Below are 57,671 nucleotides of genomic sequence, written 5' to 3' on the forward strand. Positions count from 1 at the left end.
CAGTTGCTCGCGCGCCTGCTGGAAGCGTTTGGCAAAACCTTCGCTGCTCCAGTCGTGCCCGGCGTAGCTGGCCTTCACTGCTTCGCCGTTCTCGTGGAACAGGCTGAAGTCGAAGTTGAAGCTATTCGCCTGATGCCAGCCGAAGGCGCCTGAAGAGCTGGCGAAACCGCGGCTGATCGGGCCAGCGGCGTAGAAACCGACCAGGTCCAGACCTTCAGCGGCGGCGCAGATTTCATCAACCACCTGTTCGGTGTCCGGCAGTGGATGCTCCTGCACGTTCTGGCTCTGCCAGCCGTTGTGGTTGAGCAGCAGGTACGGATCCTGTGGTAGAAGCGGCAGGGTTTCGCGCAGTTGTTGCAGGCCTTCGGCGAGGCGTTGCAGATCGGCTTCCAGATCGCCCGACAGGGTGATGTACAAGTCGGCATGGCGACCATCGTTGACCAGTTTCAGGCCGACGTCGGCCTGCTGCACTTGCCCGGCCTGCCGCACTTTGGCGTGGTTGAAACGCACGAACGCCGACGATTCGGCGGCGTAGCTGAGGGTGAACTGCTCGGGCTCGCGCACCGTATCGCGCAGCCAGTTGACCAGAACCTTGAAGGCCTCAGCCTGACTCTTTACGTTAGCCATCAGGCGTCCCCCCCAAATACATCAACGTTGCTGAATACGCAGGCCGGCGAAGCATGGCCGACGCGGATCACCTGGTTCGGTTCGCCTTTGCCGCAGTTCGGCGTGCCCAGCACCTTGACGGTACTGGCGTCGCCGACGGCGCGCAGGCTCTTCCAGAAGTGCGCGGAAATCGCCCGGTAGTTGGGGTTTTTTACCACGCCTTTGAGTTCGCCGTTCTCGATCAACTGACCCCATTCGCAGCCGAACTGGAATTTGTTACGCGCATCGTCAATCGACCACGAACGGTTGGTGCTCATCAGAATGCCGTGCTCGATGCCTTTGATCATCTGTTCAAGTGGCTGGTCGCCCGGCTCGATGTTGAGGTTGGCCATACGGTCGATCGGCGGCCGGTTCCAGCCGCAGGCGCGGCTGTTGGCAACACCGTCCAGCCCTGCGCGGAACTGCGACAGCGCACCGCCCAACGGGCGCAGCAAGAGGCCTTCGCGGATCAGGAATTGTTTGCTGGCCTTACTGCCGTCGTCGTCATGGCCGTAGCTGGCGAGCTCTTCGGGGATGCCCGGATCGAAGGTCACATTGAGCAGTTTCGAGCCATATTGCAGGCTGCCGAAGTCGCTGGCTTTGACGAAACTGGTGCCGGCGTAGTTGCGCTCGTCACCGAGAATGCGGTCGAGCTCCAGCGGGTGACCGATGGATTCGTGGATCTGCAGCATCATTTGATCGGGTATCAGCAGCAGGTCGCGCGGGCCTTGCGGGGTGTTTGGCGCGAGCAGCAGTTGCAGGGCCTGATCGGCAACCTGCGGACCGGCGCCGACCAGGCCGCAGCGGCTGATCACGTCAGCGCCGCCCTGTTGGCCGAAGTTCTCGCGGCCGAGGCTACGGGTCTGGCTATCGTTGCCGTCGTAGGCGGTGACGTCGAGGCCCGGGTAGACGAAGCGCTGGGCCTGGCGCAGTTCGGCGCCGGCACTGCTCAGGTAGATTTGCTCGACGTGGCTGATGCCAATGCTCACTTCCCAATTCACCAGGCGCTCATCCTTTGGCACCGAGGCGGATTCCGCGCCGAGCAGCTCGAAGCATTCGCTCAGGGACGGGAAGGGTTGCTCGAGATTGGGTGAAAAGTAATCAGCGCGGTCGCTCGACACCGGCTGATCGCGCAGGTCGAGCAAGGCATGGGGTTTGATCGCCCGGGCCTGCAGTTCGGCACGCTCAAGGGCGGCTTGCAGGCCTCGTTGCGAGAGGTCGTTGGTCGCGGCGTAGGCTTCGACGCCGTTGACACGCACGGTGAGCATCGCACCTTCGTCGCGGCCCAGGCTCGGCGGCTCGGCAACGTTCTTGCGCACCGACAGGTATTGGCCGGACTCGCGCACATACCGCAGGGAAAAGAACTCAGCGCCCGTGCGCAAGGCAGCGAAGCGCTGCTTGAGCTGGGGGTGGAAATCGAACATTCGGAAACCTCCTTGTTATGGAGTGGCGGGGCATAGCGATTCGGCGGGAGAGGTGAAACGGTTGCGCGAGGTCTAGAGTAGGCCTGCGTGGGGGTAGGATCAAGTGAAGAGGGGGTGTAGGAGGATTTACTGTCCAGCGAGGGAATTTGTGCTGAATGTAAGGGCCCCTTCGCGAGCAGGCTCGCTCCCACACTGGATCTGCGTTATTCACAAATCAAATGTGGGAGCGGGCTTGTCTCCGGGCGGCGTTCCGACGAAGGCCGCGCCTCGGTATCAAGTCTTACTGAGCAACCGGCGTGATATCACGCATCGGCTTGCCTTTCACCGGTGCATCGCCCGCGACGTAGTAAGCAGCGGTGCTACGCGGCAATGGCTTGCGGCCACGGATCTTGTCGGCGATTTTCTCGGCGATCATGATCGTCGGCGCGTTCAGGTTGCCGGTGGTGATGATCGGCATGATCGAGGCATCGACCACACGCAGGCTCTGCATGCCGTGCACGCGACCTTCGCCATCGACCACAGCCATCTCGTCAGTGCCCATCTTGCACGAGCAGGACGGGTGGAACGCGGTTTCGGCGTGCTCACGGATGAACTTGTCCAGTTGCTCATCGGTTTGCACTTCGATGCCCGGGCTGATTTCGCGGCCACGGAAGGCGTCCAGTGCCGGCTGTTGCATGATTTCACGGGTCAGGCGGATGCCATCGCGAAATTCCTGCCAGTCCTGCTCGGTGGCCATGTAGTTGAACAGGATGCTCGGGTGCTGACGCGGATCCTTGGATTTGACCTGGATGCGACCACGGCTTGGCGAACGCATGGAACCCATGTGCGCCTGGAAACCGTGCTCTTTCACACCGTTGCTGCCGTTGTAGTTAATCGCGACCGGCAGGAAGTGGTACTGGATGTTCGGCCATTCGAATTCCGGACGCGAGCGGATGAACCCGCCGGCTTCGAACTGGTTGCTGGCGCCGATACCGGTGCCGTTGAACAGCCACTCGGCACCGATGGCTGGCTGGTTGTACCAGAGCAGCGACGGGTACAGCGAAACCGGTTGGGTGCAAGCGTATTGCAGGTACAGCTCAAGGTGATCCTGCAGGTTTTCACCCACGCCCGGCAGATCGTGAACAACCGGGATGTCGAGGCTTTCCAGCAGTTTTGCCGGGCCTACACCGGAACGTTGCAGAATCTGCGGCGAAGCAATGGCGCCGGAGCACAGCAGGACTTCTTTGCGCGCTTTGACTTCAACACGCTCTTCAGCGTCGCCGACCAGGTAGCGCACGCCAACGGCACGCTTGCCTTCGAACAGGATCTTGTCGGTCAGGGCGTGGGTGACGATGGTCAGGGTCGAACGCTTTTTGGCAACGTCAAGGTAGCCCCGGGCGGTGGACGCACGACGGCCATTTGGCGTCACGGTGCGGTCCATCGGGCCGAAACCTTCCTGCTGGTAGCCGTTCAAGTCTTCGGTGCGCGGGTAACCGGCCTGTACGCCCGCTTCAACCATGGCGTGGAACAACGGGTTGTTGCCCGCCTTAGGCGTGGTCACGCTGACCGGGCCTTCACCACCGTGGTAGTCGTTCGGGCCGATGTCGCGGGTTTCCGCTTTGCGGAAATACGGCAGGCAGTTCAGGTAGTCCCAATCTTCAAGGCCCGGCAGCTTGGCCCAGTTGTCGTAGTCCATCGCGTTGCCGCGGATGTAGCACATGCCGTTGATCAGCGAAGAGCCGCCGAGGCCTTTGCCGCGACCGCATTCCATCCGGCGACCGTCCATGTGTGGCTCTGGATCGGTTTCGTAGGCCCAGTTGTAGCGACGGCCTTGCAGCGGGAACGCCAGTGCGGCGGGCATTTGCGTACGGAAGTCCAGACGGTAATCCGGGCCGCCTGCTTCGAGCAGCAGAACGGTGACGCCAGCGTCTTCAGTCAGACGGGTCGCCAGGGTGTTACCGGCCGAGCCGGCACCGATGATGATGTAATCGAATTCTTGGGACATTGAATGCACCCTCTTTGAAGTTGGTCAGGTCGGGCCTGACGAGTGCTTTGCACTCGAATCGCGAGCGGGCTCGCTTCCACAGGAGACACTGTTCCAATGTGGGAGCGAGCCTGCTCGCGAAGGCGGCCTCGCGAGCAATACAAGACTCGGTCTTAGAACACCGAGACATAATCGCCCAGCTCGACCTGTACCGATTTGATGCGAGTGAAGTTGTTCAGCGAGCTGATGCCGTTCTCACGGCCAACGCCCGACTGCTTGTAACCGCCCACCGGCATTTTTGCGTCGGACTCGCCCCAGGCGTTGATCCAGCAGATACCGGCTTCCAGTTGATGAATCACGCGGTGAGCGCGGTTCAGGTCTTTGGTGACGATACCGGCGGCCAGGCCGAAGTCGGTGTCGTTGGCGCGGCGGATCACTTCTTCTTCGGTCTCGTAGGAGAGGATCGCCATGACCGGGCCAAAGATTTCTTCACGAACGATGGTCATGTCGTCGGTGCAATCGGTGAACACGGTCGGAGCAACGAATGCGCCTTTGGCGAATTCGCCGTCGGTCAGACGCTCGCCGCCGCACAGGACGCGGGCACCTTCTTCTTTACCCTTGGCGATGTAGCCCAGCACGCTTTCCATGTGCGGGAAGCTGACCAGCGGGCCGAAGTTGGTGTTTTCGTCTTCCGGGTTGCCGATGCGGATGCGCGCAACGCGCTCGACGATCTTGGCTTCGAAAGCGGCTTTCAGGTGGCTCGGTACGAACACGCGAGTGCCGTTGGTGCAGACCTGACCGGAGCTGTAGAAGTTGGCCATCATCGCGGTGTCGGCAGCGCGATCCAGATCGGCGTCGTCGCAGATGATCAGCGGGGATTTGCCACCCAGTTCCATGGTCACGTCTTTGAGCGACGAAGCCGAAGCGCTGGCCATTACTTTTTTACCGGTGTCGGTGCCGCCAGTGAACGAGATTTTCTCGATGCGCGGGTGCTCGGTCAGCCAGGTGCCGACTTCGCGGCCGCTGCCGGTCAGAACGTTGAACACACCATTCGGTACGCCGGCTGCGGTGTAGATTTCAGCCAGTTTCAGGGTAGTCAGCGAGGTGACTTCGCTTGGCTTGAAGATCATCGCGTTACCGGCGGCCAGCGCTGGAGCGGATTTCCACAGAGCGATCTGGATCGGGTAGTTCCACGCGCCGATACCGGCGACAACGCCCAGCGGCTCGCGACGGGTGTAAACGAATGCGGTGTCACGCAGCGGGATCTGCTCGCCTTCGATGGCGGGTACCAGGCCTGCGTAGTATTCCAGCACGTCGGCGCCGGTGACGATGTCGACGTACTTGGTTTCGGAGAAGGCTTTACCGGTGTCCAGGGTTTCCAGAGCAGCCAGTTCATCGTTGCGCTCGCGCAGGATGTCGACGGCGCGGCGCAGGATGCGCGAACGCTCCATGGCGGTCATCGCGGCCCAGATTTTCTGGCCCTTTTCGGCGCTGACCACAGCGCGCTCGACGTCTTCCTTGGTCGCACGTTGCACTTGGGCGAGGACTTCACCGTTCGCCGGGTTGATGGCTTCGAAGGTGGCATCGCTGCCAGCGTCGGAGTACGCGCCATCGATGTAGAGTTTTTGCAGTTCGAAACGGGCCATAGTGTCCTCGCAAGTGCATTGGTTGTTGGCGTTGACCACCGCGATGAGGCTGCGGTGGCGGTTCAGGGGCCGAGCTTTTTCTGTGTGCTCTAGCTCACCTGCTTGGCCAATTGGAAATCCATGTATTCGTAAGCGATCTGTTGCGCCTGCGCCGTGTCGAAAGCGTCTCCCGACAGTGCGCCGCGCAACCACAAACCGTCGATCAACGCTGCCAGTCCACGCGCTGCGCTGCGCGCATCTTCGAGCGGCAACACACGGCGGAACTCGCAGCACAGGTTGGAATACAGACGGTGATCGTTGATCCGCTGCAACCTGTGCAAAGACGGCTGGTGCATGCTGGTGGCCCAGAAGGCCAGCCAGGTTTTCATTGCCGGGCCATTGACCTGGCTGGCGTCGAAGTTGCCTTCGATGATCACCTGCAGATGCGCCCGTGGGCTGTCATCTGCCAACGCCTGACGGCGCGCGGTGACGTTCTCGCTGAGGACGTTCATCAGATACCGCATCGTGGCGGCAATCAGGCCATTCTTGTCCTGAAAATAGTGACTGATGATGCCATTCGAGACACCGGCCAAACGGGCGATCAGCGCAATGCTGGCGTCCCCCATTCCGACCTGATCGACCGCCTGCAAAGTGGCTTCGATCAGTTGTTGGCGGCGGATGGGTTGCATACCGACCTTGGGCATCTTGCACATCTCCTTAGGCCTTCCGAGCGGCGAATGACGCCTATCGGATTGACGGCCAGTCTATTTTGTTTTGATTGAACGTTCAATCAACAAAGAATAAGATCTGCGACAAATCGTCGCTGCCTACAGCTTTTTCCTACGTGTATGTGGCGATAAAACCGACATCCAAAAATGCTTGAAACCTGTATGGGGCATGGCGCGGTTCGCGATTCGAAGGACGTGTTGAAAGGGCAAGACGCTCGGGGCCAGGTTTCGGATGAACGTCCGGACACCTTCGGCCACGAAAGCGATTCGCAGCGCCATTTCGGCAGGTTCGGGCTTTTTTCGGGGTGTCTTTATATCACCCGCCGGTCGGCTGCCAACTAACCGATTGGTCGGGTTCCGTGTTGCCTTGTGTTCTTCTCTCGCACTGCCTGGAGCATTTGTGCCATGAGTTCTGCCTCGCTAATAAAGACCCCGCCCGAGAAGGTGACGGTCAACGGTTGGGTGTTTTACACCTCTACCGCGCTGATTCTGTTGTTGACCGCCATTCTGATCATCGCCCCGCAAGAGGCCGGCAGGATGTTGAGTGTGGCTCAGGCCTGGTTGTCGCGCAGCTTCGGCTGGTACTACATGGTGGTGATCGCCGCTTACCTGGTGTTTGTGGTGGGCCTGGCGTTTTCCTCCTACGGCAAACTCAAACTGGGCAGCAAGGACGACACCCCGGATTTCAGTTACGGCGCCTGGGCGGGGATGCTGTTCTCGTCGGGTATCGGCATTTCGCTGCTGTACTTCGGCGCGTCCGAGCCGCTGGATCACTACTTCAATCCGCCGGAAGGCGCAGCGGCCACCAACATGGCCGCGCGTCAGGCGGTGCAGCTGACGTTCCTGCACTGGGGCCTGCACGGCTGGGCGATCTACGCACTGGTCGGTCTGGCGGTGGCTTACTTTGCCTACCGTCACAACCAGCCGCTGGCCCTGCGTTCGGCGCTGTATCCGCTGGTCGGTGAGCGTTGGGTCAAAGGCGCGGCCGGTCACGCGGTGGACGGCTTCGGCATGTTCGTGACCCTGCTGGGTCTGGTGACCAACCTGGGGATCGGCTCGCTGCAAGTGTCCTCTGGCCTGGAAAACCTGTTCGGCATGGAGCACAGCAACACCAATCTGCTGATCGTGATCATTGTGATGAGCACCGTGGCGACCATCGCTGCCGTGTCCGGCGTGGAAAACGGCATTCGTCGTCTGTCCAACCTGAACATCGTGCTGTTCAGCGGTCTGCTGATTTTCGTGCTGTTGTTCGGCCCGACCTTGCACCTGCTCAACGGCTTCGTGCAGAACATCGGCGATTACCTCAACGGCATCGTCCTGAAAACGTTCGACCTTTATGTGTACGAAGGCAGTGGCGAGAAATCCGAGCGCTGGATGGGCCTGTGGACTCTGTTCTACTGGGCCTGGTGGATTTCCTGGGCGCCATTCGTCGGCATGTTTATCGCGCGTATTTCCCGTGGTCGCACCGTGCGTGAACTGGTGGCTGGCGTACTGCTGATTCCGCTGGGCTTCACTTTGGCCTGGCTGTCGATCTTCGGTAACTCGGCGCTGGATCTGGTGATGAACCAGGGGGCGGTTGAGTTGGGCAAGACGGCGCTGGAACAGCCGTCGATGGCGATCTATCAATTGCTTGAGCACTACCCGGCGTCGAAAGTCGTCATCGGTGTGTCGATCTTTGTCGGTTTCGTGCTGTTCCTGACCCCGGCCGACTCTGGCGCGGTGATGATGGCGAACCTGTCCTGCAAGGGCGGCAACGTCGACGAAGATGCGCCGCACTGGCTGCGAATCTTCTGGTCGGCGGTGATTACCCTGGTGACCATCGGTCTGCTGTTCGCCGGTAACTTCGAGGCCATGCAAACCATGGTCGTGCTGGCCGGTCTGCCGTTCTCGGTGGTGTTGGTGTTCTTCATGTTTGGCCTGCACAAGGCCATGCGCCAGGACGTGCAGATCGAACAGGAGCAAGCGCAACTGGCGGAGCGCGGTCGTCGTGGTTTCAGCGAGCGTCTGACGCAGCTGGATCTGCAGCCGAGCCAATCGGTGGTGCAACGCTTCATGGACAAGCAGGTCAGCCCGGCGCTGGAAGACGCGGCTGCGCAAATGCGCGCTCAGGGCCTGGAAGTGCAAACGCTGCTGGGTAAATCCAAGCGCTGCATGGGCGTACGCATCGAGATGGAAGAGGGCAACCCTTTCGTTTACGAAGTGAGCCTGGAAGGCTATCTGGCGACGCCGAGCGAATCGGTCGAGTCTGAAGAGACGCGTCAGCGTTTCTATCGCGCCGAGGTGTATCTGCACAACGGCAGCCAGGATTACGACCTGATGGGCTTCACGCAGGATCAGATCACACGCGATGTGCTCGATCAGTTTGAAAGCCATCGGCAGCTCCTTGGCCGGGTGTACAGCTAAACAGCAAGAGCGCGGTGTTTCTGTCTGAAGCACCGCGCCGCGTTCTTCGCGAGCAGGCTCGCTCCCACAGGTGACCGAGTTGCTGCTGGGGAATGCGATCAAATGTGGGAGCGGGCTTGCTCGCGAAGGGGCCTTTGGCCGCAACGGTGTTGCATGATCGTTCCCACGCAGAGCGTGGGAACGATCACGCCGCGATCCTCTCGCGGCGTTTTTGTGTCTGCGGTACTTACCCCAGGTTCTTGCCCAGCAACGCGTGATACAGCTCGCTGTCGCCCAGGATCCCCACCACATGATTGTTATCGTGCAGCACCAGTTTGTTGCCGGTCTGATAACGAATCTGCAACGCATCACGCATGCCGATATTCGAGTCCACCAGCGTCGGCCGACGCTCCAGCCCTTCGACGGCTTGCCCCGGTGCCCAATTCTGCAAGTCGAGGGCCGCGCCGTTCTGTCGCGCGCCTTTGATGGTGTTGCCTTCGGCCAGGTCCAGCCACGAATCGCCGCCCGGATCGAGGCATACCGAGCCGTTGATGCGTTTGCACTTGTCCAGCGTGCGCATCAGGCTGCGCCCGCACAGTACGTTGAGTGGATTGGTGTGGGCGACGAAGGTGCGCACATAGTCGTCCGCCGGGTTCAGCACGATCTCTTCCGGCACGCTGTACTGGATGATCCGCCCGTCTTTCATGATCGCGATGCGGCTGCCGAGTTTCAGTGCCTCATCGAGGTCGTGACTCACGAAGACAATGGTTTTGCTTAGCTTGCGTTGCAGTTCCAGCAGTTCATCCTGCAGGCCTTGGCGGATCAGCGGGTCGAGTGCCGAGAACGGCTCGTCCATCAGCAGAATGTCGGCGTCCATCGCCAGCGCCCGGGCCAGCCCCACGCGTTGCTGCATACCGCCAGAGAGTTCGTCGGGTTTCTTGTTGCGCCACTGGGTCAGGCCCACCAGTTCGAGTTTCTCGTCGACCAGCTTGCGCCGTTCCTTCTCCGGGCGACCCTGCATTTCCAGACCGAAGCTGATGTTCTCGCGCACCGTCAGCCAAGGCATCAATGCGAACTTCTGGAACACCATGGCGATGCGTTTGGTGCGCATCATTTTCAGCTCGGCAGGCGTACAGGAAGCGATGTCGATCTGGCGGTTTTCATGCTCGACAAACAGCTTGCCGCGACTGACAGTGTTGAGGCCGTTGATGCAGCGCAGCAGGCTCGACTTGCCGGAGCCGGACAGGCCCATCAGCACGCAGATTTCGCCTTTGTTGATGTCCAGACTGGCCTTTTCCACACCGACAATCTGACCGGTCTTTTTCAGGATCTCGTTACGGGTCATGCCCTGATCCAGCAGCTTGAGCGCCTCGCGTGGATCCTTGGAGAAGATTACGTCGACGTCTTCGAAGCGAATTATGCTCATGCGTCACCCCCTACTTTAGCGTCGGGTTGTTTGCAGATACGGTCGAGCATGATCGCCAGCAGTACGATCGCCAGGCCCGCTTCGAAGCCCAGGGCGATATCAGCAGTGTTCAGTGCGTTGACCACCGGTTTGCCGAGTCCGTCGGCGCCCACCAGTGCCGCGATCACCACCATCGACAACGACAGCATGATGCACTGGGTGATGCCGGCAGCGATGCTCGGCATGGCGTGAGGCAGTTCGATCCGTGAGAGCAATTGGCGACGCGAGCAGCCGAAGGCCTTGCCGGCGTCCATCAGTTCTTGCGGGACATCGCGGATGCCCAGGTAGGTCAGGCGGATCGGCGCCGCGATGGCGAACACCACCGTGGAGATCAGGCCCGGCACCACACCCAGCCCGAAGAGGGTCAGGGTAGGAATGAGGTACACGAAGGTCGGTACGGTCTGCATCAGATCGAGTACCGGACGCATCACCGTGTAGAACATCGGTTTGTGCGCGGCGACGATGCCCAACGGCACGCCGATGACCACGCAGACCAGGGTCGCGAACATGACCTGGGCGAGGGTTTCCATGGTTTCCTGCCAGTACCCCAGATTGAGGATCAGCAGAAAGGACACAATCACAAAAACAGTCAGCCCCCATTTGCGCTGGATGAAATGCGCGAGCAGGGCAATGAGGCCGATCAAGACAAAAGGGTTGAACCAGGTGAGCGCAAACGTCACGCCGTGGATCATCGTTTCCAGTGTCACGGCGATTGCGTCGAAAGTGTTGGCGCCGTGTTGCGTCAACCATTCAACGAAGCCCGCGATGTACTGGCCTAAAGGTATTTTCTGATCAATCAGCATGGTAGTGAACGTCCGCATGCAAGGAAATAAACAGCCCGGGGGAGCTGGCTCCCCCGGCATAAACGATTACTGCAGTTTGGCTTTCACGGCCTCCAGGCCAGGCTTACCGTCAATGGTGGTCACGCCAGCGAGCCAGGTATCGAGCACCTGTGGATTCTTTTTCAGCCAGGCCTTGGCGGCCGCGTCAGGCTTCATCTTGTCGTCGAGGATGTTGCCCATCAGTTCACTTTCCATGTCGACGGTGAACTCCAGGTTCTTCAGCAACTGGCCGACGTTGCTGCATTCGGTGGTGTAACCCTTGCGGGTGTTGGTCGCCACTGTCGCGGCACCGAAATCAGGGCCGAAGAATTCGTCACCACCGGTCAGGTACTGGATCTTGAAGCGCTTGTTCATCGGGTGCGGCGCCCAGCCGAGGAACACCACTTCGGTGCCACGGCGAGAAGCACGGTCAACCTGCGAGAGCATGCCCGCTTCGGAGGATTCGACGACTTTGAAGCCGGCGGTTTTCAGGCCGAAGGCGTCCTTGTCGATCATGCTCTGGATCAGACGGTTGCCGTCGTTGCCAGGCTCGATGCCGTAGATCTTGCCGTCGAGTTCTTTCTTGAATTTGGCGATGTCGGCGAAGTCATGCAGACCTTTGTCGTACAGGGCTTGGGGTACGGCGAGGGTGTACTTGGCGCCCGTGAGGTTGGTGCGCACGGTTTCCACGGTGCCGGCGTCGCGGTAGGCCTTGATGTCGTTTTCCATGGTCGGCATCCAGTTGCCGAGGAACACGTCCATGTTCTTGCCGTCGGCCAGCGACTTGTAGGTCACGGGCACGGAGATCATGGTGGTCTTGGTCTTGTAGCCGAGGGCGTTGAGCACGACGGAGGTGGTTGCGGTGGTCGCGGTGATGTCGGTCCAGCCGACATCGGAGAAGTTAACGGTACTGCACTGCGCCGGTTCTGCGGCTTGAGCCAGTAACGGCAGACTCAGCATGGCGGCCAACAACAACGACGGGGAACCTTTCATGGATGGACTCCTTGGTGTTTTTTTTGGCAGTGTTCCGACTGTGGACCACCGCACTTATAGGTTGCGGTTGGATGGCGTTCTGGAGACAGCTCTACCACGGCGCCTTGCAATCGAGTCATAACGATCATGTACCAGTGAAAATCTGACGCCTACAGGGGGCGTCGTATCCAGTACAGGGATGGTCGCATCCAGTGTCAGTGACGTCGTTTACAGCTTTTTTTGGCCCCGTATGGCCATCTGAACCGCATAAAAACGGCGAAAACCGGGGACGAAAGCGCTACGGCGTTAGTGGGCATGAGTGCGTCGGTGTCAGACGCCGTGCGACCTGACAAAAGCCTGATGATGCCGGCATTCCGGCGGATCGCAGCTTGAGCGTAGCAGCTCCGCCAAGGGGCGCTTCACGCCCCGGATCGGCATTCTCAGGAGCTCTGCAGCAATGGCTATCAGCGTTTTCGACCTGTTCAAAATCGGCATCGGCCCTTCCAGTTCCCACACCGTCGGGCCAATGCGCGCCGCGGCATTGTTTGTCGAGTCGCTTCGCAGCAAGCATCAGTTGGAGCACGTGCGCCGTATCGAAGTGCAACTGTTCGGTTCGCTGTCGGCCACCGGCATCGGGCACGGCAGCGACAACGCGGTGATCATGGGCCTGATGGGCGAATGGCCGGACGCCATCGACCCTTCGCAGATCGGCCCGCGCATCCAGGCTTTGCGTGAAACCCACACCCTTCTTCTGGATGGTCGCCTGTCGGTGCCGTTTGTCTGGGCCCGCGACATGCGTCTGATTGACGAAAACCTGCCGTTTCACCCCAACGCCATGACCCTGGTTGCCGAAGGCGATCACGGTGAGTTGCATCGCGACACCTACTATTCAGTCGGCGGCGGTTTTGTCGTAGATGAGGCGCAGGCGTCCAGCGGTGTGGTCGATCTGGATCGCACCGAGTTGCCTTATGACTTTTCCAGCGCCGTCGAGCTGCTGGAGCTGTGCAAAAACAACAACCTGCGCGTTGCCGAATTGATGATGGCCAACGAGAAGGTCTGGCGCAGTGAAGAAGAGATTCGCGCCGGATTGATGAAGCTGTGGCGGGCGATGCAGGATTGCGTTGAGCAGGGCCTCAAACACGAAGGCATCCTGCCCGGCGGTTTGAATGTGCGGCGGCGTGCGGCGAAGTTGCATCGCAGCCTTCAGGAATTGAACAAGCCCAATGTGATCGGCTCGACCCTGAGTGCGATGGAGTGGGTCAACCTGTTTGCCCTCGCCGTGAATGAAGAAAACGCTGCCGGCGGGCGCATGGTCACGGCACCGACCAACGGCGCGGCGGGGATCATTCCGGCGGTGTTGCACTACTTTATGAAGTTCAGCGAAGCGGTCACCGACGCCAACGTAGTCGACTACTTATTGGGCGCGGCGGCGGTGGGGATTCTGTGCAAGAAGAACGCTTCGATCTCCGGCGCCGAAGTCGGTTGTCAGGGCGAGGTCGGCTCGGCCTGCGCGATGGCGGCGGCGGGGCTGGCGGAGATTCTTGGCGCCACGCCGGAGCAGTTGTGCAACGCGGCGGAAATCGGCTTGGAGCATAACCTCGGGCTGACTTGCGATCCGGTCGGCGGATTGGTGCAAGTGCCGTGCATCGAGCGCAATGCGATTGCGGCGGTGAAAGCGATCAACGCGGCGCAAATGGCCTTGCGTGGTGATGGTCAGCATTTCATCTCGCTGGATCGGGTGATCCGCACCATGCGTGATACCGGGGCCGACATGCATGACAAATATAAAGAGACCTCGCGGGGTGGGTTGGCGGTTAGTGCGGTTGAGTGCTGAGTCAGCAGCACCGAGTTGAATTCTTCGCGAGCAAGCCCGCTCCCACAGTAGATCTCCAGTGAACACAAAATGTGTGAACGCCAGGGTCCAATGTGGGAGCGAGCCTGCTCGCGAAGGGGCCAGACCAGTCAAAACTGCTCACCAAGTGAACACGGTAATCAAACACGCCACCTTTTAGCGCGTCGCAATCAGATAAGAGTTTTTCCCACCTGTAACAGGCAATCAGCACACCCTACCGTCCGTCACCCGTGCCTTGGGTGACACTCCCCCGCAAACTGCGCGCAGGCCCGTTCCCACAAGTGCTACCGATTTGCTCACAGGCAACGGAGCAGGGCATTCGCCATCGCTGATGGCACTTCGAAATGCTTTTCGTCGGACGTCTCGAATAGACACGTCGCGACGTCGTTTTCAGGAGTTATTGAACGGCCATTCAATTTTAGGCATGGCAATTGCTCTGTCATAACAAAGCCCGTCTCCCGCATGAGCACGCGGCAATAACAAGAGCCTCCGCCTGAGGCCATCACCCGCTTTGTGTGAGGAGATACCGCGATGACGTCGTTCAACTCCGGGGCCCAACCCCAGAACCGTGCGCCTCAATCCATCGGCTTTCTGCTGCTGGACAATTTCACGCTTATTTCTCTGGCCTCTGCGGTTGAACCGCTACGCATGGCCAACCAATTGTCCGGTCGCGAGCTGTATCGCTGGAGCACCCTTACCGTCGATGGCGGTCAGGTGTGGGCCAGTGACGGTCTGCAAATCACCCCCGACGCCTCCATGCACAAAGCGCCGCCGCTGGACACCGTGATCGTCTGTGGTGGCATCGGCATCCAGCGCACCGTTACCCGTGAGCACGTCTCGTGGCTGCAAAGCCAGGCGCGCCAGTCGAAGCGTCTCGGCGCCGTGTGTACCGGCAGTTGGGCGCTGGCCTGCGCCGGCCTGCTCGACGGGTTCGATTGCAGCGTGCACTGGGAATGTCTTGCGGCGATGCAGGAAGCTTTCCCGCGCGTTGCGATGAGCACTCGCTTGTTCACCCTCGACCGTAACCGTTTCACCAGCTCCGGCGGCACCGCGCCGCTGGACATGATGCTGCACCTGATCAGCCGCGATCACGGCCGTGAACTGTCCGCCGCGATCTCCGAGATGTTCGTCTACGAGCGCATCCGCAATGAACAGGATCACCAGCGCGTGCCGCTCAAGCACATGCTCGGCACCAACCAGCCGAAGCTGCAGGAAATCGTCGCGCTGATGGAAGCCAATCTGGAAGAGCCGATCGATCTGGACGAGCTGGCAGTGTACGTCGCCGTGTCGCGTCGCCAGCTCGAGCGCCTGTTCCAGAAATACCTGCACTGCTCGCCGTCCCGCTACTACCTGAAACTGCGTCTGATCCGCGCCCGGCAACTGCTCAAGCAGACGCCGATGTCGATCATCGAAGTGGCTTCGGTGTGTGGTTTCGTGTCGACGCCGCACTTCTCCAAGTGCTACCGCGAATACTTCGGCATTCCGCCGCGTGACGAGCGCGTCGGTTCCAATACGACGCAGCAAGTGGCGATGTTGCCGCTGCCGCAGGCGATCGTGATGTCGCCGCTGTCGGGGCCGATGTCGGCGTTGAGCCAGGCGCGGAACGAGTCGACGTTTGCCAGTGTAAGGCTGTAGAGCGAGTCATCGTTCTTCGCGAGCAGGCTCGCTCCCACCTTTAACCGAGTTCTTCCATGAGAATTCTGTCAAATGTGGGAGCGAGCCTGCTCGCGAATGGATTTATCAGGCGCTATGGCTTTGCTGGTACTCCGCTAACGCTGGCAACAACTGTTTGTCGATCGCCTGACGCACCGCCGGCTGAATGCTCGCGCCGCTGGTGTACATGTCCTTGACCATCTTGCGCAGCTCAGACGCGCGAACGTTATCCAGCCCACGCACCGCACACTCACAGGCCTGCTCGGCCGTGGAGCCGCTCGGCACTTGAAAACCCAGTGACTTGAGCTGGCCCAACAGATCTTCCTGGTCAATCAAATCGGCGTACATCATCACGCAAATCCTTCTTCGGCATCGGAGGTCGTTGCTCGATTCTGGTAGTCGCGTGCGGTGACGGCAAGGGCGATTTGTCGCAGTGGCTGAGACGACTATGAACAGGTCGTTTTCGGCTAACTCGTCAGGGAGGGGAGTCGGCACACTGGACTCAGCTCGCTTTACGAAGGTTTGGTCACCCTCGCCGCGCAAGCTCCTCAAAGGTATGTTCGCCCCGATCCAGTCACGGCTGGTATCGGGTTTTTTTTGCCTGCGTTTATCGCGGTGCCGGCAGCGCGATCACGCGGCCGATGTAAGCCGGGGCGGGCAGGTCGGCCTGCTCGGCGACGATGGCTTGCAGGCGGCTGAGGGTGTCGGTACTGAAAGGCGCCGAACGCGGGCCTGCGAGGTCGACGTGGAGCAACATTTGCTCGTTGCCGGCCAGTTCCTGCTGATCTGCGACCTTGTGCAGGCTGTGATAGAGGTGCAGGCGTTTGCTGTCGTGGCCGATGATTTGCGTGCGCACTTCGACGGCGGTGTCGAGCTTTACCTCGTGCAGGTAATTGAGGTGCAGTTCCAGGGTGAACAGCGAGTGGCCGCTGGCTTCGCGGTTGCTGCTGTCCATGCCGAGACGGTCCATCAGGGCGTCGGTGGCGTAGCTGAAGATCAGCAGGTAGAAGGCGTCGCGCAAGTGGCCGTTGTAGTCGACCCAGTCGGGGATGATGGTGGTTTGGTAGGTGGTGAGGCTGGGCATGGTATCTGGTCCAACATAAGTGGTGTCTGGGCCGCCGTCTTCGCGAGCAGGCTCGCTCCCACAGGGGATTGCATTCCAAATGTGGGAGCGAGTCTGCTCGCGAAGGGGCCGGAACGGCTGAGCAAGGCCTACTCGTTAAAACGCATCCCATGCTTTTCCTTGGTCGCCTTCACCGCTTCCAGTACCGCCAGCAGGCAATCATCACGATAGCGCTCCAATGCTGAAATACTACGTTCGCCCAACTGCTCGCTGGTGCCAGCCACCACGTCATCAATCAACTTGTCAGTCAGCTCCGGCGCCGGCAGATAGGTCCACGGCAATTGCAACGCCGGGCCGAATTGCGACATGAAATGGCGCATCCCGGCATCACCACCGGCCAGCGTGTAAGTCAAAAACGTACCCATGAATGACCAGCGCAAACCGGCGCCAAAGCGGATCGCATCATCGATCTCGCCGGTAGTCGCCACACCGTCGTTGACCAGGTGCAGCGCCTCGCGCCACAGCGCTTCGAGCAGACGGTCGGCAATAAACCCCGGCACTTCCTTGCGTACATGCAGCGGGCGCATGCCGAGGGATTCGTAGACGTTCATCGCCGCTTGCACGGCCTCGGGCGCGGTGTTTTTGCCGCCGACTACTTCGACTAGAGGCAGCAGGTACACCGGGTTGAACGGATGCCCGACCACGCAGCGCTCGGGGTGGGTCGAGCTCTCGTAGAACTCGCTCGGCAGCAGGCCCGACGTGCTGGAGCCGATCAGTGCGTTGGGTTTTGCCGCTGCACTGATTTTGCTGTGCAGCTCAAGCTTCAGTTCCAGCCGTTCCGGGGCGCTTTCCTGAATGAAATCGGCATCACGTACGCATTCTTCGATGGTCGCGACAAAGCGCAGGCGATCTTGTGACGCCCCCGGCGCCAGACCGTTTTTCTCCAGCGCACCCCAGGCATTGGCCACGCGTTTGCGCAGGGCCGCTTCAGCGCCGGGCGCCGGATCCCAGGCCACGACATCGAGGCCGTGGGCGAGGGCGCGAGCCACCCAGCCGCTGCCGATGACACCGCTGCCCAGCGCGGCGAAGGTTTTGATTTCGGTGATAAAGCTCATGGCGACATTCCTGAATAGTTCGGCGATCAACTGTGGGAGCGAGCCTGCTCGCGAAAGCGGTGGCTCTGCTGATGAAGATGCTTCGGATGTACGGGCCTCTTCGCGAGCAGGCTCGCTCCCACAGGGTTTTGAGGTGAGTTCGTTCAGCCGCGCTGGGTCAGGCCCATTTCTTGCGGCCTTCGGCAGGCGTGAGTACGCGCGCGCCGAGGCGGCTGAGGATCTCGGTGGCGCGCTCAACGAGTTGGCCGTTGGTCGCCAGCACACCCTTGTCCAGCCACAGGTTGTCTTCCAGGCCGACCCGCACGTTGCCGCCGAGCAACACCGCTTGCGCGGCCATCGGCATCTGCATCCGACCGATGCCGAACCCCGCCCACACCGCGTCAGCCGGCAGGTTGTCGACCATGGCTTTCATGGTGGTGGTGTCGGCCGGCGCGCCCCACGGGATGCCCAGACACAGCTGGAATAGCGGGTTATCGAGCAAGCCTTCCTTGATCATCTGCTTGGCAAACCACAGGTGACCGGTGTCGAAAATTTCCAGTTCGGCTTTAACGCCCAGCTCGGTAATGCGCTTGGCGCCCGCCCGCAGCTGCGCCGGGGTCGAGACGTAAATGGTGTCGCCATCGCCAAAGTTGAGGGTGCCGCAATCGAGCGTGCAGATTTCCGGCAGCAGCTCTTCAACGTGAGCCAGGCGAGTCAGCGGGCCGACCAGATCGGTATTCGGGCCGAACTCCATCGGGTTCTCGCCGGCGCCGATCTCCAGGTCGCCGCCCATGCCGGCGGTGAGGTTGACGATGATGTCGACGTCCGCCTCGCGGATGCGCTCCATCACTTCGCGGTACAGCGCCACGTCACGGCTGAACTTGCCGGTCTGCGGATCGCGCACATGGCAGTGCACGACGGTGGCGCCAGCCTTGGCCGCTTCCACGGCGGCGGCGGCGATCTGTTTCGGGGTGACCGGCACGTGGGGGCTCCTGGCGGTCGTGTCGCCAGCACCGGTGAGTGCGCAGGTGATGATGACGTCGTGATTCATGGTGCGGTTTCCTTCAGGCGTGATGGGTCTGTCCGCAGCCCTTGGCGGGCTGCGAAGCGGGGATTCAGGGGGGATTTACTGGCTGGTCAGTTGCAGGTTCTCTGCGGCCGGTTTGCCGTCAAACGTGGTCACACCTTCGAGCCAGCGCTGCTTGTCTTCGGGGTGATCCTTGAGCCATTGCTTGGCCGACTCAAAGGCATCCTTGTGATCGAGCAGCGGCTGCATCATCCGGCTCTCGTCTTCGGCGGTGAACGTCAGGTTAGTCAGCAGACGACCGATGTTCGGGCACTGCTCGGCGTACTTCGGCGAGGTCACGGTCCACACGGTGGCCATGCCTTCGTTCGGGCCCAGGGCATCGTCGCTACCGGTGAGGTAGGTCATCTTGACGTTGACGTTCATCGGGTGCGGCGCCCAGCCGAAGAACACCACGGCCTCTTTGCGGCGCACGGCGCGATCGACGGCGGCGAGCATCCCGGCCTCGCTGGACTCGACCAGCTGGAACTTGCCGAGGCCAAACTGGTTCTTGCTGATCATCGCCTTGATTTGGGTATTGGCGCCCGAACCCGGCTCTATGCCATAGATCTTGCCGCCCAGTTCTTTTTCGAATTTGGCAATGTCGGCGAAGGTTTTCAGGCCCTTGTCGGCCAGATACGTCGGCACGGCGAGGGTGGCGCGGGCGTCCTTCAGGCTCGGTGCGTCGAGGACTTTGACCTGATTGGCGTCGACGAACGGGGTGATGGTCTGGGTCATCAGCGGGTTCCAGTAGCCGAGGAACAGGTCCAGACGCTGGTCGCGAATCCCGGCGAAGATGATTTGCTGGGACGCGCTGGTTTGTTTGGTGCTGTAGCCGAGGCCGTCGAGCAGCACTTGGGTCATGGCACTGGTGGCGATCACGTCGGTCCAGTTGACCACGCCCATGCGTACGTTCTGGCAAGACGCGGGTTCGGCCGCCATGACGCTGGCGCTCAAGAAAGCGGTACCGCTGAGTGCAAGAACACAGCTGCTGATCAGTCGTTTCATGTCGGGTTCCTCGGCAGGTCGTTTATTGTGGTTTCCGGCATCTGATGCGCCGGTGATGCCAAGTTACGCAGCAATGCCCCCGTGAAAGCGCACTGCGGCGACTGGCATTTGCACTGTAGCGACCTGTGCGCTTGAACGCTGACGACAATCGGCGTATCAACGATCCACGCTACCCTCCCTTTCGTTACCCGCGAATCGAGTGCGCACATGTCCCAGGATTTCTACTTCTTGCTGATGCCGGGCTTCTCCGCCATCGGCTTCATCTCTGCGATCGAACCGCTGCGCGTGGCCAACCGCTTTCGTGGCGAGTTGTACCGCTGGCATGTGCTGAGCGCTGACGGCGGGGCGGTGCTGGCGAGTAACGGCATGTCGGTCAACGCCGACGCGGCGCTGGAGCCGCTGAAGAAAGGTGCGACGTTGTTGGTGGTGGCCGGCTTCGAACCGCTGAAGTTCGCCACCCCGACGCTGGAGCATTGGCTGCGCCGTCTCGATAACGAAGGCGTGACCCTCGGCGCCATCGACACCGGCAGCTTCGTCCTCGCCGAGGCCGGCCTGCTCGACGGCCATCGCCTGACCCTGCACTGGGAAGCCATCGACGCCTTCAAGGAATCTTATCCACAGCTCAGCGTGACCCAGGAGCTGTTCGAGATCGACCGTCGACGCATCACCTCGGCCGGTGGCACGGCGTCCATCGATTTGATGCTCGACCTGATCGCCCAGGCCCACGGCCCGCAACTGGCGATCCAGGTCAGCGAGCAGTTCGTGTTGGGGCGCATCCGTCCACGCAAAGACCACCAACGCATGGAAGTCGCCACGCGCTACGGCATCAGCAACAAGAAGCTGGTTCAAGTGATTGGCGAGATGGAGCAGCACAGCGAACCGCCGCTGACCACGCTGCAACTGGCGGAATCGATCAAGGTGACGCGGCGGCAACTGGAGCGCTTGTTCCGGCTGCATCTGAACGATACGCCGAGCAATTTCTATCTGCGCTTAAGGCTGGAAAAGGCCCGGCAGCTACTGCGCCAGACCGACATGAGCGTGCTCGAGGTCAGCATCGCCTGTGGTTTTGAATCACCGTCCTACTTCACCCGCAGCTATCGCGCACGGTTCGCCCGTTGTCCGAGAGAAGACCGCCGTACCGCCCAGGCCTGAATGGATCACACAAATCCAACTGTGGGAGCGAGCCTGCTCGCGAATGCGGTGTTTCATTCAACACCAATGTCGACTGACAGATTGCATTCGCGAGCAGGCTCGCTCCCACAGTTGGTTTGTGTCGTCTGGAAAATCGGATTACTTCTTCACCAACGCCGAACACGCCGCTTTGTAAGCCTCATGCTGATACTTGTTCAGCGTCGCCGGCAGCTCGAAGTTGTGCTTCTTGGCCTGCGCATTGATCGTCTGCGGCGACAACAACGTCACCTCGCAACCATCGAGCAGCTGAAATACGCCTTCAATCTTGAAGGTCGTCGGCCCACCGGCAAACTCGCCCTTCTTGCTGCGCTTCTTGATCGCAATCCGGTCAATCGAGTTCTCCCGCACAAACGACGCCACCTGCGCGGCGAAGCGTTTGACGTTGGCCGCCTCGTCGTCATCGTCCAGGGCGATTTTCTTGGTGCTGAGGGCGACGTGACTCAGGGTCGAACCGTCGAGAGCGGCCACGGCGATGATCGCTTCGCTGCCTTTGATTTCGATGCCGCAGATGTTCATGTGAATCCCTTTAGGGAAACTCTGAAGAAGACTTCCTGATTTTGGCAAAATACCGGGACTCCACCCGCCGAGCTTTCCGATGAAACAGATGACCTTCGCTGACGCCGAGTACGCAGGCAAGCGTAAGCAGACCCGCAAAGAGTTGTTCTTGATCGACATGGATCAGGTGGTGCCGTGGAACGGCTTGATCAAACTGATCGAGCCGTTCTACCCGAAGGGTGAAGGCGGTCGTCCGGCTTATCCGTTGATGACGATGCTGCGTGTACATTTGATGCAGAACTGGTTCGGTTACAGCGATCCAGCGATGGAGGAAGCGCTGTACGAGACCACCATCCTGCGGCAGTTCGCCGGGCTGAATCTGGAGCGTATTCCCGACGAAACCACCATCCTCAACTTCCGCCGACTGCTGGAGAAACACGAGCTGGCTGCCGGCATCCTGGCCGTGATCAATGGCTATCTGGGTGACCGAGGGTTGTCGTTGCGCCAAGGCACCATTGTCGATGCCACGCTGATCAATGCGCCCAGCTCGACCAAGAACAAGGACGGTAAACGCGATCCAGAAATGCACCAAACCAAGAAGGGCAACCAGTACTATTTCGGCATGAAAGCGCACATCGGTGTGGATGACGAGTCAGGTCTGGTGCACCGCGTGGTGGGCACAGCCGCCAACGTGGCGGATGTCACTCAGGTGGACAAATTGCTGCACGGTGCGGAGAACGTGGTCTGCGCCGATGCCGGTTATACCGGCGTCGAGAAACGTACCGAGCATGATGGGCGCGAGGTGATCTGGCAGATCGCGGCACGCCGCAGTACTTACAAAAAGCTGGGTAAGCGTAGCGCTCTATACAAAGCCAAGCGCAAGATCGAGAAGGCCAAGGCCCAGGTGCGCGCCAAAGTCGAGCACCCGTTTCGGGTGGTCAAGCGCCAGTTCGGTTTTGTGAAAACGCGCTTCCGTGGCCTGGCCAAAAACACCGCGCAACTGGTGACGCTATTCGCGCTGTCGAATCTGTGGATGGCACGCCGACATTTACTGACGAGTACAGGAGAGGTGCGCCTGTAATGTGGGAAATGACCGTTGCGAGGTGCTCGCGGCGGCTAAAAGCGCAGAAATACGCGGATGATCTGATCGTTTTGGTCGATTCGCCGTTTTCAAAATCAGCGGAGGCTGAAGTCAGCCAGAAAAGCGTGACTACTTCAGACCATCCTTAGATGAAGGTGCCAGGCACCGCGATAATTATGGAAATGAACCAAGGTATGAAAGCTGTGTGAGATCACCATTGGAAAAGTGAATCCCAACGTGTTTGTGCACGGCTTTTATAATTTCCAATAATGTCTTGTTCAAGCTTTCCTTCGGAAGGGAGCAGATTTCCTTCCGCTAATAGGGACTCGTGTAGAAATAGAATGGACGCTGAAAACTTTCCTTTACATGCATTTGTAAAGCCACGTCGTTTTGACTTTGGCATGCATAGGTAGGTGTGGGCGACAAATCTTCTCAGATGGTTTTCCGTGTTTTTATTTGCGCTTTCGAGATTGCTCCATGAACTATGAGCCAAGCTGTTTCTGACAGCTCTTAAGAGATCAAGACCATCGAGTGTGGCTTGGGACAAGGTTCCAGCTTTATCCAGGGCGTCGATTTTATTGGAAAGTGACGGGAATGAACCCTGCCTGATCGTCAATGAAATATTGTGTTCTCGAATAATTGAATCTAGAACACCTTCGATTAAGAGTGTGCTTGAGTTTGCCGTCTTTAGTGCATCGTTTTTATGAACGATACCGCCAGCTCGAGTCAAGGACTCCAAGTCTACTCCATGAGTAGTCAGAGCTTTTTCAGAAGTTTCTGCCAGTATAAAAATAGTATCAGTCGAAATGCTTTCTAGCTGTTGGATGTAGCTCTTAAGAATTTTAGTTATTTTTGAGTGTGCCTGGAGGAAATCTTCTTGAATAAATAGTATTTTGGGGGAGTTTGCTATTCTTTTGAGGCTGACGAGTGGGAGGCTTGGTAAGCGAGCGCTCTTGTCTTCATGTCCTTCAAATTCCAGTCTTTCGAGCGTTAAATATTTTTTGTGCAGGAAAAAACTGATGATCTTAAGGAACGCTTTGGTCTCCGTCTCGTCCAGCGTCAAGATCGGCGTTTTATCTACACAAACGAAAGAGTATGTTTTTAGAGACGCTGGGATCAGTCTAAGGCTGTTTGCGGGTTTTGCATGGCTCAGCAGTCGATCTATTCGATCCGTCTCACTAATTCCGGATTGATGAAAGAGTGCGTCTTCGAGAATATCTTCCTGTTCCATTTTTAGTTAAATCGTTCCTGAAATAATAAAGTCACCGCTTACAACGATATACGGAATGAGGAGAGTCACTCCTGCCCGATCGACTCCAAAAATTCCGACCGTTCATCACTCATCCGCGCCACGCAGTCATTCTGCGCAATCTTGAACGCCTTGCTGCCGTCGGTGGCCGGGAACGCTTCCACCGCGCAATCGGCATCCCGCGTCTTCAGCCACTGCTGCTGAGCTGTCTTCAGTTTGGCGGTGATATCTGCCAGTTGCGTCGGGTTCTTGCCGTACGCCGTCTGCATGCGTTCGTTGAGGCTGGCGTAGTTGTCCTTGAGCAGGTCTTCGGCGGCGGTGCGGCTGTAGGTCGAGCATTCCAGGGTCTGGACGTCGTTTTCCACCGCGTCGCACGGGTTGTTGTCGGACTCTTCGGCGGCGTGTACGCCGGTCGCAATCAGTGCCAAAGCCAGGAAGATCGATTTCATTGATGTCGCTGCTCTAATCCAGTGGTGTTTCCAGGTTGCGGGAGATTCTGGCTCAAGCTGGCGGGCTTGAACAGGTGGCCGGTCGGGTCGCTTGATGACCCTTTGTCGCGGATTGACGCTTTCGGCAATTCCCCTGTCGTTTTTGCACCCGGTCGCCCCGGCACCGAGGCATATGCTGGCCCCAAAGCGCCGGCAGACGATTCGGCGCATGAATCGCCAATAAGGGGACGCCTGATGAGCCCAGCCGAATTACACGCCGACAGCATCGTTATCGACGGTCTGATCATTGCCAAATGGAACCGCGAGCTGTTCGAAGACATGCGCAAGGGCGGTCTGACGGCGGCCAACTGCACGGTGTCGGTGTGGGAAGGCTTTCAGGCGACCGTGAACAACATCGCTGTCAGCCAGAAGCTGATCCGCGACAACAGCGACCTGGTAATGCCCGTGCGCACCACCGCCGACATCCGCAAAGCCAAGGAACAGGGCAAGACCGGCATCCTTTTCGGCTTCCAGAATGCCCACGCGTTTGAAGACCAGATCGGCTATGTCGAGGTGTTCAAGCAGCTCGGCGTCGGCATCGTGCAGATGTGCTACAACACCCAGAACCTGGTTGGCACCGGTTGCTACGAGCGTGACGGCGGCCTGTCGGGCTTTGGTCGCGAGATCGTTGCCGAGATGAACCGTGTTGGCGTGATGTGCGACCTGTCCCACGTCGGTTCCAAGACGTCCGAGGAAGTCATCCTCGAATCGAAAAAACCGGTCTGCTATTCCCACTGCCTGCCGTCGGGTCTTAAAGAGCACCCGCGCAACAAGTCCGATGAAGAGCTGAAGTTCATTGCCGACCACGGCGGTTTTGTCGGCGTGACCATGTTCGCGCCGTTCCTCGCCAAGGGCATCGACTCGACCATCGACGATTACGCCGAAGCCATCGAATACGTGATGAACATCGTCGGCGAAGACGCCATCGGCATCGGCACCGATTTCACCCAGGGCCATGGCCAGGACTTCTTCGAATACCTGACCCACGACAAGGGCTATGCCCGCCGTCTGACCAGCTTCGGCAAGATCATCAACCCGCTGGGCATCCGCACCGTCGGCGAGTTCCCGAACCTGACCGAAACCCTGCTCAAGCGCGGCCATTCCGAGCGTGTGGTGCGCAAGATCATGGGCGAAAACTGGGTCAACGTCCTGAAAGACGTCTGGGGCGAATAAGCCACCGCACTGCTGAATCCTTTCCCCCGGCCGTCCGCGCCGGGGGCAACAAACCGAATTTTCTGGAGTTAAGTTTCCATGGCCAAGATCGCCCCGCAATTGCCAATCGAAGTCGACAGCGAAACCGGTGTCTGGACCTCCGACGCCCTGCCAATGCTCTACGTGCCGCGCCACTTTTTCGTCAACAACCACATGGGCATCGAGGAAGTGCTGGGCGCCGACGCCTACGCCGAAATCCTCTACAAGGCCGGCTACAAATCCGCCTGGCACTGGTGTGAAAAAGAAGCCGAATGCCACGGCCTGGAAGGCGTCGCGGTGTTCGAGCACTACATGAAACGCCTGTCGCAACGCGGCTGGGGCCTGTTCAAGATCCAGGACATCGACCTCGACAAAGGCACCGCCAGCGTCAAGCTCGAACACTCGGCGTTCGTCTACGTCTACGGCAAGGTCGGGCGCAAGGTCGACTACATGTTCACCGGTTGGTTTGCCGGGGCCATGGATCAGATTCTTGAGGCGCGCGGCAGCAAGATTCGCACGGTTGCCGAGCAAGTCTACGGTGGCTCCGAAGAAGGCCACGACGACGGCCTGTTCACCGTCAAGCCGTTGTAAGTCGAGGAACCCGCCATGGCTTTCGAAGCAATGTTCCAGCCGATCCAGATCGGCAAACTGACCATCCGCAACCGCGTGCTCAGTACCGCGCACGCCGAGGTCTACGCGACCGACGGCGGCATGACCACCGATCGCTACGTCAAATACTACGAAGAGAAAGCCAAGGGCGGCATCGGCCTGGCGATTTGCGGCGGCTCCTCCAGTGTGGCCATCGACAGCCCGCAAGGCTGGTGGAAGTCGGTCAACCTGGCGGACGACCGGATCATCCCGCACTTCCAGAATCTGGCCGACGCCATGCACAAGCATGGCGCCAAGATCATGATTCAGATTACCCACATGGGCCGTCGCTCGCGCTGGGACGGCGAACATTGGCCGACCCTGCTGTCGCCGTCAGGCATCCGTGAGCCAGTACACCGCGCGACCTGCAAAACCATCGAGCCGGAAGAAATCTGGCGGGTGATCGGCAACTACGCCACCGCTGCCGCGCGCGCCAAGGCCGGTGGTCTGGACGGCGTTGAACTGTCCGCCGTGCACCAGCACATGATCGACCAGTTCTGGAGCCCGCGCGTCAACAAGCGTACCGATGAATGGGGTGGCAGCTTCGAGAACCGCATGCGTTTCGGCCTTGAAGTGCTCAAGGCTGTGCGCAAGGAAGTCGGCGACGATTTCTGCGTCGGCATTCGTCTGTGCGGGGACGAGTTCCACCCGGACGGCTTGTCCCACGAAGACATGAAGCAGATCGCCAAGTATTACGACGACACCGGGATGATCGACTTCATCGGCGTGGTCGGTTCGGGTTGCGACACCCACAACACCCTGGCCAACGTAATCCCCAACATGAGTTATCCACCGGAGCCGTTCCTGCACCTGGCTGCCGGTATCAAGGAAGTGGTCAAGGCCCCGGTGCTGCACGCGCAGAACATCAAGGACCCAAACCAGGCCACGCGCATTCTCGAAGGCGGTTACGTCGACATGGTCGGCATGACCCGCGCGCATATCGCTGACCCGCACCTGATCGCCAAGATCAAGATGGGCCAGATCGACCAGATCAAACAGTGCGTCGGCGCCAACTACTGCATCGACCGCCAGTATCAAGGGCTGGATGTGCTGTGCATCCAGAACGCCGCGACCTCCCGTGAATACATGGGCGTGCCGCACATCATCGAGAAGTCCACGGGCGTCAAACGCAAAGTGGTGGTGGTCGGCGCCGGTCCGGCCGGGATGGAGGCCGCGCGTGTTGCGGCCGAACGAGGCCACGACGTGACCCTGTTCGAGAAAAAAGAATTCATCGGCGGGCAGATCACCACGGCGTCGAAAGCACCACAGCGTGACCAGATTGCGGGTATCACCCGTTGGTTCCAGCTGGAACTGGCGCGGCTGAAAGTCGACCTGCGCCTGGGCACGGCTGCCGACGCGGCGACCATCCTCGATCTGCGTCCGGACGTGGTGGTGCTGGCGGTGGGCGGGCATCCGTTCCTTGAGCAGAACGAACACTGGGGCGCCGCCGAAGGGCTGGTGGTCAGCAGCTGGGATGTGCTCGACGGCAAGGTCGCGCCGGGCAAGAACGTGCTGGTCTACGACACCATTTGCGAGTTCACCGGGATGTCGGTTGCCGACTTCCTCGCCGACAAGGGCAGCCAGGTCGAGATCGTCACCGACGACATCAAACCGGGCGTGGCCATCGGCGGTACGTCGTTCCCGACCTACTACCGCAGCATGTACCCGAAAGAAGTGATCATGACTGGCGACATGATGCTGGAGAAGGTCTACCGCGAAGGCGACAAACTCATCGCCGTGCTGGAGAACGAATACACCGGCGCCAAAGAGGAGCGGGTGGTCGATCAAGTGGTGGTGGAAAACGGCGTGCGCCCGGACGAAGAGCTGTATTACGGGCTCAAGGACGGTTCGCGCAACAAGGGCCAGATCGATATTGATGCCTTGTTCGCGATCAAGCCGCAGCCTTCGCTGAGCACCACCGGAGACGGCTACTTGCTGTTCCGCATCGGCGATTGCGTGGCGCAGCGAAATACCCACGCTGCGATCTACGACGCCCTGCGGTTGTGCAAAGACTTCTGAGGGCTTGCACATGACCCCTGTGGGAGCGGGCTTGCTCGCGAATGCATTCTGTCAGTTCTAAATGAGCTGACTGATCCAGCGCTTTCGCGAGCAGGCCCGCTCCCACAGTAATGCAGACCGTGTTTCTCCAGGCTGTACTGGTGGGAGCTTCACCTATGTTGAACACCCTTCTTCCAATCCTGTTGTTCGCCGCCCTGGGCCTTGGTGTCCTCGGCGCGTTGCGGCGGGTAGCGATGTGGCGCCGGGGCCGGGCCTCGAAGGTCGATCTGATCGGCGGCCTGTTCGCCATGCCCAAGCGCTACATGGTCGACTTGCACCATGTGGTGGCGCGGGACAAATACATCGCCAACACCCACGTGGCCACGGCCGGCGGCGCGGTGGCGTCGATTGTGCTGGCGATTCTGGTGCACGGTTTCGGCCTGCATAACCGCATCCTCGGTTACGCCTTGCTGCTGATGACAACCGTGATGTTCGTCGGTGCGATCTTTGTTTACCTGCGTCGGCGCAACCCGCCGGCACGGTTGTCGAAAGGCCCGTGGATGCGCTTGCCGAAAAGCCTGCTGGCGTTCTCGGCGTCGTACTTTCTGGTGACCTTGCCGGTGGCCGGAATCCTTCCGGAAAACTTCGGCGGCTGGATACTGGCGGTGATTCTCGGCGTCGGTGTGCTGTGGGGTGTGTCGGAGTTGTTCTTCGGCATGACCTGGGGCGGGCCGATGAAGCACGCCTTTGCCGGTGCCCTGCACCTGGCCTGGCACCGTCGCGCCGAACGTTTTGGTGGCGGTCGTTCCTCCGGTTTGAAACCGCTGGATCTCAACGATCCCTCCGCGCCGCTAGGCGTGGAAAAACCCAAGGATTTCACCTGGAACCAGTTGCTCGGTTTCGACGCTTGCGTGCAGTGCGGCAAGTGCGAAGCGGCGTGCCCGGCCTTCGCTGCCGGCCAGCCGCTGAACCCGAAGAAACTGATTCAGGACATGGTCGTCGGCCTCGCTGGCGGCACCGATGCCAGCTTCGCCGGTAGTCCCTATCCGGGCAAGCCTGTGGGCGAACACAGCGGCAATCCGCATCAACCGATCGTCAACGGTCTGGTCGATGCCGAAACCCTGTGGTCGTGCACCACGTGCCGCGCTTGCGTCGAGGAGTGCCCGATGATGATCGAGCATGTCGACGCCATCGTCGACATGCGCCGTCACCTCACGCTGGAAAAAGGCTCGACGCCGAACAAGGGCGCCGAAGTCCTGGAAAATCTTATCGCCACCGACAACCCCGGCGGTTTCGCCCCGGGCGGGCGGATGAACTGGGCGGCGGATTTGAACCTCAATCTGCTCAGCGAAAAGAAATCCACCGACGTGCTGTTCTGGGTCGGCGACGGCGCTTTCGACATGCGCAACCAACGCACCCTGCGTGCGTTCGTCAAAGTGCTGAAAGCAGCGAAAATCGACTTCGCTGTGTTGGGCCTGGAAGAGCGCGACAGCGGAGACGTTGCTCGTCGTCTGGGTGATGAAGCCACCTTCCAGTTGCTCGCCAAACGCAACATCCAGACCTTGGCCAAATACAGTTTCAACCGCATCGTCACCTGCGATCCACACAGTTTCCATGTGCTGAAAAACGAATACGGCGCGTTCGATGGCAACTACCTGGTGCAGCACCACAGCACTTACATGGCGGAAATCATCCAGGCCGGCGCGCTCAACCTCGGTCAGCACAAAGGCAACAGCGTGACCTATCACGATCCGTGCTACCTCGGCCGCTACAACGGTGAGTACGAGGCGCCGCGTGAAGTGCTGCGTGCGCTGGGTATCGAAGTCAAAGAGATGCAACGTTCGGGCTTTCGTTCGCGCTGCTGCGGCGGCGGTGGCGGGGCGCCGATCACCGACATTCCGGGTAAACAGCGAATTCCTGATATGCGCATGGAAGACATCCGCGAAACCGGTGCCGAACTGGTGGCCGTGGGTTGTCCACAATGCACGGCGATGCTCGAAGGCGTGGTTGAACCACGTCCGCTGATCAAGGACATCGCCGAACTGGTGGCCGACGCGCTGCTAGAAGACGCCGCACCAGGCAAGCCGACTATGCCGGCCAAACGTGAACCTGCGGAGGCCCACTGATGAGCGACATTATCCGCCGTGACCCGCGCGCCGAATGGATTGCCCGCAACCGTCTGCATCCGCTGCACGCGGCCATGCAACCGGCGCAACACAGCTGGATGGGGCCCAACGGCGTCATCCGCAAGAACCTGCACGGCATCGGTTTCATTGGCCCCAACGGCCTCAAACGCATTGACCGCAGCGGCGCGCAGCAGGGTGGGGCGGTCAAACGCTCGGCCACGGTTGAAGTGCAACTGCCGTTGCATCAGGTGCCGGCCCCGGCGTTCTACATCAACGTGGTGCCGGACATGGTCGGCGGCCGCTTGAGCAGCCACGACCGCGACTTGCTCGGCCTCGCGCATCAACTGGCCGGCAAGGACGGCGCGGTGTTGGCCGTGGTCTTCGGCGAGCACAAGGAAAACGCCTTCGCCACCGCAGGCGTCGATCGCTTGCTGGTGCTGGAGGGCGAAGCATTCAGCGGTTATGCACCGGAGCAACGCGTGCAAGGTTTGCGCGCTGTGGATAACCAGTTCAGTCCACGTCACTGGCTGCTGCCGGACAGCCGCAGCGGTGGCGGTGAACTGGGTCGGCGCTTTGCTGCGGCATTGGGCGAGCGCCCGGCGACCCGCGTGTGGCAGGTCAAGGATCAGGAGTGCATCGGCCGCGCTGGCGCGGGCCTGCAGGATTTGGCCCGTCCGGTTGCGCGGTTGATTCTGGCCTCGGCCGAATGTGCGGAACCTGTCAGTGAAACCCGTCACGAAGCGCTGCCCGTGGAGTTATCCACAAGTGTCGCGCGCAGCTTGTCGCGGATCGAAGATCTCGGTGCAGTGGCCGTCGATCCGGCAGCGATTCCGATGGCCGAGGCCGAGTTCATCTTCTCCGGCGGCAACGGCGTCAAGGACTGGGCGCTGTTCCACCAGACTGCCGCCGCATTGGGCGCCACCGAAGGCGCCTCGCGGGTGGCGGTGGACGATGGCTTCATGGCGCGTGATCGGCAGGTCGGCGCGTCCGGCACCTGGGTCACCGCGCGGGTGTATGTCGCGGTGGGTATTTCCGGGGCGATCCAGCATCTGCAAGGCATTGGAGCGTGCGACAAGGTGGTGGCGATCAACCTCGATCCGGGTTGCGACATGATCAAACGCGCCGACCTGTCGGTGATCGGCGAGAGCGCGGAGATTCTTCAAGCCTTGATCGCGGCGGTTGAGGCTTACCGCAACGACGCCAAGCGCGATGCGGCTTAAGGAACGGCTATGAACACAAAAATCATCACTTTGGTTTCAATCGGCGCCCACCCGACCTCCGGCCGGCCACGTCGCGCCGAACAGGACGCACGCGCCGTGGAGCTGGGCCTGCAACTGGCTGGGGATAACCTGCAAGTGCTGCACGCCGGGGATGTTGCCGAGCCCGCATTGCGCGCCTATCTGGGCATGGGGCTGGAGCAGATGCATGTGCTGGAGCAACCGGCGGGCGCAGATGCATTGCCGGCGCTGACCGCGTATCTACGTGATGCCGGTGCGCAGGTGGTGCTGACCGGTAGCCAGGCGGAAACCGGTGAAGGCTCGGGGATGTTGCCGTTTCTGCTGGCCGAAGGGTTGGGCTGGCCGCTGGTGGTCGGGTTGGCCCAGGTCGAGTCGATCAATGACGGTTCGGCGCTGGTGCTGCAAGCGTTGCCGCGCGGGCAGCGGCGGCGGTTGAGGGTGAAGTTGCCGTTTCTGGCGACTGTGGATAACGCAGCTCCCAAGCCTCGGCAGAGTGCTTATGGGCCGGCACGTCGCGGCGTGCTGAATGCCGAAGATGTGCAAGTGCTGGACGATGAATTGCTCGCAGTAGCGACATTGCAACCGGCCAAGCCTCGGCCGAAACGCTTGAAAGTGATCAAGGCCAAAAGTGGTGCTGACCGGATGAAGGCAGCTACGGCCAAGGCCAGTGGCGGTGGCGGGCAAGTGCTCAAGGGCGTTTCCGCACAGGCCGGCGCTGAAGCGATTCTCAAACTGCTGATCGAAGAAGGCGTCGTCCGTTAGCCATCATCTTCCAGGCCTGAGCAATCCCAGTGGGAGCGAGCCTGCTCGCGAAGGCGGACTGTCAATTGATACATGTGTCGACTGATCTAACGCCTTCGCGAGCAGGCTCGCTCCCACATTGGAATTCATTCACAGCCAATTTACACACAATCCCTGTTGGTCAGTCTGTGGATAACGTGTTCGCGCTTCACTGCAAGTCACGTCAACCGTGGCTTGCAGGCCTCAGATCAAAAAACAACCAGCCTAAGTCGCGGTTTTTCCTGGCTTTTCTCCTTGGGTAACTACACAAGTTGCCCCCAATCTCTGTTGGCGCTTCTGTGGATAAGATGTTCGCTATACGCTGCGAGCCTTATAAAACATGGCTTGTATGGGTTTGATTAAAAAACGATCAAATACCCTTCGCAGGCCTGCGAACCTCTCTCCAGCCCACGTTTTTTCAGACCCTGCAGCGCTTTTCCACAGAACCGCAAAACTTACCCCCGTTCTCTGTTGGCGCTTCTGTGGATAAGGTGTTCGCCATCCTCTGCAAGCCACGCAGAGCGGGCGATACAGACTGTTGATCAAATAGTGATCGATCGTTTGTGCAAACCCTGCTTCTGGATAAGTCACGCTTTTTCTTCACAAATCAGCGAGTTGCTTTCTCGCTCATCCACAGTTACCCCCATTTGCTGTGGGTGGCTATGTGGATAACTTGTTCGTCGAACCCTGCAAGCCCCGCCGGCCATAGTCCAAATGGCAATTGATCACATTTCATACAGTTCTAAGCGACTGCCTTGACTTCGATTCCGGCGCTGTCTTCACTGCAATGGCACAAGGACAGCCGTCACTTATCCACATCAGGTTCTGGGAGAACGCATGATGGATAGCCGCCCACATCGCCCAACCCCCTCGCCACGCAAGCGCACGTTACGTCGTGCGGTCAATCAACACGCGCGTCTATAGCGCATAAGTCATGCCTCAACCGCTGTGCTGTCGCCGGGTCCGCCCCGGAGGCCAGGTGCCCGTTCGCCCACCGATTGCAGGCAACCGCAGAGTTGCCCCCATCTGCCTGATTAGAGGAACCACCTCATGACACGGATCGCAACGCCCATCAGCGAGATCAAGGAACACTACGACGTCATCGTCATTGGTTCAGGCTACGGCGGCGGTATTGCTGCCTCGCGCCTGTCCCGTGCCGGCAAACGTGTGTGCCTGCTCGAACGCGGTCGGGAAATCCAGCCCGGCGAATACCCCAACACCATGATTGCCGCCACCGAAGAATTGCAGGTGCATGACCCCGACGGTCATATCGGCTCGCGCACCGGGTTGTTCGACCTGCATGTCAACGCTCAGCAAAACGTCGTGGTCGGTTGCGGCCTCGGCGGTACTTCGCTGATCAACGCCAACGTGGCCCTGGAGCCGGAGCCCGGCGTGTTCGATGATCCGCGCTGGCCGCAGGCAGTGCGTGAACACCGCGACACCTTGCTCAAGGATGGTTATGCCCGTGCCCGGGAAATGCTCAAGCCCAATCCTTATCCGGACACTTCACCCAATCTGCCCAAGCTCGACGCCAACAAAAAGTCCGCGGAGTACCTCAAGCAAGGCGCGCACTTCTACAAGCCGCCGATCAACGTCACCTTCGACAAACTGCCCAATAACCTCAACCACGTCGGCGTCGAACAACTGCCATGCAACCACTGTGGCGACTGCGTGTCGGGCTGTAACAACAAGGCCAAGAACACCACGCTGATGAACTATCTGCCGGACGCCTGGAACCACGGCGCGGAGATTTTCTGTCAGGCCCAAGTGCGGCATCTGGAGCGTGACGGTGACGGCTGGATTGTGCACTTCCAGTATCTGGACAGCGGTCGCGAGAAGTTTTCCGCGCCGACGCTGTTTGTGAAGGCCGACATCGTCGTGGTGTCCGCCGGCACGCTGGGCTCCACGGAAGTTCTGCTGCGCTCGCGCGACAAAGGGCTGGTGATGTCCGGCCAGCTCGGCGAAAACATGAGCGGCAACGGTGACATTCTCGGTTTCGGTCACAACTGCGAGCAGACCATCAACGGCATCGGTTTCGGCGCGCACCCGGCCAAGGAACTGCACCCGGTCGGCCCCTGCATCACCTCGGTCATCGACATGCGCACCGAAGGCGATTGGCGCAGTCGCATGGTCATCGAAGAAGGCTCGATCCCCGGCGCCCTTGGCCGGCCGATGGTGCCAAGCATGGCCGGCTTCGCCGAGATGCTCGGTGTGGCCACCGACGACAGCTTCAGCGGCAAGGTGAAATACAAGGAACGCGAGGCCGAAAGTTTTCTGCGCGGCCCGTATTACGGCGCGCTGCACAACATGCAGACCTACCTGATCATGAGTCACGACAGCGGCCAGGGGCGGATGGTCCTGGATAACAAGGATCAGTTGCGCATCGACTGGCCGGGCGTCGGCGAGCAAGAGAACTTCAAGCTCGGCAATGACCGCCTGCACCAGAGCACCAAGGCGCTCGGTGGCGTCTGGGTGGAAAATCCGATCTGGACCAAACTGCTCAAGCACAGCATCGTCTCGGTGCATCCATTGGGCGGTTGCGTAATGGGCGAGGACGCCGGGCAAGGCGTGGTCAATCACAAGGGCCAGGTGTTCAGCGGCGCTGCCGGCACCGATGTCTACGCCAATCTGTACGTGACCGACGGCGCGGTGATTCCGACGTCGCTGGCGGTCAATCCGCTGCTGACCATTTCCGCCGTGAGCGAGCGCAACATGGGCCTGCTCGCCGCCGACCGGGGCTGGCAGATCGACTTCACCCTGACCATCACCGCCAACGACCTCAACCGCATGATCAAGGAACCCGAGCACGCGGCGACCATCGTTGGCACTGTCATCGCCCCAGCGCTGTCACCGCAGTCGCTGACTGCGAGCAACGGCGTGTTCAACCTGTTCGAACAATTCGAGCAACAGGTCGATACGCGCCACATGAAGTACGACATGAAACTGACCGCCGAGGACGGCAGCGACTATTTCTTCAGCGCCTTCAAAACCGTGCCGGAAGACAACGGCGTGCTGAACATCTGGCACGACACCAGCACCCTCTACGTGACGCTGTATCGCGGGCCGGACAAGTCTGGCGAGGTGATCGGCTCCGGGGTGATGCACATCCATCCGACCGACTTCGCCAAACAGATGACCACCATGAAAGTGCTCAACGCGCGTAACGAGCGTGAGCGCATTGAAGGGCTGGCACGCTTTGGCAAGTTCTTCGCCGGGATTCTCTGGGAGAGTTATGGCGGGGTGTTTGCCGGGGATATCTACTTCAATCCCGACGCGCCGCCACGGTTGAAACGGCCACTGGACGCGCCAACCCCGGCGGTGCATTTCTTCCCCACCGAGGATGGCGTCGAACTGCGCCTGACGCGTTATCAGGCGGGGACCAAAGGCCCGGTGATGCTGGTGCATGGTTTGGGCGTGGGCTCGAACATTTTCTCCACCGACACCATCCAGACCAACCTGCTCGAATACCTGTGCAAGCACGACTACGACGTCTGGCTGCTGGACTTCCGGGTGAGCATTCTGCTGCCGGCGAGCAAGAAGGAGTGGAACGGCGACCAGATCGCCCAGTACGACTTCAAGGCAGCCATCGCGCAGATTCAGCAGCAAACCGGCGCCAAAGACGTGCAGTGCGTCGTGCATTGCTACGGCGCGACCACCTTCTTCATGTCGCTGCTGGCCGGGTTGCAGGGGGTGCGCTCGGTGGTCTGCTCGCAGATTGCCGCCGATACCGTGGTCGCCACCGCAACGGGGTTGAAGGCCGGGCTGCACCTGCCGGGCATGCTCGACGCCATCGGCATCAAGTCGATGACGGCCTACGCCGACAGCAAGGAAAACTGGTTCAACAAACTCTACGACAAAGCCCTCAACGGCTACGCGCGGATCGAAGCCCAGGGCTATTGCACCAACCCGGTGTGCCACCGCATCACCTTCATGTACGCCTCGCTGTATCGTCACGACACCCTCAATGAAACCCTGCACGACAACCTGCACGAGTTGTTCGGCGAGTCGAATATCGAGACCTTCGAGCATCTGGCGCTGATCGTGCGCAAAGGGCATCTGGTGGATTTCAAAGGCAACGATGTGTACATGCCACACTTTGACCGGCTGACCATGCCGATCTGCTTTATCAGCGGCGCCGACAACCAGTGTTATCTGCCGGAAAGCACCCTCAAGACCTACCAGCGTTTGTGCGATATGCACGGGCCACAGCGTTACAGCCGGCAGGTGGTGCCGGGTTACGGCCACATCGACTGCATGTTCGGCAAGAACGCGGTGGTCGATGTCTATCCGATCATCCTTGAACACCTGGAGAAAACCGCCCTCGGTTGACTTGAGACCGAGTCGCCCCGTTCGCGAGCAAGCCCGCTCCCACAGGGTTTTGTGTCAGGCACAAAATCAGGGGGAATCCCCAATCCATTGTGGGAGCGGGCTTGCTCGCGAAAGCGGTAGGTCAGGCACTACATCTCTTGGGTCTGCACAAGGAAATGGATGACATGGACACCTACATCCGCTGGTTTCAACGCTTCATCTGGCTAGGCATTGCAATGAACATGGTGTTCGCGATCCCCGCGCTGTTTGCGCCGGGTTTGCTGACATCGGTGGTCGGCTTGCCGCCGCAACTCTCCGATCCATGGCTGGAAAACGCCGGGATGCTGCTGGTCGGCATCAGCGTGTTCTACATGCCGTCAGGCTTCAACGCGCCGCGCTACGTGGTGCATTCCTGGCTGTGCGTACTGACGCGGTTGATCGCCGTGGTGTTCTGGATCTACCTGATCAACACCAGCAATCAAGGCTCGGTGTTCGTCCCGATGTTGCTGGGCGATCTGAGCTTTTTCCTGATTCTCGGCATTCTGCTGTACCTCGGTACCACGCCGCAGAACCGGCCATGGGCCTTGCTCTGTGATGGTTGGCGCGAGTGGCGCGCCGCGTGGGCGCGGCAATGGCAGAGTCACACCTTCAAGGTCGGCGCCTTGATCGTGGTCGCGGTGCTCGGTTTTATCGGTTACCAAACCTGGTATCAGATGCTCCGCGTCGTGCCTGAACAGCAGTACGCTTCCGACGAAGACCACTACAAATACGCTGCCATCGGCCTCGGGATCGAAGCGCGAATCCCCTATTACCTGTTCGCCGTATTGCCACAGATGTGCCCGGAAAAACTGCCAAAACCCGGCGGCTGGGAAGTCTTCGGTTTCCTCTTTGAGAACGGCAAGGACCTGCCGATCGGCATGGCCAAGCGGCAGATAGGTTACCCGACGGTGGAGCCGAACTGCGCGCTGTGCCACACCGGCTCCTACCGGGCCAACGCCAGCGACGTCGCGGTCAACGTGCCGAGTGCGCCGGCCAACACCCTGCAACTGCAAGCCTTCCAGTGGTTCGCCTACGATTGCGCCAGCGATCCGAAATTCACCACCGACGCGGTGATGGCGGCGATCAACGGCAAGTTTCAGTTGGGGTTTTTCGAGAAGCTCTACAACCGCTACCTGATCATGCCGATGGCCAAGAGCGCACTGCTCAAGCAGAAACAGGCCTACGCCTGGCAAAAGCTGCGACCGCAACAGGGACCTGGGCGCACGGACACCTTCAACCCGACGAAAATGGTGGTGTTCGGCTTCCCGGATGACTCGACCATCGGCACCGTCGATCTGCCGCAAGTCTGGAACCAGAAACCGCGCGAATCGATGTACCTGCACTGGGACGGCAATAACAACAAGATTCACGAGCGCAACTACGCCGCCGCGATGGCTGTCGGTGCGACGCCCGAATCGGTGCTGCCGCCAAGCTTCAACCGGGTGACCAACTGGCTGCTCGGGCACAAGCCACCGGCCTGGCCGTGGACGCTGGATCAGGCCAAGGTCGCGCAGGGCAAACCGATCTGGGACAACAACTGCGCCGGTTGTCATGACTTCGGTCGTGCCGATACCGGGCAGGTCACCACCAACATCGACCAGCTCGGCACCGATCCGCATCGGCTGGACTCGTTCACCACCGGTCTGGTGACTGCGTTTCACACTTTCAAGAAGCCGCCCTTCGACTTCGGCGCCTACCGCAAGACCCAGAGCTACAGCAACACGCCAACCGACGGCATCTGGCTGCGCGCACCGTACCTGCACAACGGCTCGGTGCCGACGCTATGGGACTTGCTGCAACCGCCGGAAAAACGTCCGCAGGTGTTCGTCACCGGCTCCGACGTCTACGACCCGGTCAATGTCGGGTTTGTCACCCGCGGCGCGCAAGCCAAAGCCTCGGCCGACTTCAAATACGACACCCGGCTGGAGGGCAACCACAACACCGGTCACTTGTATGGCACGCAGCTGTCGGACGCCGACAAGCGTGCGCTGATCGAATTCATGAAAACCCTGTGAGCCCTTACGGATAGAGGATTACGCCATGTCAGCGGTCGGTCATCTGAAACACGAATACGACAAGGTCAAAGTGCGCATTCACGGCTTGTTCACGCGCATGGAAATGGCCTGGATGAAGCTCATCAGCGAACTTGAACCGAAGGAGTTCGAGGCCATTCTCAAGTTGCTCCAACGTGGTCACGATCAGGCGCAGTACGTGCTGAAAAACGGCGAGTTGCCGGACGACGAGCCGAGCGTCCCCTGGGAGCTGTCCCACGGTTTGTCGATCCTGCGCATCGGCAATGCCACGCCGTTGCCGCAGTCGAGCGATCAACTGCAAACCCGGGTGCTGAAGGACGGCAGTCTGCTCGGCTGTCGCAAATGGGAACTGCTGGATCTGCTGTGGAGCGAGGCGCTGCTCAAGTGGATCGAAAACCTGCGCCATCACGCGACCTTCGGCACCGACCCGGCGGTGGTACAGATGGAGCGCGACGTGACCCTGGCGATTGCCGGCGACTGGGGCACCGGCCCTTTCGACAGTCATGCGCCGGCGGTTTCAGTCGCCAACCAGATGCAACTGGCCCAGGCTGATTTCACCATCCATCTGGGCGACGTCTACTACGCCGGCAGCCATTCCCAGGAAGACGTCGACATGGCCGGTTGGCCGATGGGCAGCCACGGCTCGTTCACCCTCAACTCCAATCACGAGATGTACAGCGGCGCCCACGGTTATTTCAAGGAACTGGCCAAGCGCTTTCCGGGGCAGCAGGGCACCAGTTACTTCGCCTTGATCAACGACGACTGGCTGGTGGTCGGGCTGGACTCGGCGTACGCCTCGGACGCGATGAACCTGTACATGGACGGCACCCTCAACGAGCCGCAGATCGTGTGGATGAAAGGCCTGCCGAAACGCAAAAAGATCATGGTGCTCAGCCATCACCAGGGCTTCGATATTTCCGGGCACAACAAGACCGCGCTGTATCAACCGGTGTGCGATGCGCTGGGGCGCGAGCCGGATTACTGGTATTGGGGGCATCTGCACAACGGCATCGTCTACGCGCAACAGGGTGGCCTGCATGCGCGTTGCGCCGGGCACGGGGCGATTCCCTACGGCAACGCCAGTGAGCTGGACGGGCATTCGCGGGTGCTCTGGTCGGAGACGCAGAGTGCGAAGGACCCGGCGTATCCGGATCGGGTGTTGAACGGGTACGCGAAAATCAGGTTGGTGGGGGAAGAGATTTTTGAGGAGTTTATTGGTGAGGATGGGTCGGTGAGGTGGTCATCGAAGTGATGGGGTGACGGTGACGGCCCCTTCGCGAGCAAGCCCGCTCCCACAGTTGGAACGCATTCCAAAATGTGGGAGCGGGCTTGCTCGCGAAGCTGTTGCTGTTAGCCCTGAACCGGCACGCCTTTGAGGTAAGGCGCAGGCTCGGCGCCGAGGTTGTTCAGCATCCGCTCGCTGTACCAATCCACAAAGTTGACCACACCAAACTCATAAGTCTTCGAGTACGGCCCAGGCTGGTACGCCGTGGAGTTGATCCCGCGCTGGTTCTCTTCGGCCAGACGACGATCCTGATCGTTGGTCGCGTCCCACACCTGGCGCATGCGGTCGACGTCGTAATCCACGCCTTCCACCGCATCCTTGTGCACCAGCCACTTGGTGGTGACCATGGTTTCCTGGGCGCTGATCGGCCACACGGTGAAGACGATGATGTGGTCGCCCATGCAGTGGTTCCACGAGTGCGGCAGGTGCAGGATGCGCATCGAACCGAGGTCCGGGTTCTTGATCCGGCCCATCAGTTTGGCGCAGCCCTGTTTGCCGTCGAGGGTCATCGACACGGTGCCCTTGAGCAGCGGCATACGCACGATGCGGTTACGCAGGCCGAAACTGGCGTGGGCGTAAGGGATCTTCTCGGCTTCCCAGGCAGCGGCGGAGGCGGCGACGTGATCCTTGAACGCCTGATCGGCGCGCGGGTCGGTGACGTCGTCCCATTCCAGCAAGGTTTTCAGCAGTTCCGGGTGCGACGCGTTGCAGTGGTAGCACTCGCGGTTGTTTTCCAGCACCAGTTTCCAGTTGGCCTTTTCCATCAAGGTGGTGGTAATCGCCACCTTGGTGTTCTCCATGTCGTACGGTTCCATGTAATGGTTCAGCGTCGACAGGAAGTCATCGATGGCCGGCGGGTTCTCGGCCAGGCTGATGAAGATGTAGCCGCCGGCAGTCTTCACGTTCACCGGTTTCAGGCCGTACTGCTTCATGTCGAAGTCGGCGCCCATCTCGGTGCCGGCGAACAGCAGGCGGCCATCCAGCTCATACGTCCACTGATGGTAATGGCAGACCAGTTTGGCGACCTTGCCCTTGTCGCTGGTGCACAGGCGCGAGCCACGGTGGCGGCAGACGTTGTGGAACGCATGGACGACGCCGTCGGCGCCACGAATGACGATGATCGGGTTCTTGCCGATCTGCAGGGTGATGTAGTTGCCCTTGGCCGGGATCTCGCAGGTCATGCCGGCGATCAACCACTCTTTCTGGAAGATCTCCTGCATGTCGATATCGAACAGCCGCTCGTCGCTGTAGAACGGTTGCGGCAGCGAGAAGGTGCGCTCACGTTCCTGCAGCATCTGTGCGGTGGCCTTGCGTGCGGGTTCCAGCGGATCGCCCAGGCTGATTTTTGCGGTGACGTCCATCGATGTGATCCTCATGGCCATCTGCGTGGCCGGCGAAAGTGGCTAATCAGGTGTGCTGTAAACGGTTGCTACGCAAGGTGTAAAGAATTCGTCTTGGTGTGAGGCGAGTGTGGGGCCGGCGCAGGCGGGAACCTTATCCATGGGCGACATGGTGCAATCTGTTCCCGACGCGCAACCCCCGGTGGTTGGGGGCTGGTCGCGATAAGTATGTCAATGTCGCGGATAGGTAAACGGGCCGTCTGCGCTATACGCAGAATCGCCACATGAAGGCCGACAGTCGGCCGTGGAGAACAGCATGTCCAACAGCTTCCTGAATCCGGTCACCACCCAGACCTGGGCCAATGGCCGACACATCGTCCGTTGCGTCAAAGTCATCCAGGAAACCTGGGACGTGCGCACCTTCTGCTTTATGGCTGATCAGCCGATCCTGTTCTTCTTCAAGCCCGGGCAGTTCGTGACCCTGGAGCTGGAAATCGACGGCCAGCCGATCATGCGCTCGTACACGATCTCCAGCTCGCCGTCGGTGCCGTACAGCTTTTCGGTGACCATCAAACGCGTGCCGGGCGGCAAGGTGTCGAACTGGTTGCACGACACCCTGCATGAAGGTCAGGAACTGGCGGTGCACGGGCCGGTCGGGCTGTTCAACGCTATCGACTTCCCGAGCCCGAAAGTCCTCTACCTGAGCGGCGGCGTGGGGATCACCCCGTGCATGTCGATGGCGCGCTGGTTCTACGACACCAACGCCAACGTCGACATGACGTTTATCCACAGCGCGCGCTCGCCGAAAGACATCATTTACCACCGCGAGCTGGAACACATGGCGTCGCGGATCGACAACTTCAGCCTGCACCTGATCTGCGAGAAGCACGGCTTGGGTGAGCCGTGGGCCGGGTATCGTGGCTACCTCAATCACAAGATGCTCGAACTGATGGTTCCCGACTTCCTTGAGCGCGAAGTGTTCTGCTGCGGCCCGACGCCGTACATGAATGCGGTCAAGCGCCTGCTGGAAGTGGCCGGCTACGACATGTCGCGTTACCACGAGGAATCCTTCGGCGCCACACCGCCCGAGGCTCGCGCCGATGCGGTGGAGCAAGCCGAACAGGCGGCCGACGCACCGGAAATCGATGCCGCGGATCTGCATCAGGTCGAATTCACCGCGTCCGGCAAGAGCATTCGTGTGGCACCGGGTGAGACCGTGCATGCGGCGGCGGCCAAGCTCGGCCTGATGATCCCGAAAGCCTGCGGCATGGGGATTTGCGGGACGTGCAAGGTGCTCAAGCTGGGGGGAGAAGTGGAGATGGATCACAACGGCGGGATTACCGAGGACGACGAGGCGGAAGGTTTTATCTTGTCGTGCTGCAGCGTGCCCAAAGGCGACGTGCGCATCGAATTCTAATGGACGACGACATTCCAATGTGGGAGCGGGCTTGCTCGCGAAAGCGCTGTATCATTCAACGGTGATGTTGGCTGATTCGACGCCTTCGCGAGCAAGCCCGCTCCCACAGGGGTTATGCGTTTCAATCAATGAACAGGTCGGGCATCAGGGTTGCGTCGCTGTCCGGCTCGAAGCGATAGTGATTGAATTCGCTCACACCGCTCTCGCGCAAAATCTCCTCATCAATCAGCAAGCGCCCGCTGATCTGCCGCCCGCTGCTGCTCAGAATCACATGCGCCGCATCCGCCATGATCGCGGGCGTGCGCGCATGCTTGAATGACTCGCGATTGCCCAACTGAAACTCGATCGCTGCCGTGGCAATCATCGTCTGCGGCCACAGTGAGTTGACGCTGATGCCGTAATTGGCAAATTCCTCACTCATGCCCAAAGTCAGCATGCTCATGCCGTACTTGGTCACGGTGTACGGGCTGTATTGGGCGAACCACTTGGTCGCCAGATTCAGTGGCGGCGACAGGTTGAGGATGTGTCCACCGGATCTTTTCAGATAGGGCAGGGCGGCCTGGCTGCACAGCAGCACCGCGCGGGTGTTGATCTGGTGCATCAGGTCGAAACGCTTGAGTTCGATGTGTTGCACGCCGGTCAATTTGATCGCCCCGGCGTTGTTCACCAGCGCATCGATGCTGCCGAAATGTTCGTTGGCCTTCGCTAACGCCTGGCGCACCGCGTCGTCGTCACGCACATCCAGTTGCAACGCCAAGGCTTTGCCGCCCGCCGCTTCGACTTCCGTAGCGACGCTGTGGATGGTGCCGGGCAACTTGGCGTGCGGTTCGGCGCTCTTGGCCGCAATCACGATATTGGCCCCGTCCTTCGCGGCACGCAGCGCGATCTCACGGCCAATGCCACGGCTGGCGCCAGTGATGAACAGGGTTTTGCCTTGTAACGACATGCCGATGCTCCTGCTTGTTGTTATGTGAGCGGAGGGCTCGACAGACAATGTAGACCAAGGGCAACGCAATCTCTATAGGAGCTGCCGCAGGCTGCGATCTTTTGATCTTGATCTTAAAAAACAAATCAAAAGATCGCAGCCTGCGGCAGCTCCTACAGGGGAGGGTGTGGAGTCAGGTCAGGCGGACATGACTTCGCGGATATCGCGGGCCAGTTCGCGCACGCGTTCTTCTTCGGTATCCCACGAGCACATGAAGCGTGCGCCGCCCTTGCCGATGAAGGTGTAGAAGCGCCAGTTCTTCGCAGTCAGGGCTGCGATGGCCGGCTCGGAGAGTTGCAGGAACACGCCGTTGGCCTGTACCGGGAACATCAGCTCGACGCCGGGAATGTCGCTGACCAGCTCCGCCAGCAACTGCGCGCAGTGGTTGGCGTGGCGGGCGTATTTGAGCCAGGCGTCGTTTTCGAGAATGCCGACCCATGGCGCTGACAGGAAGCGCATTTTCGACGCCAGTTGCCCGGCCTGTTTGCAGCGGTAATCGAAGTCTTCGGCCAGTTTGTGGTTGAAGAACAGGATCGCTTCACCCACCGCCATGCCGTTTTTCGTGCCGCCGAAGCACAACACGTCGACACCGGCCTTCCAGGTCAGGTCGGCCGGCGAGCAGCCGAGGAAGGCGCAGGCGTTGGAGAAGCGCGCGCCGTCCATGTGCAGGTGCAGGCCCAGTTCCTTGCAGGTGGCGCTGATGGCGCGGACTTCTTCCGGGGTGTAGACGCTGCCGACTTCGGTGGCCTGGGTCAGGGTGACCACGCGCGGTTTCGGGTAGTGAATGTCCTGGCGCTTGAGCGCGACTTCGCGGATCGATTCCGGGGTGATCTTGCCGTTTTCGGTACGGGCGATCAGCAGTTTCGAGCCGTTGGAGAAGAATTCCGGGGCGCCGCATTCGTCGGTTTCGACGTGGGCGGTTTCCGAGCAGATCACGCTGTGGTAACTCTGGCACAGCGACGACAGCGCCAGCGAGTTGGCAGCGGTGCCGTTGAACGCGAAGAACACTTCGCAGTCGGTTTCGAACAGCTTGCGAAAATGATCAGCGGCGCGCGCTGTCCATTCATCGTCGCCGTAAGCGCGTTGGTGGCCGTGGTTGGCCTGTTCCATGGCGGCCCAGGCTTCAGGGCAGATACCGGAGTAGTTGTCGCTGGCGAATTGTTGGCTCTTGTCGGTCATGGCCGGCTTCCGTGGTCGAGGCGCTTGTGGCGACTCGTTGGTCAATGATGGTGCGCACTTTACCGAAGATCATCCGGGGAGCACACGGGATGTCGCTGGCAGAACTCTACAAGGACAGGGGCCGATTATGCACCTGAGAAAACGCGACGGCGCGCTGGATCTGCTCAAGTGGCTGGCGCTGCTGAGTATGGTGCTCGATCATCTGCGATATGTCGGGATCAGCGCCGATTGGCTGTATGTGCCGGGGCGGTTGGCGTTCCCGTGGTTCTGCCTGGCGATGGCGGCGAATCTTGCCCGGGATGGCGTGCGCAGAACTGAATGGCGCTATCTGGGGTGGTTGCTGTTGTTCAGCGCCGTCAGCGAAATTCCGTATCGCTTGTACATTCCTGATCCCGACACCTTGAACGTGATGCCCACGCTGGCGCTTGGGTTGCTGGTGGCACGGGGGTGGCAGGATCCAACGATCATGTCTCGATTGCTGGGTGTCGCCGTGCTGGTATTGGCCGCCGTATTCCCGGAGCGATTGATGTTCGGTTTCTTCGGTGTGCTGCTGCCGTTGGCGATGCTGCTGGCGTTTCGCCGTCCGTGGTATTTAAGCCTGTTGCCGGGGTTGATCTGCCTCGCTGCCAATCAATGGCCAGTGCTGTATGAATCGGCGAGGTTCGGCAGTAGCGTCGCTATTCTCGGCATTGCCACGTGTCTGTTTGCGCCAATGCTCGGAATGTTCCTGTTGCGACATATGCGACATCTCCAGCCACCGCCGATGCGGCGCTGGGCCTATGCGCTCTATCCCGCGCATTTTCTCCTGTTACTCGCCGTCCGCACGGCATACACCTGACCCCTGTGGGAGCGGGCTTGCTCGCGAAAGCGGTGTGTCAGGCGATACTGATGTCGACTGACACCGCCTCTTCGCGAGCAAGCCCGCTCCCACAGGGGATCTCTACGGATTCGAGGGATACGTTCTACCAGCCATTCCCCGCCATGTCGTAAACGCACCTTTGCGTGGCGTCCGTAGGCATTTGAGCTGTCTGCGCCGGTCATACCATCGCATCAAAGGGCACGCAGGTGCCTGACCGAGACGAATGGCGCACCGCCGCCGCTGGGAGAGACGCGATGTTCAGCAAGCAAGACCAGATCCAGGGTTACGACGATGCACTGCTGGCGGCGATGAATGCCGAGGAGCAACGTCAGGAAGATCACATCGAGCTGATCGCGTCGGAGAACTACACCAGCAAACGCGTCATGCAAGCGCAGGGCAGCGGCCTCACCAACAAATACGCCGAAGGTTATCCGGGCAAGCGCTACTACGGTGGCTGCGAGCATGTGGATAAAGTTGAAGCACTGGCCATCGAACGTGCCAAGCAACTGTTCGGCGCTGATTACGCCAACGTCCAGCCGCACTCCGGTTCCTCGGCCAACAGCGCCGTGTACCTGGCGCTGATTCAGCCGGGCGACACCATCCTCGGCATGAGCCTGGCCCACGGCGGTCACCTGACCCACGGCGCGAAAGTGTCATCCTCGGGCAAGCTCTACAACGCCGTGCAGTACGGCATCAACACCGACACCGGGCTGATCGATTACGACGAAGTCGAGCGTCTGGCCGTCGAGTGCAAACCGAAAATGATCGTCGCCGGTTTCTCCGCTTACTCCAAGACTCTGGATTTCCCACGCTTCCGCCAGATCGCTGACAAAGTCGGTGCGCTGCTGTTCGTCGACATGGCTCACGTCGCCGGCCTGGTCGCGGCCGGTCTGTACCCGAATCCGCTGCCGTACGCCGACGTGGTCACCACCACCACGCACAAAACCCTGCGCGGCCCGCGTGGTGGTTTGATCCTGGCCAAGTCCAACGAAGAAATTGAAAAGAAACTCAACTCTGCGGTGTTCCCCGGCGCTCAGGGCGGCCCGCTGATGCACGTCATCGCCGGTAAAGCCGTGTGCTTCAAGGAAGCGTTGGAGCCAGGCTTCAAGGCTTATCAGCAACAAGTGATCGACAACGCTCAGGCGATGGCCAGCGTGTTTATCAAACGTGGCTACGATGTAGTGTCCGGCGGTACCGACAACCATTTGTTCCTGGTCAGCCTGATCCGTCAGGGCCTGACCGGTAAAGACGCCGACGCCGCCCTCGGCCGTGCACACATCACCGTCAACAAGAACGCCGTGCCGAACGATCCGCAATCGCCGTTCGTGACCTCGGGCCTGCGCATCGGCACCCCGGCCGTCACTACGCGCGGTTTCAAGGTGACCCAGTGCGAAGTGTTGGCCGGCTGGATCTGCGACATCCTCGACAACCTCGGTGATGCCGATGTCGAGGCCAATGTTGCCCAGCAAGTGTCGGCCCTGTGCGCAGACTTCCCGGTTTATCGCTGAGTGTTCTGGAGTAACTGACTATGCAACGCTATTCGGGCTTCGGCCTCTTCAAACACTCCCTCAGCCACCACGAAAACTGGCAGCGCATGTGGCGCACGCCGACGCCGAAAAAGGTCTACGACGTGGTCATCGTCGGCGGCGGCGGGCACGGTCTGGCGACGGCCTACTATCTGGCCAAAGAGCACGGCATCACCAACGTCGCTGTGGTCGAGAAAGGCTGGCTGGGCGGCGGTAACACCGCGCGCAACACCACCATCGTGCGCTCCAACTACCTGTGGGACGAGTCGGCGCACCTGTACGAACACGCGATGAAACTGTGGGAAGGCCTGTCGCAGGATCTGAACTACAACGTGATGTTCTCCCAGCGTGGCGTCTACAACCTCTGCCACACCCTGCAGGACATCCGTGATTCCGAGCGCCGGGTCAGCGCCAACCGCCTTAACGGCGTCGATGGCGAACTGCTCAACGCCCAGCAAGTCGCTGACGAAATCCCGTACCTCGACTGCTCGAAAAATACTCGTTACCCGGTGCTGGGCGCGACTGTTCAGCGTCGCGGCGGCGTGGCCCGTCACGATGCCGTGGCCTGGGGTTTTGCCCGTGCCGCCGACGCCTTGGGCGTGGACTTGATTCAGCAGACCGAAGTGATCGGCTTCCGCAAGGAAAACGGCGTGTGCATCGGTGTTGAAACCAATAAAGGCTTTATCGGCGCAAAACGCGTCGGTGTGGTGACGGCCGGTAACTCCGGGCACATGGCCAAACTCGCCGGTTTCCGTTTGCCGATCGAATCTCACCCGCTGCAAGCGCTGGTGTCCGAGCCGATCAAACCGATTATCGACAGCGTGATCATGTCCAACGCCGTACACGGTTACATCAGCCAGTCCGACAAGGGCGACCTGGTGATCGGCGCCGGTATCGACGGCTACAACGGCTACGGCCAGCGCGGTTCGTACCCGGTGATCGAGCACACCATTCAGGCCATCGTCGAGATGTTCCCGGTGCTGTCGCGGGTACGCATGAACCGGCAGTGGGGCGGCATCGTCGACACCACGCCGGACGCCTGCCCGATCATTTCGAAAACCCCGGTACCGAACATGTTCTTCAACTGCGGTTGGGGCACTGGCGGCTTCAAGGCCACACCTGGCTCGGGCAACGTGTTTGCCGCGAGTCTGGCCAAGGGTGAAATGCACCCATTGGCTGCACCTTTCTCCATCGACCGTTTCCACAACGGTGCGTTGATCGATGAACATGGCGCTGCTGCGGTTGCCCACTAACAAAGGCCCCATGAAAACTACTGCGCTCGGCAATACGGCGTTAAAAACAGGCTCGAAATGCTCACTTAGTAAACTAAGCTCCGCTTTCTCGCCTGTTTTTGCCTTGTCTTGCCTTCGCTCGCTACGTTTTCACGGCGCTTGATAGGAGAAATCCCCATGTTGCATATCTTCTGTCCTCACTGCGGCGAGTTGCGCTCCGAAGAGGAATTCCACGCATCCGGTCAGGCGCATATCCCGCGTCCGCTGGATCCGAACGCCTGCACTGATGAAGAGTGGGGCGACTACATGTTCTTCCGCGATAACCCGCGCGGTCTGCACCACGAACTGTGGGATCACGTCGCCGGTTGCCGCCAGTACTTCAACGTCACCCGCGACACCGTGACCTACGAGATTCTCGAAACCTACAAGATCGGCACCAAGCCGCAATTCACCGACAAGGCTGATACGGCGAAAACAGCCACGACGGCGCTGGGAGAGAAGGTATGAGCCAGACCAATCGCCTGTCCAACGGTGGACGGATCGACCGCAACAAAGTGCTGAGCTTCACCTTCAACGGTCAGACCTACAAAGGCTTCGAGGGTGACTCGCTGGCCGCCGCGCTGATCGCCAACGGCGTCGATATCATCGGCCGCAGCTTCAAGTATTCGCGTCCACGCGGCATCTTCGCCGCTGGCGCCGAAGAGCCGAACGCCGTGCTGCAGATCGGTGCGACCGAAGCCACCCAGATTCCCAACGTGCGCGCCACGCAACAGGCGCTGTACCAAGGCCTGGTCGCCACCAGCACCAACGGCTGGCCGAACGTCAACAACGACATGATGGGCATTCTCGGCAAGGTCGGCGGCAAGCTGATGCCGCCGGGTTTCTACTACAAAACCTTCATGTATCCACAATCGTTCTGGATGACTTACGAGAAGTACATTCGTAAGGCTGCCGGTTTGGGCCGCTCGCCGACCGAAGTCGATCCGGACACTTACGACTACATGAACCAGCACTGCGACGTGCTGATCGTCGGCGCCGGCCCTGCTGGCCTCGCCGCTGCACTGGCGGCTGCGCGCAGCGGCGCTCGGGTGATTCTGGCCGATGAGCAGGAAGAGTTTGGCGGCAGCCTGCTTGATTCCCGTGAAAGCCTCGACGGCAAACCGGCGATGGACTGGGTTGCCAGCGTCATCGCCGAACTGAAGGACACTCCGGACGTGCTGCTGTTGCCGCGCGCCACGGTCAACGGCTACCACGACCACAACTTCCTGACCATTCACGAACGCCTCACGGATCACCTCGGCGACCGCGCACCGATCGGTCAGGTACGTCAGCGCATTCACCGCGTTCGCGCCAAGCGTGTGGTGCTGGCGGCCGGCGCTTGCGAGCGTCCGCTGGTCTACGGCAACAACGATGTGCCGGGCAACATGCTCGCCGGTGCGGTGTCGACTTATGTGCGTCGCTACGGCGTGGCACCGGGCAAGAAGCTTGTCCTCAGCACCAACAACGATCACGCCTACCGCGTGGCACTGGATTGGCTCGACGCCAGTCTGCAAGTGGTGGCCATCGCCGATGCTCGCAGCAATCCGCGCGGTGCATTGGTCGAAGAAGCCCGTGCCAAAGGCATCCGCATCCTCACCGGCAGCGCCGTGATCGAGGCCCGTGGCAGCAAGCGCGTGACCGCTGCCCGCATCGCCGCAATTGATGTGAAGGCGCATGCCGTGACCAGCCCGGGCGAATGGCTCGACTGCGATGTGGTCGCCAGCTCCGGCGGTTACAGTCCGGTGGTCCACCTGGCCTCGCACTTGGGTGGCAAGCCTACCTGGCGCGAAGACATCCTCGGTTTCATCCCGGGCGAAGCCCCGCAGAAACGCGTGTGCGTCGGTGGCATCAACGGCGTCTACGGTCTCGGCGATTCGCTGGCCGATGGTTTTGAAGGGGGCGTGCGCGCCGCCAGCGAAGCCGGTTTCGCGGCGGTCGAAGGCACTCTGCCGAAAGCCCTGAGCCGTCTCGAAGAGCCGACCCTGGCGCTGTTCCAGGTGCCACACGAGAAGGGCACCGCTCGGGCGCCGAAGCAATTCGTCGACCTGCAAAACGACGTCACCGCCGCCGCCATCGAACTGGCGACCCGCGAAGGTTTCGAGTCGGTCGAGCACGTCAAACGCTACACCGCACTGGGCTTCGGCACCGATCAGGGCAAGCTCGGCAACGTCAACGGTCTGGCCATCGCCGCCCGTTCGCTGAACGTGACCATCCCGCAGATGGGCACCACGATGTTCCGCCCGAACTACACGCCGGTGACGTTCGGCGCCGTGGCCGGCCGTCACTGTGGGCACATCTTTGAACCGGTTCGCTACACCGCACTGCATGCCTGGCATGTGAAAAGCGGCGCCGCGTTTGAAGACGTCGGCCAGTGGAAACGTCCATGGTACTTCCCGAAAAACGGTGAAGACCTGCATGCCGCGGTGAAGCGCGAATGCAAAGCCGTGCGCGACAGCGTCGGCCTGCTCGACGCCTCGACGCTGGGCAAAATCGACATTCAAGGCCCGGATGCCCGCGAGTTCCTCAACCGCGTGTACACCAACGCCTGGACCAAGCTCGACGTGGGCAAGGCCCGTTACGGCCTGATGTGCAAAGAAGACGGCATGGTCTTCGACGACGGGGTGACGGCTTGCCTGGCGGACAACCATTTCGTCATGACCACCACCACCGGCGGTGCCGCGCGCGTGCTGCAATGGCTGGAGCTGTACCACCAGACCGAATGGCCGGACATGAAGGTGTATTTCACCTCCGTCACCGACCACTGGGCGACCATGACCCTGTCCGGCCCGAACAGCCGCAAGCTGCTCAGCGCCGTGACCGACATCGACCTGAGCAACGACGCCTTCCCGTTCATGACCTGGAAAGAAGGTCTGGTCGGTGGCGTGCCGGCGCGGGTGTTCCGTATCTCGTTTACCGGTGAGCTGTCGTACGAAGTCAACGTGCAGGCCGACTATGCGATGGGCGTGCTGGAGAAAATCGTCGAGGCCGGCAAACAGTACAACCTGACCCCGTACGGCACCGAAACCATGCACGTTCTGCGCGCCGAGAAAGGTTTCATCATCGTCGGTCAGGACACCGACGGCTCGATGACCCCGGACGACCTGAACATGGGCTGGTGCGTCGGTCGCACCAAACCGTTCTCGTGGATCGGTCAGCGCGGCATGAACCGTGAAGACTGCGTGAAGGATCAGCGTAAGCAACTGGTCGGCTTGAAGCCGATCGATCCGACCAAATGGCTGCCGGAAGGTGCGCAACTGGTGTTCAACACCAAGCAGGCGATCCCGATGACCATGGTCGGCCACGTGACTTCCAGTTACGCGCACAACTCCCTCGGTTATTCGTTTGCCATGGGCGTGGTCAAGGGCGGTCTGAAGCGCCTCGGTGAGCGGGTGTTTGCACCGCTGGCCGATGGCAGCGTGATCGAGGCGGAAATCGTTTCTTCGGTGTTCTTTGATCCGAAGGGGGATCGTCAGAACATCTGACAGACCGAGTCGCGGCCTTCGCGAGCAAGCCCGCTCCCACAGGGGAATGCATTCCAAATGTGGGAGCGGGCTTGCTCGCGAAGGCGTCAGTAGATTCATCACAGAATTCAGGAAGGTGCTTTATGACCACAGCCAACATGTACCAACAACGCCCGACCACCGGTGCCCGTGCCGAGTCGTCGCTGCACCATGCCGACCTCGCCAGCCTGGTCGGCAAGGGCCGCAAGAATGCCGGTGTGATCGTGCGTGAGAAAAAACTCCTCGGCCACCTGACCATTCGTGGCGATGGCCACGATGCCGCGTTCGCCGCCGGTGTGCACAAGGCTTTGGGCATCGAACTGCCCGGCGCTCTGAGCGTCATCGTCAAAGGTGAAACCAGCCTGCAATGGATGGGCCCGGACGAGTGGCTGCTGATCGTGCCAAGCGGTGAAGAATTCGCCGCTGAACAGAAACTGCGTGAAGCCTTGGGCGATCTGCACATCGCGATCGTCAACGTCAGCGGCGGCCAGCAAGTACTTGAACTGAGCGGGCCGAACGTGCGCCAGGTGCTGATGAAGTCCACCAGCTACGACGTACACCCGAACAACTTCCCGGTCGGTAAAGCGGTCGGCACGGTGTTCGCCAAGTCGCAGCTGATGATTCGTCATACCGCCGAAGACACTTGGGAACTGCTGATCCGTCGCAGTTTCTCGGATTACTGGTGGTTGTGGTTGCAGGATGCTTCGGCTGAGTACGGCCTCAGCGTCCAGGCCTGATGGATGATCGTTCCCACGCTCCGCGTGGGAATGCATCCCCGGGACGCTCCGCGTCCCAAGAGCGGACGCCGAGCGTCCATGGCGGCATTCCCACGCAGAGCGTGGGAACGATCAGAGGAAAAAATATGAGCCGCGCCCCAGACACATGGATTCTGACCGCCGACTGCCCCAGCGTTCTCGGCACCGTGGACGCGGTGACGCGTTTTCTGTTCGAGCAGGGTTGCTACGTCACCGAGCACCATTCGTTCGATGACCGCCTCTCCGGGCGTTTTTTCATTCGTGTGGAATTCCGCCAGCCCGACGGCTTCGACGAGCAATCCTTCCGCACCGGCCTCGCCGAACGTGGCCAGGCCTTCGGCATGATCTTCGAGCTGACGGCACCGAACTATCGGCCAAAAGTGGTGATCATGGTCTCCAAGGCCGATCACTGCCTTAACGACTTGCTCTACCGCCAGCGCATCGGCCAGTTATCGATGGACGTCGCGGCGGTGGTGTCCAACCACCCGGATCTGAAACCGCTGGCCGACTGGCACCAGATTCCCTACTACCATTTCCCCCTCGATCCCAACGACAAACCGTCGCAGGAGCGTCGGGTCTTGCAGGTGATCGAAGAGTCCGGCGCCGAACTGGTGATCCTCGCCCGCTACATGCAGGTGCTGTCGCCGGAGCTTTGCCGCAAGCTCGATGGCAAGGCGATCAACATTCATCACTCGTTGCTGCCGGGCTTCAAGGGTGCCAAACCGTATCACCAGGCCTACAACAAGGGCGTGAAACTGGTGGGTGCGACGGCGCATTACATCAATAACGATCTCGATGAAGGGCCGATCATCGCCCAAGGTGTCGAGGCGGTGGATCACAGTCATTACCCGGAAGACTTGATTGCCAAAGGGCGGGATATCGAGGGCCTGACGTTGGCCCGCGCCGTTGGTTATCACATCGAAAGAAGGGTGTTTTTGAACGCCAATAGAACCGTCGTTCTCTAGATCGTTTTCGCGAGCAAGCCCGCTCCCACAGGGGATTTGTGTTGAAACACAGGTCTCTGTCACACCAAAGATCAACTGTGGGAGCGAGCCTGCTCGCGAAGGGGCCATTACTGACAACGCAAGACCAACAAGCAATAACCCGAGCATTTAACGCGCTGCCTGCCTGGGCAACGCGGTTCCATAAAAACAACAGCGAGGTGAAAGCATGTCTGGCAATCGTGGTGTGGTGTATCTCGGCGCGGGCAAGGTCGAAGTACAGAAAATCGACTATCCGAAAATGCAGGACCCGCGCGGTCGCAAGATCGAGCACGGGGTCATTCTCAAAGTGGTTTCCACCAACATCTGCGGCTCCGACCAACACATGGTGCGCGGCCGTACCACGGCGCAGACCGGTCTGGTGCTGGGCCACGAGATCACCGGCGAAGTGATCGAAAAAGGTTCCGACGTCGAAAACCTGAAAATCGGCGACCTGGTTTCCGTTCCGTTCAACGTCGCTTGCGGGCGCTGCCGTTCCTGCAAGGAGCAACACACCGGCGTCTGCCTGACCGTCAACCCGGCCCGTGCCGGCGGCGCTTACGGTTACGTCGACATGGGCGACTGGACCGGTGGCCAGGCCGAATACGTGCTGGTGCCCTACGCTGACTTCAACTTGCTGAAACTGCCGGATCGCGACAAGGCCATGGAGAAAATCCGCGACCTGACCTGCCTGTCCGACATCCTGCCGACCGGTTACCACGGTGCGGTGACTGCGGGCGTTGGCCCGGGCAGCACCGTTTACATTGCCGGCGCGGGTCCAGTCGGTCTGGCGGCCGCCGCTTCTGCGCGCTTGCTCGGTGCGGCCGTGGTGATCGTCGGCGACGTCAACACCATCCGCCTGGCCCACGCCAAGGCGCAGGGTTTTGAAATCGTCGACCTGTCCAAGGACACCCCGCTGCACGAACAGATCGCTGCGCTGCTGGGCGAACCGGAAGTCGATTGCGCGGTGGATTGCGTAGGCTTCGAAGCGCGCGGCCACGGCCATGACGGGGTGAAATCCGAAGCCCCGGCCACCGTGCTTAACTCGCTGATGGGCGTGGTGCGCGTGGCGGGCAAGATCGGCATTCCGGGCCTGTACGTCACCGAAGATCCGGGTGCCGTGGACGCCGCCGCGAAAATGGGCAGCCTGAGTATCCGCTTTGGTCTGGGTTGGGCCAAATCCCACAGCTTCCACACCGGGCAAACGCCAGTGATGAAGTACAACCGCCAGTTGATGCAGGCGATCATGTGGGATCGCATCAACATCGCTGAAGTGGTGGGCGTGCAGGTGATCAGCCTCGATCAGGCGCCGGAAGGGTATGGCGAGTTTGATGCGGGTGTGCCGAAGAAGTTTGTGATTGATCCGCACAAGTTGTTCAGTGCGGCGTAGGGCTTAAGCTAGATGACAAAACGGCACCGCTAAAGGTGCCGTTTCTGTTTGGTTTTTTATGACCAGGGATCATTCAGGGCGAACTTGGACTGCTTGCATTCCTTTTTGTCCCCTCTCGGCTACGAATGAAACCATTTGCCCTTCTTTGAGAGTTTTGTCTCCATCAATCTCAATCGCCTTGAAATGGACAAAAATATCATCGCCGCCGCCAGCTGGAGTAATGAACCCAAAACCTTTTTCGTCATTAAACCATTTGACCGTACCGGTTTCTCTGTTTGACATGCCCGTGGTTCCTATTTGATAGATTGGTTAAACATTAGACTGAGTAATTCAAAGGCCTAAAAAGCTCAGATAGCGGCCAATGCCCTTTGATAGAGAACCGGCCTAGTCGGACGCCCGGTCTGCAATCCTCCTTTGGGCTCAAGACTTACCGTACCTACGACCTTCTGCACCCGGTCTCGTCGAGTGAGGGCAGGCGCTCGGCATGGGCTTTGAATTGACCGCACCGAACTACCGGCGAAAAGTGGTGATCATGGTGTCCTTGGCCGATCACTGCCTCAACGACCCGCTCTATCGCCCGCGCATCGACCAGTTGCTGATGTACGTCGTGGCGGCGGTGTCCAATCATCCGGATCTCTAGCCTGGGAAGGGCACCCATGGGGTGCCTTTTTTGTTAAAGATGTTCGCCCTTGCGTACGTTATTTGAACGCGCACTTTTGAGCGTCACCGTCTTTGGTGGCGCAATCATCGCCTTGCCAATTACCACCGTCGCCAACAGTTGGTTTTCCCGTTGGCCAGACGAGCGACGCCGCAACATCCGGCTTCATTTTGCCGTCTTCGTATTGGCAGACGACTCTGGCGTTATTGCTGTCTTTATCCTTGATGCGTGCCGCAGTAAATTTGAGCGCCTGCGCAGCTTCCTCGCTGGTGCTAGCAGGATCAACGTCGACAGTCAGCTCCTTGGTCGGCCCACTCACCTCAAATGTGCCATTACTTTTCTTCGTGAAAGAACTGGCAGACGGACAGGTGCTCGCATAAGCAGTAGTCGAGAGAGCTAAAGCAATCAACGCGCCAGCGGTAAGTTTCTTCAACATGTTGTGTACTCCTTTACATTTTTTGGAGTGCCAATTGTTCAAACACACAAAAAAATTTTCTACTGTCAGATCTGACAGTTTTTAGCGAATTTTGGAATAATTATTAGTTTTCTTATAGCTCGATTCAAATGATTTTCGCTACTATCCAATAATCGCTATCCCATAAGAACCAAAAAATCATCGCCCCGCTGAGAGGTTATATAGCCGAATTCCTCTTCGTCGTTAAACCACTTGACCGTTCCTTTCTGTCCGTTCGACATATCTGCATTCCTTTTTTGGACTTTTACCTTTCCTATCGTTGATCGATGAAGTGAGGGTACTTGCTGAACATACCGTTCAATCCCCTGTCAAACCGGCAGTTTCGTCGTCGCTGTCCGGTGGCAGCTTTTCCCAAGAGGATGTCTGAATGAAGATTTCACGCGGTTTTGCCTTGGCATCACTCATGACCCTGGCGGCGGGCCCGGTGTTCGCCGGTTTCAGCTTGAACGACGTCGCCGGTGCGGTCTCGGGCATGCAGGGCGGTGACAAGGCTGCCGCTGCGGCGCCGACTTCGGAAACCGCCGGTTTGTTGAGCGCCCTGAGTGCGCTGAACGTCACTCCGCAGCAAGCCGTGGGCGGCACCAGTGCCATGCTCGGCCTGGCCAAGAACCAGTTGAGCAATACCGACTACTCGCAATTGGCCAAGGAAGTGCCGGGCATCGACAAGCTCTCGGGCGGCGGTGGCAATCTGGCTGCGCTGAGCGGTCTGCTCGGCTCGTCGGGCAAGTCGGCCGGGCTGGAAAATGCCTTGGGCAACGTCAAGGACACCAATGACCTGAACAATGCGTTCAGCGCCTTGGGCATGGACAGCGGCATGATCGGTCGGTTTGCCCCGGTGATTCTGCAATACCTGGGTCAGCAGGGCGTCGGTGGCTCGCTGCTGAGCAGTCTGGGCAGCATCTGGGGCACCGGAACCGGAACCGGCAGCTGATTCAGCCGCGCTCGTTCTTCAGTTCGGCAATACGCTGATCCTTCTCGTTCCAGAGCTGGTTGACCCAGCTCTGGACCTTCTGGCGAAACACCGGATCATTCTCGTAATCGCCCTGCCACAGCGCCGGGTCGAGTTCGCGGGTCTTGATGTCGATGATCACGCGCGGCACGTTGCCGCTGATCAAGTCCCAGAATCCCGGAATGTCTGGCTGTGGATAAACCACCGTCACATCGAGGATCGCGTCCAGTTGTTCACCCAGCGCCGCCAGTACAAACGCCACGCCGCCCGCCTTGGGCTTGAGCAGGTGGTTGAACGGTGATTGCTGCTGCGCACTTTTCGCGGCGGTGTAGCGCGTGCCTTCCAGATAATTGACCACGGTTACCGGCTGACGCTTGAACAGTTCACAGGCCGCTTTGGTGATTTCCAGATCCTCGCCCGCCAGTTCCGGGTTCTTCGCCAGGAATGCCTTGGTGTAGCGCTTCATGAACGGGTAATCC

General features: G+C 60.0%; 46 protein-coding genes and 2 pseudogenes (2 of these 48 cut by a window edge). 25 read left to right on the top strand and 23 right to left on the bottom strand.

Translation table 11 applies throughout. From position 1 onward, the window contains the following. The 5 genes from ATI02_RS18400 to betI all read right to left on the bottom strand — a co-directional run. On the bottom strand, positions 1-627 hold the 5' end (the start) of the coding sequence (locus ATI02_RS18400; RefSeq protein ID WP_100847000.1) for a TldD/PmbA family protein. It extends 711 nt beyond the left edge of the window; only the first 627 of its 1,338 coding nucleotides appear in the window; its start codon is at positions 625-627; its stop codon lies off the left edge, out of view. After that, positions 627-2,069 carry a TldD/PmbA family protein gene (locus ATI02_RS18405; RefSeq protein ID WP_100847001.1) on the bottom strand — a complete coding sequence of 481 codons (1,443 nt, stop codon included), beginning with the start codon at positions 2,067-2,069 and terminating at the stop codon, positions 627-629. Before ATI02_RS18405 ends, ATI02_RS18400 begins: the two co-directional genes overlap by 1 nt. A 280-nt stretch (positions 2,070-2,349) precedes the next feature. Then, positions 2,350-4,053 carry a choline dehydrogenase gene (gene betA / locus ATI02_RS18410; protein WP_095187096.1) on the bottom strand — a complete coding sequence of 568 codons (1,704 nt, stop codon included), beginning with the start codon at positions 4,051-4,053 and terminating at the stop codon, positions 2,350-2,352. Positions 4,054-4,205: 152 nt separating this feature from the next. Further along, complete coding sequence (betB, locus tag ATI02_RS18415; RefSeq protein WP_100847002.1) at positions 4,206-5,678, bottom strand: betaine-aldehyde dehydrogenase; 1,473 nt, start codon at positions 5,676-5,678, stop codon at positions 4,206-4,208. Positions 5,679-5,767: 89 nt separating this feature from the next. Beyond that, on the bottom strand, positions 5,768-6,361 hold the full coding sequence (gene betI, locus ATI02_RS18420) for a transcriptional regulator BetI (RefSeq protein WP_095187098.1): 594 nt from the start codon (positions 6,359-6,361) through the stop codon (positions 5,768-5,770). Positions 6,362-6,790: 429 nt separating this feature from the next. Between betI and betT the strand changes: the two genes are divergently transcribed. Beyond that, entirely contained in the window at positions 6,791-8,788 is a 1,998-nt protein-coding gene (gene betT, locus ATI02_RS18430) for a choline BCCT transporter BetT (protein WP_100847004.1), read from the top strand. Positions 8,789-9,014: 226 nt separating this feature from the next. On the opposite strand, the gene choV is transcribed toward betT, so the two are convergent. The 3 genes from choV to ATI02_RS18445 form a co-directional block, all read right to left on the bottom strand. Continuing rightward, positions 9,015-10,193: a choline ABC transporter ATP-binding protein gene (choV, locus tag ATI02_RS18435; protein WP_100847005.1), complete on the bottom strand. Its 1,179-nt coding sequence runs from the start codon at positions 10,191-10,193 to the stop codon at positions 9,015-9,017. After that, positions 10,190-11,035, bottom strand: a complete 846-nt coding sequence (gene choW / locus ATI02_RS18440; RefSeq protein ID WP_095187101.1) for a choline ABC transporter permease subunit — start codon at positions 11,033-11,035, stop codon at positions 10,190-10,192. Before choW ends, choV begins: the two co-directional genes overlap by 4 nt. Before the next feature lie 66 nt (positions 11,036-11,101). Further along, entirely contained in the window at positions 11,102-12,046 is a 945-nt protein-coding gene (locus ATI02_RS18445) for a choline ABC transporter substrate-binding protein (RefSeq protein WP_100847006.1), read from the bottom strand. A gap of 436 nt (positions 12,047-12,482) precedes the next feature. On the opposite strand from ATI02_RS18445, the gene ATI02_RS18450 reads away from it, so the two are divergent. Together ATI02_RS18450 and gbdR are read left to right on the top strand one after the other, a co-directional pair. Next, positions 12,483-13,859 carry an L-serine ammonia-lyase gene (locus ATI02_RS18450; RefSeq protein WP_100847007.1) on the top strand — a complete coding sequence of 459 codons (1,377 nt, stop codon included), beginning with the start codon at positions 12,483-12,485 and terminating at the stop codon, positions 13,857-13,859. Positions 13,860-14,408: 549 nt separating this feature from the next. Further along, complete coding sequence (gbdR, locus tag ATI02_RS18455) at positions 14,409-15,512, top strand: choline metabolism transcriptional regulator GbdR (RefSeq protein WP_007949927.1); 1,104 nt, start codon at positions 14,409-14,411, stop codon at positions 15,510-15,512. Between the two features lie 105 nt (positions 15,513-15,617). Here gbdR and ATI02_RS18460 read toward each other — a convergent pair whose 3' ends face one another. From ATI02_RS18460 to ATI02_RS18480, 5 genes are all read right to left on the bottom strand, one after another. Beyond that, positions 15,618-15,881 (bottom strand): hypothetical protein, encoded by a 264-nt coding sequence (locus tag ATI02_RS18460; RefSeq protein ID WP_095187104.1) that lies wholly within the window; start codon positions 15,879-15,881, stop codon positions 15,618-15,620. A gap of 256 nt (positions 15,882-16,137) precedes the next feature. Then, on the bottom strand, positions 16,138-16,614 hold the full coding sequence (locus ATI02_RS18465) for a thioesterase family protein (RefSeq protein ID WP_100847008.1): 477 nt from the start codon (positions 16,612-16,614) through the stop codon (positions 16,138-16,140). 128 nt (positions 16,615-16,742) lie between these two features. Continuing rightward, positions 16,743-17,708 carry an L-carnitine dehydrogenase gene (locus tag ATI02_RS18470; RefSeq protein WP_095187106.1) on the bottom strand — a complete coding sequence of 322 codons (966 nt, stop codon included), beginning with the start codon at positions 17,706-17,708 and terminating at the stop codon, positions 16,743-16,745. A 157-nt stretch (positions 17,709-17,865) separates the two neighbouring features. Then, entirely contained in the window at positions 17,866-18,738 is an 873-nt protein-coding gene (gene cdhC, locus ATI02_RS18475) for a 3-dehydrocarnitine:acetyl-CoA trimethylamine transferase CdhC (protein ID WP_167394881.1), read from the bottom strand. A 75-nt stretch (positions 18,739-18,813) separates the two neighbouring features. Continuing rightward, positions 18,814-19,758 (bottom strand): choline ABC transporter substrate-binding protein, encoded by a 945-nt coding sequence (locus ATI02_RS18480; RefSeq protein ID WP_100847009.1) that lies wholly within the window; start codon positions 19,756-19,758, stop codon positions 18,814-18,816. Positions 19,759-19,965: 207 nt separating this feature from the next. Between ATI02_RS18480 and ATI02_RS18485 the strand changes: the two genes are divergently transcribed. After that, positions 19,966-20,910, top strand: a complete 945-nt coding sequence (locus ATI02_RS18485; protein ID WP_095121415.1) for a GlxA family transcriptional regulator — start codon at positions 19,966-19,968, stop codon at positions 20,908-20,910. 138 nt (positions 20,911-21,048) lie between these two features. Here ATI02_RS18485 and ATI02_RS18495 read toward each other — a convergent pair whose 3' ends face one another. Beyond that, positions 21,049-21,465, bottom strand: coding sequence for a DUF3010 family protein (locus ATI02_RS18495; protein ID WP_095187109.1), 417 nt, complete (start codon positions 21,463-21,465; stop codon positions 21,049-21,051). 79 nt (positions 21,466-21,544) lie between these two features. Here ATI02_RS18495 and ATI02_RS18500 point away from each other — a divergent pair, with 79 nt between their 5' ends. Further along, positions 21,545-22,525, top strand: coding sequence for an IS5 family transposase (locus tag ATI02_RS18500; protein WP_100845114.1), 981 nt, complete (start codon positions 21,545-21,547; stop codon positions 22,523-22,525). 211 nt (positions 22,526-22,736) lie between these two features. Here ATI02_RS18500 and ATI02_RS18505 read toward each other — a convergent pair whose 3' ends face one another. Both ATI02_RS18505 and ATI02_RS18510 read right to left on the bottom strand, forming a co-directional pair. Next, entirely contained in the window at positions 22,737-23,756 is a 1,020-nt protein-coding gene (locus ATI02_RS18505; RefSeq protein WP_100847011.1) for a hypothetical protein, read from the bottom strand. A 65-nt stretch (positions 23,757-23,821) separates the two neighbouring features. Then, positions 23,822-24,223, bottom strand: a complete 402-nt coding sequence (locus ATI02_RS18510) for a lysozyme inhibitor LprI family protein (RefSeq protein ID WP_100848476.1) — start codon at positions 24,221-24,223, stop codon at positions 23,822-23,824. Between the two features lie 234 nt (positions 24,224-24,457). Here ATI02_RS18510 and ATI02_RS18515 point away from each other — a divergent pair, with 234 nt between their 5' ends. The 9 genes from ATI02_RS18515 to ATI02_RS18560 all read left to right on the top strand — a co-directional run bounded on the left by ATI02_RS18515 (position 24,458) and on the right by ATI02_RS18560 (position 39,875). After that, positions 24,458-25,435 carry a dipeptidase gene (locus tag ATI02_RS18515; protein WP_100847012.1) on the top strand — a complete coding sequence of 326 codons (978 nt, stop codon included), beginning with the start codon at positions 24,458-24,460 and terminating at the stop codon, positions 25,433-25,435. Between the two features lie 78 nt (positions 25,436-25,513). Continuing rightward, a complete protein-coding gene (locus tag ATI02_RS18520) occupies positions 25,514-26,044 on the top strand; it encodes a DUF5943 domain-containing protein (protein WP_005792152.1) in 531 nt (176 codons plus the stop codon). A gap of 15 nt (positions 26,045-26,059) precedes the next feature. Then, positions 26,060-28,120 (top strand): dimethylglycine demethylation protein DgcA, encoded by a 2,061-nt coding sequence (gene dgcA, locus ATI02_RS18525; RefSeq protein ID WP_100847013.1) that lies wholly within the window; start codon positions 26,060-26,062, stop codon positions 28,118-28,120. 155 nt (positions 28,121-28,275) lie between these two features. After that, positions 28,276-30,225 carry a dimethylglycine demethylation protein DgcB gene (gene dgcB / locus ATI02_RS18530; protein WP_100847014.1) on the top strand — a complete coding sequence of 650 codons (1,950 nt, stop codon included), beginning with the start codon at positions 28,276-28,278 and terminating at the stop codon, positions 30,223-30,225. Beyond that, positions 30,225-31,445 carry an electron transfer flavoprotein subunit alpha gene (etfA, locus tag ATI02_RS18535; RefSeq protein ID WP_100847015.1) on the top strand — a complete coding sequence of 407 codons (1,221 nt, stop codon included), beginning with the start codon at positions 30,225-30,227 and terminating at the stop codon, positions 31,443-31,445. The genes dgcB and etfA overlap by 1 nt, the downstream gene beginning before the upstream one ends. Positions 31,446-31,454: 9 nt before the next feature. After that, the gene (etfB, locus tag ATI02_RS18540; protein WP_100847016.1) at positions 31,455-32,225 is read left to right on the top strand and encodes an electron transfer flavoprotein subunit beta; all 771 of its coding nucleotides are present in this window, start codon (positions 31,455-31,457) and stop codon (positions 32,223-32,225) included. Positions 32,226-33,293: 1,068 nt separating this feature from the next. Next, the gene (locus ATI02_RS18550) at positions 33,294-36,572 is read left to right on the top strand and encodes an alpha/beta fold hydrolase (protein WP_100847017.1); all 3,279 of its coding nucleotides are present in this window, start codon (positions 33,294-33,296) and stop codon (positions 36,570-36,572) included. Between the two features lie 164 nt (positions 36,573-36,736). Then, positions 36,737-38,605, top strand: coding sequence for a c-type cytochrome (locus tag ATI02_RS18555; protein WP_100847018.1), 1,869 nt, complete (start codon positions 36,737-36,739; stop codon positions 38,603-38,605). Positions 38,606-38,630: 25 nt separating this feature from the next. Continuing rightward, on the top strand, positions 38,631-39,875 hold the full coding sequence (locus ATI02_RS18560) for a metallophosphoesterase family protein (protein WP_100847019.1): 1,245 nt from the start codon (positions 38,631-38,633) through the stop codon (positions 39,873-39,875). 98 nt (positions 39,876-39,973) lie between these two features. Here the strand turns inward: ATI02_RS18560 and gbcA are convergent, their stop codons facing one another. Continuing rightward, positions 39,974-41,269: a glycine betaine monooxygenase oxygenase subunit gene (gbcA, locus tag ATI02_RS18565; protein WP_095187121.1), complete on the bottom strand. Its 1,296-nt coding sequence runs from the start codon at positions 41,267-41,269 to the stop codon at positions 39,974-39,976. 295 nt (positions 41,270-41,564) lie between these two features. Between gbcA and gbcB the strand changes: the two genes are divergently transcribed. Then, a complete protein-coding gene (gene gbcB / locus ATI02_RS18575) occupies positions 41,565-42,665 on the top strand; it encodes a glycine betaine monooxygenase reductase subunit (RefSeq protein WP_100847020.1) in 1,101 nt (366 codons plus the stop codon). A 121-nt stretch (positions 42,666-42,786) separates the two neighbouring features. On the opposite strand, the gene ATI02_RS18585 is transcribed toward gbcB, so the two are convergent. Both ATI02_RS18585 and ATI02_RS18590 read right to left on the bottom strand, forming a co-directional pair. Then, positions 42,787-43,611: an SDR family oxidoreductase gene (locus ATI02_RS18585; RefSeq protein WP_100847021.1), complete on the bottom strand. Its 825-nt coding sequence runs from the start codon at positions 43,609-43,611 to the stop codon at positions 42,787-42,789. A gap of 177 nt (positions 43,612-43,788) precedes the next feature. Continuing rightward, positions 43,789-44,829, bottom strand: a complete 1,041-nt coding sequence (locus ATI02_RS18590) for a threonine aldolase family protein (RefSeq protein WP_095187124.1) — start codon at positions 44,827-44,829, stop codon at positions 43,789-43,791. 127 nt (positions 44,830-44,956) lie between these two features. On the opposite strand from ATI02_RS18590, the gene ATI02_RS18595 reads away from it, so the two are divergent. The 8 genes from ATI02_RS18595 (at position 44,957) to fdhA (ending at position 55,110) form a co-directional block, all read left to right on the top strand. Beyond that, entirely contained in the window at positions 44,957-45,667 is a 711-nt protein-coding gene (locus ATI02_RS18595) for a TraX family protein (protein WP_100847022.1), read from the top strand. 275 nt (positions 45,668-45,942) lie between these two features. After that, a complete protein-coding gene (gene glyA / locus ATI02_RS18605; protein ID WP_100847023.1) occupies positions 45,943-47,196 on the top strand; it encodes a serine hydroxymethyltransferase in 1,254 nt (417 codons plus the stop codon). Between the two features lie 20 nt (positions 47,197-47,216). After that, on the top strand, positions 47,217-48,467 hold the full coding sequence (locus ATI02_RS18610; protein WP_095187127.1) for a sarcosine oxidase subunit beta: 1,251 nt from the start codon (positions 47,217-47,219) through the stop codon (positions 48,465-48,467). A 156-nt stretch (positions 48,468-48,623) separates the two neighbouring features. Further along, positions 48,624-48,953, top strand: a complete 330-nt coding sequence (locus ATI02_RS18615; RefSeq protein ID WP_003228964.1) for a sarcosine oxidase subunit delta — start codon at positions 48,624-48,626, stop codon at positions 48,951-48,953. Further along, complete coding sequence (locus tag ATI02_RS18620; RefSeq protein WP_100847024.1) at positions 48,950-51,967, top strand: sarcosine oxidase subunit alpha; 3,018 nt, start codon at positions 48,950-48,952, stop codon at positions 51,965-51,967. Before ATI02_RS18615 ends, ATI02_RS18620 begins: the two co-directional genes overlap by 4 nt. Positions 51,968-52,089: 122 nt before the next feature. Continuing rightward, the gene (locus ATI02_RS18625) at positions 52,090-52,722 is read left to right on the top strand and encodes a sarcosine oxidase subunit gamma (protein WP_100847025.1); all 633 of its coding nucleotides are present in this window, start codon (positions 52,090-52,092) and stop codon (positions 52,720-52,722) included. Between the two features lie 125 nt (positions 52,723-52,847). Beyond that, complete coding sequence (purU, locus tag ATI02_RS18630) at positions 52,848-53,705, top strand: formyltetrahydrofolate deformylase (RefSeq protein WP_095187131.1); 858 nt, start codon at positions 52,848-52,850, stop codon at positions 53,703-53,705. A 205-nt stretch (positions 53,706-53,910) separates the two neighbouring features. After that, positions 53,911-55,110, top strand: a complete 1,200-nt coding sequence (gene fdhA / locus ATI02_RS18635) for a formaldehyde dehydrogenase, glutathione-independent (protein WP_042561444.1) — start codon at positions 53,911-53,913, stop codon at positions 55,108-55,110. A 69-nt stretch (positions 55,111-55,179) separates the two neighbouring features. Here fdhA and ATI02_RS18640 read toward each other — a convergent pair whose 3' ends face one another. Further along, on the bottom strand, positions 55,180-55,392 hold the full coding sequence (locus ATI02_RS18640) for a cold-shock protein (protein WP_100847026.1): 213 nt from the start codon (positions 55,390-55,392) through the stop codon (positions 55,180-55,182). A gap of 187 nt (positions 55,393-55,579) precedes the next feature. Here ATI02_RS18640 and ATI02_RS18650 point away from each other — a divergent pair. Beyond that, positions 55,580-55,747, top strand: a pseudogene (locus ATI02_RS18650) (formyltetrahydrofolate deformylase); the annotation flags it as partial. A gap of 61 nt (positions 55,748-55,808) precedes the next feature. Here ATI02_RS18650 and ATI02_RS18655 read toward each other — a convergent pair. Together ATI02_RS18655 and ATI02_RS18660 are read right to left on the bottom strand one after the other, a co-directional pair. Beyond that, on the bottom strand, positions 55,809-56,204 hold the full coding sequence (locus ATI02_RS18655; RefSeq protein WP_095187133.1) for a hypothetical protein: 396 nt from the start codon (positions 56,202-56,204) through the stop codon (positions 55,809-55,811). 167 nt (positions 56,205-56,371) lie between these two features. Continuing rightward, positions 56,372-56,464, bottom strand: a pseudogene (locus ATI02_RS18660) (cold shock domain-containing protein); the annotation flags it as partial. Positions 56,465-56,610: 146 nt separating this feature from the next. Between ATI02_RS18660 and ATI02_RS18665 the strand changes: the two are divergent. Beyond that, a complete protein-coding gene (locus ATI02_RS18665) occupies positions 56,611-57,174 on the top strand; it encodes a DUF2780 domain-containing protein (protein WP_100847028.1) in 564 nt (187 codons plus the stop codon). Position 57,175: 1 nt separating this feature from the next. Here the strand turns inward: ATI02_RS18665 and ATI02_RS18670 are convergent, their stop codons facing one another. Then, positions 57,176-57,671 carry the 3' portion of a 1-acylglycerol-3-phosphate O-acyltransferase, YihG family gene (locus ATI02_RS18670; protein ID WP_100847029.1) on the bottom strand. Its footprint extends 392 nt past the window's final position, so 496 of the gene's 888 nt are visible here — the last part of the coding sequence; the start codon falls outside the window, past its right edge — the gene reads right to left on this strand; it ends in the stop codon at positions 57,176-57,178.

Source organism: Pseudomonas baetica, from assembly GCF_002813455.1.
In the GTDB taxonomy this organism is placed as follows: Bacteria; Pseudomonadota; Gammaproteobacteria; order Pseudomonadales; family Pseudomonadaceae; genus Aquipseudomonas; species Aquipseudomonas baetica.

What these genes read in the sequence shown, in the direction of transcription:
- ATI02_RS18405 (WP_100847001.1), bottom strand. Translation starts at nt 2,069, where the DNA reads ATGTTCGATTTCCACCCCCAGCTCAAGCAGCGCTTCGCTGCCTTGCGC.
- betA (WP_095187096.1), bottom strand. Translation starts at nt 4,053, where the DNA reads ATGTCCCAAGAATTCGATTACATCATCATCGGTGCCGGCTCGGCCGGT.
- betB (WP_100847002.1), bottom strand. Translation starts at nt 5,678, where the DNA reads ATGGCCCGTTTCGAACTGCAAAAACTCTACATCGATGGCGCGTACTCC.
- betI (WP_095187098.1), bottom strand. Translation starts at nt 6,361, where the DNA reads ATGCCCAAGGTCGGTATGCAACCCATCCGCCGCCAACAACTGATCGAA.
- betT (WP_100847004.1), top strand. Translation starts at nt 6,791, where the DNA reads ATGAGTTCTGCCTCGCTAATAAAGACCCCGCCCGAGAAGGTGACGGTC.
- choV (WP_100847005.1), bottom strand. Translation starts at nt 10,193, where the DNA reads ATGAGCATAATTCGCTTCGAAGACGTCGACGTAATCTTCTCCAAGGAT.
- choW (WP_095187101.1), bottom strand. Translation starts at nt 11,035, where the DNA reads ATGCTGATTGATCAGAAAATACCTTTAGGCCAGTACATCGCGGGCTTC.
- ATI02_RS18445 (WP_100847006.1), bottom strand. Translation starts at nt 12,046, where the DNA reads ATGAAAGGTTCCCCGTCGTTGTTGTTGGCCGCCATGCTGAGTCTGCCG.
- ATI02_RS18450 (WP_100847007.1), top strand. Translation starts at nt 12,483, where the DNA reads ATGGCTATCAGCGTTTTCGACCTGTTCAAAATCGGCATCGGCCCTTCC.
- gbdR (WP_007949927.1), top strand. Translation starts at nt 14,409, where the DNA reads ATGACGTCGTTCAACTCCGGGGCCCAACCCCAGAACCGTGCGCCTCAA.
- ATI02_RS18460 (WP_095187104.1), bottom strand. Translation starts at nt 15,881, where the DNA reads ATGATGTACGCCGATTTGATTGACCAGGAAGATCTGTTGGGCCAGCTC.
- ATI02_RS18465 (WP_100847008.1), bottom strand. Translation starts at nt 16,614, where the DNA reads ATGCCCAGCCTCACCACCTACCAAACCACCATCATCCCCGACTGGGTC.
- ATI02_RS18470 (WP_095187106.1), bottom strand. Translation starts at nt 17,708, where the DNA reads ATGAGCTTTATCACCGAAATCAAAACCTTCGCCGCGCTGGGCAGCGGT.
- cdhC (WP_167394881.1), bottom strand. Translation starts at nt 18,738, where the DNA reads ATGAATCACGACGTCATCATCACCTGCGCACTCACCGGTGCTGGCGAC.
- ATI02_RS18480 (WP_100847009.1), bottom strand. Translation starts at nt 19,758, where the DNA reads ATGAAACGACTGATCAGCAGCTGTGTTCTTGCACTCAGCGGTACCGCT.
- ATI02_RS18485 (WP_095121415.1), top strand. Translation starts at nt 19,966, where the DNA reads ATGTCCCAGGATTTCTACTTCTTGCTGATGCCGGGCTTCTCCGCCATC.
- ATI02_RS18495 (WP_095187109.1), bottom strand. Translation starts at nt 21,465, where the DNA reads ATGAACATCTGCGGCATCGAAATCAAAGGCAGCGAAGCGATCATCGCC.
- ATI02_RS18500 (WP_100845114.1), top strand. Translation starts at nt 21,545, where the DNA reads ATGAAACAGATGACCTTCGCTGACGCCGAGTACGCAGGCAAGCGTAAG.
- ATI02_RS18505 (WP_100847011.1), bottom strand. Translation starts at nt 23,756, where the DNA reads ATGGAACAGGAAGATATTCTCGAAGACGCACTCTTTCATCAATCCGGA.
- ATI02_RS18510 (WP_100848476.1), bottom strand. Translation starts at nt 24,223, where the DNA reads ATGAAATCGATCTTCCTGGCTTTGGCACTGATTGCGACCGGCGTACAC.
- ATI02_RS18515 (WP_100847012.1), top strand. Translation starts at nt 24,458, where the DNA reads ATGAGCCCAGCCGAATTACACGCCGACAGCATCGTTATCGACGGTCTG.
- ATI02_RS18520 (WP_005792152.1), top strand. Translation starts at nt 25,514, where the DNA reads ATGGCCAAGATCGCCCCGCAATTGCCAATCGAAGTCGACAGCGAAACC.
- dgcA (WP_100847013.1), top strand. Translation starts at nt 26,060, where the DNA reads ATGGCTTTCGAAGCAATGTTCCAGCCGATCCAGATCGGCAAACTGACC.
- dgcB (WP_100847014.1), top strand. Translation starts at nt 28,276, where the DNA reads ATGTTGAACACCCTTCTTCCAATCCTGTTGTTCGCCGCCCTGGGCCTT.
- etfA (WP_100847015.1), top strand. Translation starts at nt 30,225, where the DNA reads ATGAGCGACATTATCCGCCGTGACCCGCGCGCCGAATGGATTGCCCGC.
- etfB (WP_100847016.1), top strand. Translation starts at nt 31,455, where the DNA reads ATGAACACAAAAATCATCACTTTGGTTTCAATCGGCGCCCACCCGACC.
- ATI02_RS18550 (WP_100847017.1), top strand. Translation starts at nt 33,294, where the DNA reads ATGACACGGATCGCAACGCCCATCAGCGAGATCAAGGAACACTACGAC.
- ATI02_RS18555 (WP_100847018.1), top strand. Translation starts at nt 36,737, where the DNA reads ATGGACACCTACATCCGCTGGTTTCAACGCTTCATCTGGCTAGGCATT.
- ATI02_RS18560 (WP_100847019.1), top strand. Translation starts at nt 38,631, where the DNA reads ATGTCAGCGGTCGGTCATCTGAAACACGAATACGACAAGGTCAAAGTG.
- gbcA (WP_095187121.1), bottom strand. Translation starts at nt 41,269, where the DNA reads ATGGACGTCACCGCAAAAATCAGCCTGGGCGATCCGCTGGAACCCGCA.
- gbcB (WP_100847020.1), top strand. Translation starts at nt 41,565, where the DNA reads ATGTCCAACAGCTTCCTGAATCCGGTCACCACCCAGACCTGGGCCAAT.
- ATI02_RS18585 (WP_100847021.1), bottom strand. Translation starts at nt 43,611, where the DNA reads ATGTCGTTACAAGGCAAAACCCTGTTCATCACTGGCGCCAGCCGTGGC.
- ATI02_RS18590 (WP_095187124.1), bottom strand. Translation starts at nt 44,829, where the DNA reads ATGACCGACAAGAGCCAACAATTCGCCAGCGACAACTACTCCGGTATC.
- ATI02_RS18595 (WP_100847022.1), top strand. Translation starts at nt 44,957, where the DNA reads ATGCACCTGAGAAAACGCGACGGCGCGCTGGATCTGCTCAAGTGGCTG.
- glyA (WP_100847023.1), top strand. Translation starts at nt 45,943, where the DNA reads ATGTTCAGCAAGCAAGACCAGATCCAGGGTTACGACGATGCACTGCTG.
- ATI02_RS18610 (WP_095187127.1), top strand. Translation starts at nt 47,217, where the DNA reads ATGCAACGCTATTCGGGCTTCGGCCTCTTCAAACACTCCCTCAGCCAC.
- ATI02_RS18615 (WP_003228964.1), top strand. Translation starts at nt 48,624, where the DNA reads ATGTTGCATATCTTCTGTCCTCACTGCGGCGAGTTGCGCTCCGAAGAG.
- ATI02_RS18620 (WP_100847024.1), top strand. Translation starts at nt 48,950, where the DNA reads ATGAGCCAGACCAATCGCCTGTCCAACGGTGGACGGATCGACCGCAAC.
- ATI02_RS18625 (WP_100847025.1), top strand. Translation starts at nt 52,090, where the DNA reads ATGACCACAGCCAACATGTACCAACAACGCCCGACCACCGGTGCCCGT.
- purU (WP_095187131.1), top strand. Translation starts at nt 52,848, where the DNA reads ATGAGCCGCGCCCCAGACACATGGATTCTGACCGCCGACTGCCCCAGC.
- fdhA (WP_042561444.1), top strand. Translation starts at nt 53,911, where the DNA reads ATGTCTGGCAATCGTGGTGTGGTGTATCTCGGCGCGGGCAAGGTCGAA.
- ATI02_RS18640 (WP_100847026.1), bottom strand. Translation starts at nt 55,392, where the DNA reads ATGTCAAACAGAGAAACCGGTACGGTCAAATGGTTTAATGACGAAAAA.
- ATI02_RS18655 (WP_095187133.1), bottom strand. Translation starts at nt 56,204, where the DNA reads ATGTTGAAGAAACTTACCGCTGGCGCGTTGATTGCTTTAGCTCTCTCG.
- ATI02_RS18665 (WP_100847028.1), top strand. Translation starts at nt 56,611, where the DNA reads ATGAAGATTTCACGCGGTTTTGCCTTGGCATCACTCATGACCCTGGCG.